Consider the following 57,671-nt stretch of genomic DNA (forward strand, 5'->3'; position numbering starts at 1 on the left):
TGCTGGGCCGTTATCCGATAGCCCTGGAGAGAGCCGTTATCATCTTCCGCGACACTTGATCGACCATAGGGCGGGCTGCACGACTCTGCGCGTAACCCACATCCTCGTCGTCCCCGCGCAGGCGGGGACCCAGGACGCGCCGTCTTGCCCGCAACTGGATTCCCGCCTACGCGGGAATGACGGGGGTTTTCTGCCTGCCTCGTCCATGTTGGGCCGTTATCCGGTGGCCCTGGAGAGAGCCGCCATCATCTTCCGCGACGCTTGATCGACCACAGGGCGGGCAGCACGACTCTGCGCGTCCCTCACCTCCCGTCGTCCCCGCGCAGGCGGGGACCCAAGGACGCGCCGCCTTGCCCCGCAACTGGGTTCCCGCCTGCGCGGGAATGACGAGGGGGGTTCTACTGGCCTTGCCCGTACAGAGCCTGCCCCCGATTACCCGGGCGTAGGGCCACCTAGGACAGGGCCTGCGCCGGCTCCACCATGATCGGCCTCCAGCGGCGCAGCAGGCTGTACAGGGTCGGCACCACGAACAGGGTGAAGAAGGTGCCGACCACCAGACCACCGACGATCACCATGCCGATCTGCTGGCGGCTCTCGGCGCCGGCGCCCGAGGCGACGGCCAGGGGCAGCGAGCCGAGGACCATGGCGCCGGTGGTCATCAGGATCGGCCGCAGGCGTTGCACCGAGGCCTCCAGCACCGCCTCGCCCAGCTCGCGGCCCTCGCGCAGCAGGTGGTTGGCGAACTCGACGATGAGGATGCCGTGCTTGGTGATCAACCCGATCAGGGTGACCAGCCCCACCTGGGAATAGATGTTCAGCGTGCCGCCGAACAGCTTCAGCGCCAGCAGCGCGCCGGCCATCGACAACGGCACGCTGAACAGGATGATCAGCGGGTCGAAGAAGCTCTCGAACTGCGCCGCCAGCACCAGGAAGATGAACAGCAGGGCCAGCACGAAGATCATCGCCACGCCGCTGCTGGACTCCTTGAAATCCCGCGAGATGCCGGTGTAGTCGAACTGGGTGTCCGGCGGGAAGATCGCCCGCGCCTTTTCCTCCAGATGATCCAGCGCCTCGCCCAGGGTGTAGCCGGAGCCGACGTTGGCGCTGACCGTGACCGCGCGCAGCTGGTTGAAGTGGTTGAGTTCGCGCGGCGCCACTGTCTCGTGCACCTCGATCAGGTTGGAGAGCTGCACCATGTTGTCGTTGCGGCCGCGCACGTAGACGCGGTTGAGGTCCTCGGGGTTGCTGCGGTCCACGTCAGCCAGCTGCACCAGCACGTCGTACTGCTCGCCGTTCTGCTTGAAGCGGGTCACCTGGCGGCTGCCGAACAGGCTTTCCATGCTGCGGCCGATGGTGGCCACGTCCGTGCCCACCGCTACCGCCTGCTCGCGGTTGACCGTGACCTTGAGCTGGGGCGTGTTCAGCTTGAGGTCGGTGTCCAGGCTCTCCAGCCCGGGATAGCCGCGTACCGCGGACAGCAGCTGCTCGACGTACTGCTGCAGCTCGGCGTACTCCAGCGAGGAGCGGATGACGAAGTTCACCGGCTGGTTGCGCGCGCTCTGCCCCAGCGGCGGGCGGTTGATCGGGAAGGCGCGCACGCCGGGGATGTCCTGCAGCTTGGGCAGCAGCTCGTCGCGGATCTCGAATTGGCTGCGCTCGCGCTTGTCCCAGTCCTCCAGTTTCATGAACGACAACCCCTGGGCCACGGTGGGGAAGCCGACGATCACCATGTAGCGGTTGGTCTCGGGAATCGAGGCATAGGCCGCCTCCAGCTGCTTGGCGTAGCGGCTGGTGTAGCCGACGGTGGCGCCATCGGGGCCGTTGATCGAGCCGACGATGGTGCCGGTATCCTCGGTCGGCGCCAGCTCGCTGCGCAGGCCGGTGAACAGCCAGGCGCACAGCACCAGGATGGCCAGCAGCAGCGCCACCACCGCCCACCAGGCGCGCAGGGTGCGCTCCAGCAGGTGCCGGTAGTTGTAGGTCAGGCCGTTGAGGAAGCCTTCCACCATGTTGTAGAAGCGGCCGTGCTTCTGCTGCGGTACATGGGCCTTGAGCAGATGGCCGCACATCATCGGTGACAGGGTCAGGGCGACGAAGCCGGACACCAGCACTGCGCCGGCCAGAGTCCAGGCGAACTCGGTGAACAGCTTGCCCGAGGTGCCCTGCATGAAGCCGATCGGCGCATACACGGCGGCCAGGGTCAGGGTCATGGCGATCACCGCGAAGGCGATCTCGCGGCTGCCGACGAAGGCCGCCTGCAAAGGCTTCATGCCCTGCTCGATGTGCCGGTGGATGTTCTCCAGCACCACGATGGCATCGTCCACCACCAGGCCGATGGCCAGCACCATCGCCAGCAGGGTCAGGGTGTTGACCGTGAAGCCCATCAGCGCCATCAGCGCGCAGGCGCCGATCAGCGACACCGGGATGGTGACCAGGGGAATCAGGGTCGCGCGCAGGGAGCGGAGGAACAGGAAGATGATCAGGATGACCAGCACCACCGCTTCCCAGATGGTGGCGTAGACGTTCTTGATCGACTCGCGGATGAACAGCGAGTTGTCGTTGGCGATGGCCATTTCCATGCCTTCGGGCAACAGCTCGCGGACCTCCGGCAGCGCCTGGCTGAGGCCATCGGAAATCTCCAGCGGGTTGGCCGTGGCCTGCTTGACCAGGCCCAGGGACACCGCCGAGCGGCCGTTGAAGCGCACCACCGTGCGCTCGTCGGCCGCGCCGATCTCGGCCCGGCCCACGTCGGCCAGGCGCAGCAGGTAGCCGCGCGAGTCGTCGAGGATCAGGTCGTTGAATTCCTCCGGCGTCTTCAGGTCCGTCTCCGACAGCACGGTGAACTCACGCTGCACCGACTCGATGCGCCCGGCGGGAATCTCCACGTTCTGCCGGCGCAGCGCGTCCTCCACGTCCTGCACGGTCAGGTCGTGGGCGGCCAGCTTCTCCGGGTCGAGCCAGATGCGCATGGCGTAGGTGCGCGCACCGCGGATCTGCACCTCGGAAACGCCGGGAATGGTCTGCAGGCGGTCCTGCACCACCCGCTCCAGCACGTCGGTGATCTCCATCGCGGAGAACCGCTCGCTGTAGAAGGCCAGCCAGATCACCGGCTGGGCATCGGCCTCGACCTTCTGCACCATCGGCTCGTTGATCTCGTCCGGCAGCAGGGTGCGCACCCGGCCGAGGCGGTCGCGCACGTCGTTGGCCGCCTCGTCGGAGCTGGTGCCGAGGCGGAACTGGGCGGTGATCTGGGTGTTTTCCGAACGGCTGATGGAGCTGACGAAGTCCAGCCCCTCGATGCCCGAGAGCACGTCCTCGATCGGCTGCGCGACCTGGGACTCCATGATTTCCGGGCTGGCGCCGGGGTAGATGACGTTGACCGTGACGATCGGCACGTCGATGTTCGGGTACTCGCGCACCGCCAGGCGCTGGTAGGCCAGCAGGCCGAGCAGCACGATGATCAGCGACAGCACGGTGGCGAACACCGGCCGGCGGATGCAGACGTCGGACAGGGTCATGCGCCTTCCCCACGCGCGACGGTGCGTACCTCGTCGCCGGGATCGACCTTCTGCCAGCCGGCGCTGATCACCGTTTCATCGCCCTGCAGCCCCTCCACCACCTCGGCCCGGCCGCGCAAGCGCTGGCCGATGCGGATGCGCCGACGCTCGACCTTGCCGTCCACCACCAGGTTGACGAACAGGTCGCGGCCCACCGGCATCACCGCTTCCTCCGGGATCACCAGGGCCTGGGGGCGCTCGGCGAGGATCACCGAGACCTTGACGAACTGGCCGGGCTTGAGCCGGAAGTCGTCGTTGGCCACCTGGGCACGAATGGCCTGGCTGCGGCCGACCTCGTCGAGGCGCGGGTTGAGGGCAATGATGCGGCCGGCGAAGCGCTCACCGGGGTAGGCGTCCAGCGCCAGCTCGATCGACTGGCCGACACGCACCTGGCTGACGGCCTTCTGCGGCACGCGGAAGTCCACCTTGAGCGGGTCCAGTACTTCCAGGTTGACGATGTCGTCGCCGGCGCTGAGATAGTCGCCGACGCTGACCAGACGCAGGCCAAGCACGCCATCGTAGGGTGCGCGGATCTGGGCCTTGTCCAGGCGGGCCTGGGCCAGGGCCAGGCTGGCGCGGGCCGCCTGCTGCTGGGAACTGGCCTCGTCCAGCGCCTGGGCGTTGCTGGCGCCGCGCTTGTAGAGCATCTGCGCCCGGGCATGGTTCTTTTCGGCGAGGTCGAGGTTGGCCCGGGCCTGGGCCAGTTCGGCGCGGGCGATGGCGTCGTCGAGGCCGACCAGCAGGTCGCCGGCCTTCACCGCCTGCCCTTCCTGAAAATGCAGGGTGGCGACCCGGCCCTCCACTTCCGGGCGGATCGTGGTGGACTCATCCGAGCGCAGCGAACCGAAGGTGATCAGCTCGTCGCGCACCAGCGTGCGTTCGGGCTGCGTCACCTCCATCAGCGGCCTCTGCTCCGCCAGCACCAGACCACTGCCGAGCAGGCCCAGCACCAGGGGCCACAGCACGCGACGCATCATCCACATCCTCTTGGAATTCGAGTTAGTCGGAGAGTCTAACGGCTCTGCCGTCGCGCGATTGTCAGCGACAGGTAAAGATGGCGCCAGCCTATGACGCCATGTTTCCCGTCGCGCTTACTGGCGCATGCCCCTTCCGCTCTTCAGCAGGCGGATGCAGAACAGGTAGAGCAGGCCACTGGCCAGCAGCATCATGCCGATGGCGATGCGGATGTCGATGTCGGAAACGCCGAGGATGCCGTAGCGGAAGGCGTTGACCATGTGCAGGATCGGGTTGGCCAGCGACACGTGCTGCCAGAACTGGGGCAGCAGGCTGATCGAGTAGAACACCCCGCCCAGGTAGGTCAGCGGCGTCAGCACGAAGGTCGGGATGATCGAGATGTCGTCGAAGTTGCGCGCATACACCGCGTTGATGAAGCCGCCCAGGGAGAAGGTGATCGCGGTAAGCAGGATCACCAGCACAGTCACGCCCAGGTGATGCACCTGCAGGTGGGTGAAGAACAGCGACAGCAAGGTGACGATCAGCGCCACCGCCAGGCCGCGCAGGGCGCCGCCGATGGTGTAGCCGATCAGGATGGTGTGCGGCGACACCGGCGATACCAGCAGCTCCTCGACGTTGCGCTGGAACTTGCTGGAAAAGAAGCTGGAGACCACGTTGCTGTAGGAGTTGGTGATCACCGACATCATGATCAGCCCCGGCACGATGAACTCCATGTAGGAATACTCGCCCACCCCGCCGACCTGGCTGCCGATCAGGCGGCCGAAGATCACGAAGTACAGCGCCATGGTGATGGCCGGCGGCAGCAGGGTCTGCGGCCAGATGCGCATGAAGCGCCGCACTTCGCGGCGCACGATGGTCTGCAGGGCGACCCAGTTGGAGGTGAGTTCCGGACTCATTTCGCCACCTTCGCCAGGTTGTTCTCGACCAGGGACACGAACAGTTCCTCGAGACGGTTGCTCTTGTTGCGAAGGCTGATCACCTCGATGTTCTGCTCGGCCAGCTGGCGGAACAGCCCGGTGATGCCCAGGCTCTTCTCCACCTGCACCTCCAGGGTGTGCGCATCGACCAGCGCCGCCGGGTAGCCCTGCAGCCGCGGCGTCGCCGGCAGGTTGTCCTTCAGGTCGAGCAGGAAGGTCTCCACGTGCAGGGTCTTGAGCAGCGCCTTCATGCTGGTGTTCTCGACGATGCGGCCGTGGTCGATGATGCCGATGTGGCGGCAGAGCTGCTCCGCCTCCTCGAGGTAGTGGGTGGTGAGGATGATGGTGATGCCCTTCTGGTTCAGCTCGGAGAGGAAGCCCCACATCGAGCGGCGCAGCTCGATGTCCACGCCGGCGGTGGGCTCGTCGAGGATCAGCAGGCGCGGCTCGTGGACCAGCGCGCGGGCGATCATCAGGCGCCGCTTCATGCCGCCGGAAAGCATGCGCGCGGCCTCGTCGCGTTTCTCCCACAGGCCGAGCTGGGTCAGGTAGCGCTCGGCGCGCTCCCGCGCGATCTTCTGCGGGATGCCGTAGTAGCCGGCCTGGGTCACCACGATGTCGATGACCTTCTCGAACTGGCTGAAGTTGAACTCCTGCGGCACCACGCCGAGGCAGCGCTTGAGGCCGGACGGGTCACGGTCCAGGTCGTGGCCGAACACCTCCACCGACCCGCCGCTCTTGTTCACCAGGGTGGAGAGAATGCCGATGGTGGTGGATTTGCCGGCGCCGTTGGGGCCGAGCAGGGCGAAGAAATCGCCCTTGGCCACATCGAGATCGATGCCCTTGAGGGCCTGGAAGCCGTTGTCGTAGGTCTTGGTCAGTTGCCGGATGGACAGCGCGGAACTCATGAGGGATAGCTACTCGGCCGGTAAGGCTTGTGGGAGGAGGAAGGTAGATAAGGCCCGCAGCGGGCAATTGCAACCATTCGTTGCAGGCTAGCCTGCCCGTCGCCGGCGCGGGAAAGAAGCCCTCCAGGCTGATGATGACTATCGAATGCCTTGATGGGCGGCCTCTGCCTGCAGGTCGCCACCCGGCGGCATCGCGCCCTCCTCGAACAGGTGCGGGTAGCACTGGCGCAGGTGGCCGAAGAACAGCTCCAGCGGCAGATCGTCGAAGCGGCCGTGATCCTGCAGATACTCCATGTAGCGTTCGCCGTCGGCGTTGAAGGGGTGGAACACGCTGTCCCTGCGCCCATCGAACTCCAGCGGCGCCACCCGGAACACCCGGCACAGCTCCTGATTGAAGGCCGGCGTGGCCTTGACCCATCGCCCCTCGATGAACAGCTCAGCGTAGCCATGCATGGCGAACACCTCGCTGCGCAGCATCTCCAGCAGGCGCGGCGTGGACAGGTGATTGCGCACATCCGCCAGGCCGAGGCGCGCCGGTATCCCGCAGTGCCGGGCGCAAGCCGCCAGCAGCAGGGCCTTGGGCACGCAGTAGGACTCGCCCGTAGCCAGCGCGTGGCTGGCCTTGAGCGTCTCCGGGTCGAGGCTGAAGGCGTAGGGGTTGTAGCGGATCTGGTCGCGCACCGCGTAGTACAGATTCACCGCCTGCGCGCGAAGGTCGCAACCGGTGCCGCGTGAACGCTCTGCGAACTCGACTACCCTAGGGTGGTCACTATCCACGAAGCGGCTGGGTAGAAGACTGGAGCGCATGGCGTTTCCCCGGGGATGGTCGTGCCCCAGTCTATCCAGACCTATCGCGCCGGATGCACGACGATCCGGCCAAGCTCGCCGGCCTTGCCGCCAAGGTCGGCCTCATGGAGGATTGCGCATGCTCGCTGTCTGGTTGCTGATTCTGCTGTTCGGCGTCGCCTATCTCGCTTATTCCCGCATGGCCGCCCTGCCCGCCATGGGCCTGGTCGCCGCGTACCTGATCCTGCTCGGCCTGTTCGGCGATGCCCCCGGCTGGCTGGAGCTGCTGCTCTGGCTGCTGTGGCTCGGCGTGGCCATCCCGCTGGCGCTGCCCGAGCTGCGCCGCAAGCTGATCACCGGCCCGCTGTTCGGCTGGTTCCAGAAGGTGCTGCCGCCGATGTCCGCCACCGAGCGCGACGCCATTGAGGCCGGCACCGTGTGGTGGGACGGCCAGCTGTTCAGCGGCCGCCCGGACTGGGACGTGCTGCTGAGCTACCCCGCCGCCCGGCTGAGCGACGAGGAGCGGGCCTTCATCGAGGGGCCGGTGGAAGAACTGTGCGCCATGGTCAGCGACTGGGAGATCGGCCAGCAGCTGGACCTGCCCGAGCAGGCCTGGCAGCACATCAAGAGCAACGGCTTCTTCGGCCTGATCATTCCCAAGGAATACGGCGGCAAGGGCTTCTCCGCCTACGCCCACTCCCAGGTGGTGATGAAGCTGTCGACCCGCTCCGGCGACCTCGCCTCCACCGTGATGGTGCCCAACTCCCTCGGCCCGGCCGAGCTGCTGCTGCACTACGGCACCGACGAACAGCGCCAGCACTACCTGCCGCGCCTGGCCCGCGGCGAGGAAATCCCCTGCTTCGCCCTCACCGGCCCGCTGGCCGGCTCCGACGCCGGTGCAATGCCGGACACCGGCATCGTCTGCAAAGGCCAGTGGGACGGTGAGGAAGTGATCGGCCTGCGCCTGAACTGGGAGAAGCGCTACATCACCCTGGGCCCGGTCGCCACCCTGCTCGGCCTGGCCTTCAAGGCCTACGACCCGGACCACCTGCTGGGCGACAAGGAAGAACTCGGCATCAGCCTGGCGCTGATCCCCACCGACACCCCCGGCGTGGAAATCGGCCGCCGCCACCTGCCGCTCGGCGCTGCCTTCATGAACGGCCCCAACTCGGGCAAGGACGTGTTCGTGCCGCTGAGCTTCCTGATCGGCGGCCAGGAATACCTCGGTAAGGGCTGGATGATGCTGATGAACTGCCTGTCGGTGGGCCGCTCCATCTCCCTGCCTGCCGGCGGCACTGGTGCGGCGAAGATGTCGAGCCTGGTCAGTGGCCAGTACTGCCGCGTGCGCGAACAGTTCGGCGTGCCGCTGGCCGCCTTCGAAGGCATCCAGGAAGCACTGGCGCGCATCGGCGGCAACGCCTGGATGATGGACAGCGCGCGGACCCTGACCGCCACCGCCGTGGACCTGGGCGAGAAGCCCTCGGTGCTGTCGGCGATCCTCAAGTACCACCTCACCGAACGCGGCCGCGAGTGCATCGGCCACGCCATGGACGTGCACGGCGGCAAAGCCATCATCATGGGGCCGAACAACTACCTGGCCCGCGCCTGGCAAAGCATCCCGGTATCGATCACGGTCGAGGGCGCCAACATCCTCTCGCGCAACCTGATGATCTTCGGCCAGGGCGCCATCCGCTGCCATCCGTTCGTCCTTGACGAAATGGCCCTGGCTGGACGCGAGGACTACGAACAGGCGCTGCTGGAGTTCGATGACCTGCTGCTGCGTCACGTCGGCTTCGCCGTAGGCAACGCCGCGGGCGCCCTGCTCCACGGGCTGACCTTCAGCCGCTTCGGCAACGTGCCCGGCGACAACCTCAGCCGCCCCTACTTCCGCGCGCTGAACCGCCTGGCCGCCGCCTTCGCCCTGATGGCGGACAGCAGCATGATGCTGCTGGGCGGCGAGCTGAAGCGCCGCGAGCGGATCTCCGCACGCTTGGGCGATGTGCTCAGCCACCTCTACCTGGGCAGCGCCGCGCTCAAGCGCTACCACGACCTGGGCAACCCGGACGCCCTGCAACCGCTGCTGATCTGGGCGCTGGAGGAAAATCTCGGCCTCGCCGAACAGGCGCTGGACGAGCTGCTCGGCAACTTCCCCAACCGTCTGTTCGGCGGCCTGCTGCGCGTGCTGGTGTTCCCCCTGGGCCGCCGCCACAAGGGGCCGAGCGACGAGCTGGACGCGGAAGTCGCCGCCATCCTCGGCCGCCCGCGTGGCGACCTGGCCCTGGAGAGCGTGCTGGAGGGCTGCTACCGGCCGCAGGGTGCGGACGACCCGGTCGCCGCGCTGCAGCATGCGGTCGACCTGCTCGACACCGCCACGCCGGTCCAGCGCAAGCTGCACAAGGCGCTCAAGTCCGGTCTGCTTCCGCAGCCCGGCGAGAATGACATCGACGCGGCCCTGCGCGAACAGCAGCTGACCGCCGAGGAAGCCGAGCAGCTGCGCCTGGCCGAGGCGGCGCGACGCAAGGTGATCGACGTGGACGACTTCGCCAAGGAGGACCTGAAGCTCGGCGAAAACCGGGTCCGCTGAGGCGGATCGCGATCCGGCGGCCCTGGCGCGAACGCGCCGGGGTCGCCGCGAGGGACATGGCGGGCGCGGAGTCTTATACTTCGCGCCCGTTTTCGTTCTACAGGACTGCCCGAATGGCCACTGCCTACCTCGACCACCACCTCGCCCTGCTCGCCCACCTGCGCGGCATCCTGGTCGCCCTGGGCGAGGCCGAACAGGTGGAGGACGACACCCACGCCCTGTTCCTCGAGCGCTTCGACGAACTGCTGGTGCAACTGCCGCAAGATCCCGAGAACAGCCAGTACCTGGGCCAGGACATCATCAGCCAGGTCTTCCACCGCTATCCGCAGATCGCCCACCTGGTGCCGCGCGACCTGCTGTGGTTCTTCGGCGGCGACTGCCTGCACTTCATGCCGGACGAGGAAATCGACCTGTACCAGCGACTGGACGAGCGCCGCTTCGAAGCCGAGGAAAACGGCGAACCGTTCGACTGGAACCAGGAAAAGCAGCTGCTGGCCCTGCCCCCGGACAGCCCCAAGCACTGACTCAACCAATAAACCCCGTTGCGCATTGCAGACGCTACAACTACCTTGCGGAAGCGGCCTGCTTGAAAGCCGGTAGGGGCGCAATCGACTGCGCCACCGCCGGAGGGTTACGCCGGCAAGTGGCTAACTCACCCGTTGCGCGGTCAAGCACCTCTATCTGAACGTTGCAGCTACCTGCCCCTGGATTCCCGCCTGCGCGGGAATGACGGTTTCGGAAGAAACTCCACCCTACCTCGTCATCCCCGCGCAGGCGGGGACCCAGAAAGGATCAGGGCGCTACAACACATAACGGGGACATAGCCAATAAAAAGGCCCGCCCGGCATAACCCGGGCGGGCCTTTCACATCCTAGGGTGCGCCATGCGCACCACCGCTCTGGACAATCTACGAGCCGCGCGCCTCAGTCGTAGATGTTCTTCTTCTTCCAGTCGTCTTCTTCCAGCCCCTTGAGCCCCTCGGTCAGCTCGTTGACCTCATCGGCCTCGGGAACGGTCTTCTCCAGCACCACGGCATTGGCGCGGGCCAGCTGGTCCTCCAGCTGCTTGAGCTGGGTCTTGTAGCGCGGCAGGTCGCCCTGCTTGCGCAGGTACTGCACGCCGCGCTCGAAGAACAGGCGGGCCTGGCCGGGCTGCCCCTTCTGCATGTACTGCTGGCCGCAATTGCGGAAAAACTCGAAATGCAGCTGCACCAGCATGTGGCGGATCTCGCCCAGCCACTGCTTGCCTTCGGCGGCGGGAATCAGATGCTCCTGCGCGGCGCGGGTGATCTGGCCGTGAAGGTTCTCGAGCAGGAAGCGCACGTCCTTGGCCTTGGCCTCGGTCAGGATCTGCTGGGGCGGGTTGCCGACCGGGATGGCGTCGTTCTTGGCCACCAGCTCGCGCAGCTCGGCCAGGCGGCTCTTCAGGTTGGCGTTCTGCTTGTCCAACTGCAGCAGGCGCTCGCCGAACTGCAGCTCGAAGCGGCTGAGCAGCAGCTTCAGCGCGGGCGTCATCAGCTGGCCCGGCATGCTCTCGGACACGTCGCGGCTGCGACGCATGCGGTCGTTGAAATCCGCCTTGAGCCTGGCCTTCTCCAGCTTGCTGTTCTCCACCATGTGGTTGACGTAACCGATGATGAACAGCACCACGATACCGGCGACTACCAGCGCGGTAATGACGACTGGGGACACCTGGAACCTCCCGATGCACTTCTTTATTGCCCGAGTGTAGTGCCTTAGCCATCATGCTGATAGTCGCTTGTCAGTTTCTGGCGCGAAGTCGTTGATTTAGAAAAAGTTTTGATTGAGGGTTGACGCTCCTCGCCAGGCTCCATAGAATGCGCGCCACTTTCAGCGAGTTAGCGAAAGCGAATTCGCGGGAAGTCGGGATGCTGTTGCAAGCTCCTGGCCACGTCCCCTTCGTCTAGTGGCCTAGGACACCGCCCTTTCACGGCGGTAACAGGGGTTCGAGTCCCCTAGGGGACGCCATGCGGGAATAGCTCAGTTGGTAGAGCACGACCTTGCCAAGGTCGGGGTCGCGAGTTCGAGTCTCGTTTCCCGCTCCAGTTTCACGAAGCGCCGCTCGACGAGCGGCGTTTTGATTAGAGTTGCAGCGTCGATGGCGACATCGGCCTGAAACACCGGAAAGCTGTTGTAAGCTCCGGGGCCACGTCCCCTTCGTCTAGTGGCCTAGGACACCGCCCTTTCACGGCGGTAACAGGGGTTCGAGTCCCCTAGGGGACGCCAAGCGGGAATAGCTCAGTTGGTAGAGCACGACCTTGCCAAGGTCGGGGTCGCGAGTTCGAGTCTCGTTTCCCGCTCCAATTTCACGAAACGCCGCTCGTTCGAGCGGCGTTTTCGTTTGCGCCCGAATCGGACCACCAAGCGCCCAGCCTGTCGGATCGACGCCGATCCCACTACAATGCGCCCCCTTCGGAGCGCCAGCCCCTCTCCTTCCTCTTCGCCTGCAGGACATCACCGTGATCTCAACAGCCAACCTCTCCATTCAGTTCGGCCCCAAGCCGCTGTTCGAGAACGTTTCCGTCAAGTTCGGCAACGGCAACCGCTATGGCCTGATCGGTGCCAACGGCTGCGGCAAGTCGACCCTCATGAAGATCCTAGGCGGTGAGCTGGAACCCTCCTCCGGCCAGGTGATGCTCGAACCCAACGTGCGCCTCGGCAAGCTGCGCCAGGACCAGTTCGCCTATGAGGAGTTCTCGGTGATCGACACCGTGATCATGGGCCATGCCGAACTGTGGGAAGTGAAGGCCGAGCGCGACCGTATCTACGCCCTGCCGGAGATGAGCGAGGACGACGGCATGAAGGTCGCCGAGCTGGAGGTCGAGTTCGCCGAATACGACGGTTACACGGCCGAGTCCCGCGCCGGCGAGCTGCTGCTCGGCCTGGGCATTCCGCTGGAACAGCACTTCGGCCCGATGAGCGCCGTCGCCCCGGGCTGGAAGCTGCGCGTACTGCTGGCCCAGGCGCTGTTTTCCGACCCGGAAGTGCTGCTGCTCGACGAGCCGACCAACCACCTGGACATCAACACCATCCGCTGGCTGGAAGACGTGCTGACCGCGCGCAACTCCACCATGATCATCATTTCCCACGACCGCCACTTCCTGAACTCGGTCTGCACCCACATGGCCGACCTGGACTATGGCGAGCTGCGCCTGTTCCCCGGCAACTACGACGAGTACATGACCGCCGCCGAACAGTCCCGCGAGCGCCTGCTGGCCGACAACGCCAAGAAGAAGGCACAGATCGCCGAGCTGCAGACCTTCGTCAGCCGCTTCTCGGCCAACGCCTCCAAGGCCAAGCAGGCCACCAGCCGCGCCAAGCAGATCGACAAGATCCAGCTGGAAGAGGTCAAGCCGTCCAGCCGCGTCAGCCCGTTCATCCGCTTCGAGCAGCACAAGAAGCTGCACCGCCAGGCGGTGACCCTGGAAAAGGTCAGCCAGGGCTTCGACGGCGTGCCGCTGTTCAAGAACCTCTCGATGCAGATCGAGGCCGGCGAGCGCGTGGCCATCATCGGCCCCAACGGCATCGGCAAGACCACCCTGCTGCGCACCCTGGTCGGCGAGATGGCGCCGCTCTCCGGCGAGGTGAAGTGGACCGAGAGCGCCGACGTGGGCTACTTCGCCCAGGACCACGCCGAGGACTTCGAAGACGACTACACCCTGTTCGACTGGATGTCGCAGTGGACCCAGGGTGGCGAGCAGCTGGTGCGCGGCACCCTCGGCCGTATGCTGTTCGGCAATGACGAGATCAAGAAGTCGGTGAAGGTCATCTCCGGTGGCGAACAGGGCCGCATGCTGTTCGGCAAGCTGATCCTGAAGCGACCCAACGTGCTGGTGATGGACGAACCGACCAACCACCTCGACATGGAATCCATCGAGGCGCTCAACCTGGCGCTGGAGAACTACCCGGGCACGCTGATCTTCGTCAGCCACGACCGCGAGTTCGTCAGCTCCCTGGCCACCCGCATCATCGAGCTGTCGGAAAACGGCGTGACCGACTTCAGCGGCACCTACGACGACTACCTGCGCAGCCAGGGCGTGATCGTCTGAGCCTCTCCGCGTAACGAAAAGGCTATGCCTGAGTTAACTGTTGTTGAGGGGCTCAATCCTTGTGGGAGCGGACTTGTCCGCGAACGGGGCTGACGGAAAAGATTCGCGGACAAGTCCGCTCCCACGGGGGGCAACGGCGCACAACGGTTATTCCGACAAGACTCAATGGGTCATAGCCAACGAAAAAGCCCCGCTTGATGCGGGGCTTTTCGTTTCCGGACGCGGATCAGCGGGCGATGGCTCGGTCGAGGGAGAAGCGGCCGGCGCCTTCTATGACCAGCACCAGGCCAATGAGGCCGAGGATCATGGCGTACTCGAAGCCGTTGTTGGTGATGAAGAAACCGTTGGCCCAATGCACCGTCGCGGCAGCCACGGCCATGGTGAACACCAGTACCGCCCCCGCCGGGCGCACCAGCAGACCGACCACCAGCGCCAGGCCACCGAAGAACTCGGCGCTGCCGGCCATCGCCGCCATCAGGTAGCCAGGGGTGATGCCGATGCTTTCCATCCATTGGCCCACGCCTTCCAGGCCGTAGCCGCCGAACCAGCCGAACAGCTTCTGCGAGCCGTGGGCCGCGAAGGTCAGGCCAGTGACCACGCGCAGCAGGGTGATGCCGTAGCCGGCGTTGGAAGACATCAGGGTTTTGATCAGCTTGTTCATGTGCGCCATTTCCTTGAGGGGGTGTTTAGTTGGGTGAGGCACATACTATTCGAATAATCGAATACGAAAAACGCAATATTGCGCTCATCATAATCGATAAATCAGATTATTTCTTGGCGCTGAGCTTCTGCTTGCGAGGCTCGAGCGACAGACGCTCGCGATCATAGGCAAGGTAGTACTTGTTCACGCTGTTGACATAGCTCACCACGCCCATGCCCAGCTGCTCCATCGCCACTCGCTCCACCTGGAAGAACCAGCGGTTGGGATTCAGCCCGCGACGGCGCGCCTCCGCGCGCAGGCTCTGCACCCGCTGCGGACCCAGGTTGTAGGCGGCCAGCACGAAGGCCATCCGCTCCTCCTCGGCGATCTGCCTGCTGGAGAAGAACTCCCGGCGCAGCCGCGCCATGTAGAGGGTGGCCGCCTGCACGTTGTTTTCCAGGTTCTGGATGCTGCCGACCCCGACGCTGCGCGCCGCCGCCGGAGTAATCTGCATCAGGCCGGTGGCCCCCGACGCGCCCCGGGCACTCGGATTCAGGGTGGACTCCTTGTAGGCCACGGCGGCCAGGTGCAGCCAGTCCATCTCCTGCTTCTCGCCGTGCTTCTGCAGCACGCTGCGTACCTTCTCCAGGCGCTGGCGATCCGCCGAGGACATGGGGTTGCGAACCTTGTAGGAGCGCCGGTAGAAACGCTGGAAGGCCGAGTCCTGGTCGCCGGGTGTCCGGTATTCGGCGAGGAAGCGGTCGATGCGGGCCCGCAGCATCGGCGACTCCCGGCGCACGAACCAGCTCATGTTGCCCTCGTTGCCCACCACCAGATGACGCTCGATGCGCAGCCTAGGCATCACCTTCTGCCAGCGCTCGGCGATGGGCAGTTCGACGGCGGTCCAGGGGTAGATGCCCGCCTGCACCATCTCCAGCACATCCTCCACTGCCAGGCTCGGATCGGCCCACTCCACCAGGATCGGCGGCTTGCCGCGCTGGCTCAGCTTCTGGTTGACCTCGCGCAGGGCATCGCTGACGGCGCTGCCCACCGGCAGCGTCAGAGTGCGCCCGGACATCTCTTCCAGCCGCTTGTAGTGCCGGTTCTTGCGGTTGCCGACCACCACCAGCGCCACGTTGCTGCGGATCGCGGCGCTGGCGCTGACACCGAGGCCGGGGTGGGCATCCAGCAGTTCGCCCGGCGCGACCAGGTCGCCCTCACCTTTCTGCAGCGCGGCGATCAACTCGTTCTTGGGCTTGGGGATGATCTTCAGGCGCAGCTCATGGCCGTCGCGGGCGTTGCGGTTGAGGTACTGGTCGAAGGCGCGCAGCCGCTGGTACTCGACGCCGATGGCCTCGCCCCGGATTTCGCCTGAACTGTTGCGGCTCTGGTTGACCAGCACGCGCAGCTCGCCGCTCTTGCGGATTTCCGCCAGGTCGCGCTGGTGCGCGGCATGCGGCAGATTGCCCCCCAACCCGCTCAACCGCGCCTGGGCCGGCATGGCGGCCAGCAGGCAGAGCAAAAGCAGCAGCGCCCGCGTCATCGATCCTCCGCCAGGGGCCACCGCCCATCCGCACCGAGGCGGACGACGGATGGCCTTCGCCAAAAGGGGGCGGAGGTTGGCACAGCCACTTTCAAGCTGCCAGCCCTGGCTGACGACGGGTATCAAAAGGCATGCATAACCATCTGTAATTGCTGGATTTATTGTCAGACGACAGGCTCTGCTATGCTGCTCAGCCCGGTCCGCGAGGTAGCACCATGCAACTCATCGATATCGGCGTCAATCTGACCCACCCGAGTCTTGCCCGGGAGCGTGACGCGGTACTCGCCAGGGCGGAGGCCGCCGGCGTCCGCCAGATGGTGCTGACCGGCACCAGCCTGGAAGAAAGCGAACAGGCGCTGAATTTCTGCCGCGAGCTGGACGAAGGTGGCAGCCGACTGTTCAGCACCGCCGGTATCCATCCCCACGACGCCAGCCAGTTGAATGCCGACAGCGCACGGCATCTGCGCGCCCTGCTGGCCGAAGCGCCGGTGCGCGCCGTGGGCGAGTGCGGGCTCGACTTCAACCGGGATTTCTCACCGCGCCCGCAGCAGGAAAAGGCGCTGGAGGAACAGCTGGCCCTGGCCGTCGAACTGGACATGCCGGTGTTCCTCCACGAACGCGAGGCCGGCGAGCGCCTGGTCGCCATCCTGCGCCAGTTCCGCGACCGGCTGCCAGCCGCCGTGGTGCACTGCTTCACCGGCGACAGGGCGACCCTGTACAGCTATCTCGACCTGGACCTGCACATCGGCATCACCGGCTGGATCTGCGACGAACGCCGCGGCACTCACCTGCATCCGCTGATGCGCGACATTCCCGCCGGGCGCCTGATGCTGGAGAGCGACGCTCCTTATCTGCTACCGCGCAGCCTCAGGCCGAAACCGAAGAGTGGCCACAACGAGCCGGCCTTCCTTACCGAGGTGCTGCGCGAGGTGGCCGTGCACCGGGGCGAGAGCCAGGAGGCGCTGGCGGCGCACACCACCGCCACGGCCCGGGCCTTCTTCGCCCTACCCGCGCTCGCCTAGTCGAAGACCGTGGTGGTCTGCCGGCTCAGTGCCAGCAACTGGCCGTCGGCGGTCCACAGGCGCGCGGCGATGTGGCCGTAGCCGTCGAGGGCATGCTCGATCTCGGCCCGGTACAGGCACCAGTCGTGGGTGGTGAGGCTGGGGATGGGATGGACGAACTCGATGGTCCAGGTCAGCGAACTGCCGGGCGCCGGCTTGCTCAGGTGCGACAGCACAGCCGGTGGCCAGGCGTCGACCAGCGCCAGCAGGTGGGCCTCGGTGACCCGGTCGTGGCTCACATCGCTGCGCAGGCGAACCCAGCCGCCCATGTGACGCGACCGGTTGCCGGTGAACGGCATGCCGCCCTCCCCCCAGCGCATGGCCAGGAAGCGGGTGAATTCGGGGGTGACGCCACTCACGTAGGGCAGCTCCTGGCACTGCTCCGCTGGCGGCATGGCCGGAGCGGGCTCCGCCTCCACCCGCGCCGCGGACTCGCGCGAGGCGCCGAAGCTGCCCTGGGCCATGGCCACGACCCCGCCGTTCTGCACCGCCCGCCCGACCACCTGGCTGACCGACTTGCCCTCGCGCAGGATCTCGACCTCGAAGGCCACCGGCTCGCCCATCAGCATCGGGCCGACGAAGGTGATCGACAGCGAGCGCACCGGCCGGCCGGGCTGCACCTTAAGGCGCATGGCTTCGAAGACCATGGCCGCGACGAGGCCGCCGAAGGTGGCGCGCCCCTGGCCCCAGAGGGCGGGGACGACGACGTGCTGCGGATGGGTGTGCACCGCGTGGATCAGTTCAGCGAAGGTCATGCGCTATCTCCTGTATGCAGACTGAAGCTTAGAGAAAAGCGCGCCACGGCGGGAGAGCCCCGCCGGCCAATTCAGCGGCGATATCAGCGGCCATTCAGCTCTGCGACGGGCCTTGCGGGTAGTACTCGAGCAGCGCGGCCAGCGCCTGGTCGGCCTCCCGCTCGGCTCGCGCCAGGTTCTCGCGCCAGAGAGTGGCGCAAGACTGCAGGTCTGGCTCGGTCTGCGCACGCTGCAGCCACTGCCAGTGGTCGTGCCATTCGCCCAGGGCGCTCTGGGCCTTGCGTAGCGCCTTGAGCTCCGCCTTGTCGACCGAAACGCGACTCGGCCAGGCCTCGGCGCAATAGCGCACACGCTTGATCAGCAACCTCAGCCGATGGCGGTCGTGGGCCGGGTCGCGCAATGCGGCGGCCAGCTTTTCCCGCTGCTTCTCCAGATACCTGGCCACTGCCCGGCCTCGCACCCGCCACTCGCCATCGCTCACGGCTCGACGCTGATCCTCGGGCCAGTCATCGAGCAGAATCCCCAGGCGCTGCATCGGCACGCCTCCAAGCAACCGGGCATAGCCTTCGGCCAGCCAGGCACGCCGGAGCCTGGCGGCCACCGGCTGGCCGCGTCTGTCTAGTTCGCTCGCCAGCACTTCCAGGTCCCGCAGCGGACCGCTGGCACTGCCCACAGCGGCAGCAGCCCGCTCCAAGGCCTCGCACAGCGTTTCCTTGCGTAGCGGACGCAGCAGGCTGCGCAGTCGGCGCAGGGCGATGCGCAGGTCGTGCAGCGCCTCGTCATCGGTCTGCATCTGCAGCCTGGCGCTGCAGGCGTACAGGCGTACCTGCAGTTCGACGATGCGCTCGCGAAGCTCGCGCCTGAATCCAGCCATTACCGTTCCTCCCGTCGTGTGCGCCAGGGCAGCTCGCGACGCAGACGCCGCAGCAGATCGCGCAACTGCTCGGTCGACTGTGTCTGACCACCGTAGCGCTGGGCCTCGAAGGCCTGAGCGAAGTCGGCTATCGCCTGGGCCTGGTCCGGCATCACTGCCATCGCTCTTTCAGCGAAGGCCCTCACGCCCTCGCCCCGGTTGCGGCGCAGGCCATGGCGGGCCAGCAGCGACTCGTAGCGGCGCAGCAAACGCTGCTGCGGATCACGCTCGCGCCGCCAGGGCTTGAACAGCCACAGAGCAAGCACACCGAGCATCAGGCCGCCACCGCCGACGATCACCAGCGCCATGCGCGTCCAGTCGAGCGTACCGAACCAGCGTTGCAGGAAGTCCAGCTGCTGCTCGCCCCGATAACCCAGCACCCAGCGCTGCCAGCTGTAGTTGAGATTCTCCCAGGCCATCCTCAGTTCGTTGATCCAGCCCACGTCGCGGTAGCGCAGCGGCGAGAAAGGCGAATCCTCGAGGAAGCTCTCATCGGCGGCGAAGGCGTCCTGCGCGCCCCGCTCGATCCGCTCCGGCGCCACCTGGAACGTGGGGTCGACGCTGGTCCAGCCCCGACCTTCTTGCCAGTATTCCACCCAGGCATGGGCATCGAGTTGACGCACCGCAAGGTAGTTGCCGGATGCGTTCGCCTCCCCACCCTGGTAGCCGGCCACCACCCGGGCAGGTATCCCGGCGGCCCGCAGGACGAAGACCATCGCCCCGGCGTAGTGGGCGCAGAAGCCCTTGCGCTGCACGAACAGGAAATCGTCGACGCTGTCAGCGCCCATGGTCGGCGGTTTCAGGGAGTAGCTGAACGGCTCGCGATTGAAATGACGCAGCAACGCATCGACCAGAGACCGATCGTCCGCATGTTCCTGCCTGAGCCGGGCGGCCCATTCCCTGGTTTGTGGATCTCCTTGCGGGGGGAGCTGCAATGTGATGCGACGTACCATGGGCGGCAGGGCGGCCGGCTCGCGCAGCGCCTGTGGCCAGGACTGGGCGCTATATAGCCAGCTCTGTGTCACCGGACGACGCGCCTGCAGGCGGAAATCGCTCATCTGGGCCACATTGGCTTCGTTGACCTGCCCCACGTCCAGAACGAACAGCCATGATCGACCACTCGGCTGCATCACGATCTCGTAGCGCAACGCCTCGCCTCGGGGCGTCCACAGCGGCTTGCTCTTCTCCTGGGCACCCCAGGACTGGGACCAGCGCCGCCCATCGAAATGCTCCAGCGTCAGGGCACGCCAGTACAGGTCTCGCCGGTCCGGCGCAGGCCCCTCGAAGCTGACACGGAACGCCAGCTCCGAGGAGCGGCTGAGCTCCGCCACATCCCCGGGGCTCATGCTTTCGGAAAGTCCCGTGATGCCCTTCTGCGGATCAGGCAGGCTCCACAGCGGGCCAAGGCGTGGAAAGAACAGAAACAGCAGCACCATCATCGGTACGGCCTGCAGCATCATCGAAGCCGCCAGCCTGACGGTGGCCGCCGGTCGCTCGGCCAGGCCGCTCTGCTGCATGCCGATCAGGGCGGCCAGCAGCGCCGTCACCGGCAACAGGCTGTAGAGGGCTGACAGCAGGCCGTCGTCGAAGAGATAGCTGGTGACCACCACGAAGAAGCCCAAAAAGATCAGCACCAGCGCATCGCGCCGGCTGCGCAGCTCCACCAGCTTGAGGATGAAGGCACAGACCAGCAGCAGCACGCCCCCATCCAGACCGATGAGTGTGCCCCGGGAAAGGAAGACTGCGGCGGCCGTGGCCAGCAGCAGGCCCGCCCGTTCCAGCCCGGACGGATAGCGCGCGCGCATGCGGAATACCTGAATCCGCCAGCCGGCACAGAACAGCCAGAATCCGATGATCCACAGCGGCAGGTGCAAGAGGTGCGGCAAGATCACCAGCACCTGGGCGACCAGCAGCCAGGTCAGGGCGATGCGGGGAATCGGTTGCGGGGCGTTCATGACCGGTCACCATGGAGCGCCAGCGCACGAAGGCAGGCCTCGCGATGCGCCTCGCCAAAGTCGGGGGCCAGTTCGGTGCCGGGAAGGCGGAGGCCATAAGGTTGCTGGCGCGCATCCAGCTGCAGTACCCAGTAGCACAGCCGGGAAAGCCGCTCCTCGGCATCACCGCCCAAGGTCAGGAAGTCCAGCCACAGATCATGGCCGGCCAGCGCGGCGAAGTCCTTGACCAGCAGCCCCTGTCCGCGGGAGAACGCCTTCCAGTGCAGTCGGCGCCTGGAATCCCCCGGCTGGTAGCTGCGCAGCCCCTGGTAGTCGTCGGTGCCCTTCCCTGCGGCTCGCCGACCTTCGTCGTTCTCGTCGGCAACACCATCCACGGCCAGCGGCAAATCGCCTTCCAGCGGGCGTGGATAGACCAGCACGGTCTGGTCCAGATCGACCCAACTCCAGGCCACCAGGATGCCCAGCGGGAAGTGGCTTTCCACCCGCATCCGTTCCGGCCGCAGCCAGCCGCGGCGCAGGGCCGGCAGGCTCAGCTCGCACTCGCTCTGCCCCAGGGGCGGGACATCCACGATCTGCAGCGGCTGCGGCGGCCAGCCCAGGCCCACGGCATGGTGGGCGCGACCGTCACTCTCCAGGCGCACCTTGAAACGCGCCTGTTCGCCGGCGAACACCGCACCGCTGACCCCGGCCTTGAGAATCAGTCCCGAGAAGTTGCGATAGGTATGCAGGATCGCGATCACGAACAGCGCGGTCAGCAGGAAGGTCAGGCCGTAGGCCAGGCTGTTCTCGTAGTTGATGCCTGCCAGCAGCATCAGCACCAGCACCACCGCGAACGCAGCACCGACCCGATTGGGCATGATGAAAATGCGCCGCTGGTTCAGCTGCACCTGGGCCGCCGCAGGAATGCGTCGCATCACCCAGCGGCGCCAGCGCGCCTTGATCGACATCGGCGACCTCACACCGCCGACACTTCGCGCAGCAGCCACTGCACCAGCGCACCGCCGCCATGCCCGGCCGGGTCGGCGCGCTCGCGCAGGCGATGGCCGACCACCGACGGCAGCACCGCCTGCACATCCTCGGGGATCACATAGTCCCGCTCGGCGAGGAAGGCCCAGGCCCGGGCTGCCGCCAGCAGCGCCAGGCTGGCCCTCGGCGAAAGTCCCCAGGCGAACTGCGGCTCGCTGCGGGTCGCCTCCACCAGGCGCAAGACATAATCGATCAGCGCGTCGCTGGTACGCACCTGCGGGATCAGCGCCTGGATGGCCGCCAGCTCCACATGGTCGAGAATCGGCTCCAGCCGGGGCAGGATTTCCCGACGCGCCTCGCCCAGCAGCAAGGCCTTCTCGGCTGCGCGCGCCGGGTAGCCCAGCGACAGGCGCATGAGGAAACGGTCCAACTGCGACTCCGGCAACGCGAAGGTGCCCCCGGAACTGACCGGGTTCTGCGTGGCGATGACAAAGAACGGCTCCGGCAGCGGCCGGGTGGCGCCCTCGATGGTTACCTGCCCCTCCTCCATCGCCTCCAGCAGCGCGCTCTGGCTCTTCGGCGTGGCTCGGTTGATCTCGTCGGCCAATACCAGTTCGGCGAAGATCGGGCCGGGGTGGAAGACGAACTGACCGCTGTCCTTGTCGAACACCGAAGTGCCAAGAATGTCGCCCGGCAGCAGGTCGGACGTGAACTGGATACGCTGGAAGCTCAACCCCAGCACCCGCGCCAAGGCGTGGCTGAGGGTGGTCTTGCCCATCCCGGGCAGGTCCTCGACCAGAAGGTGCCCCCTCGCCAGCACACAGGTCAGGGCCAGGCGCACTTGCGGCTCCTTGCCCAGCAGCACCTGGTTCACCTCATGCAGCACCGCTTCGAGTTTCGTCCGCATTCTTCGCTCCTGTTCCAGTCCGTCGATGCTACTGGGCGCTCCGGTCCGGGCAAAGCTTTGCGAAACAGTTGCTCACGAAACTGTGCGAAGGATCGAAGACTCAACCTGATTGGGCAGCCCGATTCGTGGAAGCAAAAAGACCATCCTGCGATGGGAAACAGCAAGCCTCGCCTGACTATTGGACCGTCGAGGGCCGTGGCGTATTTCAGTTAAATCTTCGGTTGCTCAGGCTCCCGTCCTTCCCTGCCGATGAAGCCATGAAACACCCAAGAATGTAGCCACTTCTGCAGTCGACCTCGCCGCACCTCTAGATGAATGCAGCGCAAAAGCTGCCCAGCCGATTAGCGCTCATGCCCGAGCCCTATTCGTCGAGCGCCCTACAGGGCTCAAGCAAGCCACCATGCAGTCACAAGTTAAAGCCTGTATAAAACATGCCGCCATAGACACTAGCTCTGAGACCGGAACCAGCCCGACACACATTTAAAACCGGCAAAAAACGCACACTCAAAAAACAAAGACAAAAGAAACACATAGAGAGTCTCTATATTTGAACTCCCCTCTATTGAGCTCGGGCCGAAATAATCAATAATAACATTACAAATATCACTCAATAGCTTTGGAAAAAAATCAGGATAGGTGTAAAAAAACCTTGTGATAAATGCCGCTCCAAGCAGCAAAAAAATTAGAACAAACAAGATCTTAAAAAATTCACCCCTGGAGCAAACCAACCTCACACCAGCCTCATCTCAACCTTACAGCTACTGCTTAATGTGAGCATTATAATAATAAATGAAATACACAAACCCAGGAAGACACCCCCAATCAAGCAAAAAAGCCAGCCATGCATAGTTACTTTTCGGATTATTTGAAAAAAAGAAAAATCCTAAAAAAAGGCATACCCCACCAAGCAAAGGAATCCATGACGGCGAACTCTCTTTCTTAATAAACCCCACATAAAAGCAGCGCCAATTCAAGAACACCAACCATATACCAATCACAAACAGAAATACGCACAAAGCGACTATCATTAGAGCATCCAGCGCATCAATATCGAAAAACAAGCAACTCCACCTTGCCACCCAAGCGAAACAGCCCCTGCTTTAAAGCCGAAGATACTATGCGCGGCCAGCTCATAATAAAACGAATATCTCCAATCGAGTTGAGCTCACTATCCTTCAGCGACCACCAACTCAACCTACACAATCAATATAATAACGAGCCCCTACACTCCAATAACCCCGATATATTTATCAATACCTTCCCCTGCCAACTTCGCGACGGCCAACCTCTAACCACTCAAAGATCATTCCTGTCATGCATTCTTTTTACCCATGGATTAACCCACCTGTAAAACAGAAAGCTGTGAGAGAACCCAAGAACACAACCAAAATCAAAGAAAAGAAATAACCACCAAAATGGATTTTGAAGAAGATACAGCCCAAGCGCAGAGGTCCCTCCTCCAACAATCGGAATCCACGATATATTTTCTTTTCTTACAAAAATTCCGTAGAAAGCATAGCAATTAAAAACAACAAAAGGGACTCCTAAAATTATCAGTATCAGCCCCATCACGACTTGCATCAACTCCTCCAAAGACCATTTTTACACTGGACACTCAAAAAACCACCCAGAGCTCAAGAAAGAAGAATAAAAAATCGTCAATCTGCCACATCACCACCATTTATCATCTTGAGATTCAATCCAAAACCAAAAAGCGCCTAGTAGTCCAAAGTACAGCCACCATATCCAAACCATAAACCCTTCACTGGCTCTGGCCATAAAAGAAAAAAACAGAACCCCCGCAACAAGAGCACATACGGAAACCACTCTATTCTGTCGATGAAACTTATAAATCAGAATAGCCACACTCAAGATGCTCAATAAACCTATCAGCCCCCACAAGAAATTAAAGAGCATAAAAATCACTCCTTATTTTTCTTGTCAGGCATCATCGAGTATACGCCGTCGGTAACGGAAGCCCCGTCAGAGAAAATCAACGCACTATTGCTGGTTTTATAGGCCCTCACAGTCTCCCACTGATGAAATGCTGAGCCTTTGTACTTTTCAAGAACCACAGGAATCGTATTGGCGCGCACAACCGCAGCAATACTCACAGAGGCACGCGCGATGTCGCCATAGGATTTATCGCCGGTATAAAACTCCGCGGCCGAACGATAGGCCTCGCCCACGAAGTCATCCGCCACGCACTGTACGGCCGGGCCATGGAATGTCCTGCTGACATTGCACATGGCTCCCAGGTAGGTGGATGCTCCATCCACCATCAGGTATCGGCCCGCAATGGCTCCACCGGGTAGCTTGCTCAGCATCCACCCCGAGTAGACGCTGGCCTCCCCCAGAAGCATGTACCCGGCATTCTTGCCCACCTCCATGAGGCTTTGGCCATACCCCCTCCAGAAATCTGAATCCCCTAAAGCATCCAGAAAAGAGGGTTCTTTGTAAGACGGCGCACTCACCGGCCTGCTCTGGGCAGGCACACGATTCACAGAGGGATGAGGCGCTATGGGCGGAGCACAGGTAGGCTGGTCGTCCCCCACCCCAAGCGGTCCTGGCCGGCGGTAACAGGTCATGCTGAGTCTCCTTGGTGGCTATCGGCGAGGTGCTCGCCTTTCCCTGATTACGCTCTTCCGGTGGCGTGAAACCTTCCTTACGCCTGCTCTACCCGAGCGGCAAACAGCTGCCCGAACAGCTCCACATCCGGCTGTCCCCGATGACTGATCTGCAGGAAGGGGCGGTCGTGGCGCAGCACTGCCCACCAGGCGGAACCGTTGCCCTGCGGCTGGAAGCGTTCGAGCACGGTCGGTCTCGAGGGCGGGATGTCGGGTGACCTCCAGGCCAGCTCGTTGAGCTGCTCGGCGAAGGCGTCCGGGGACGGCAGGTCCCTGAGTGCCGATGGCAGGAACTGGCTCAGCGCCCGCAGGTGCGCGCAGAGCCGGGGATGGTCTTTCGCCAGGTCGTCGTCCAGGTCGGCGAGCACCATCAGGGGAAAGTAGCGTCCCACCCGGTCGACGCTGGCCATGAGCGCGCCGCAGCAGGCTTGTTCGCCCCACAGGCCGGCCGGCACCGCGAAGCACCAGACGGGCGCGACCAGGTACGCGCTCAGCCAGTCGGCCTCGCCCTGCTGCAAGGCACCGAGGCCTCGCTGGAACCAGCCGTCGACGACCTCTATGCGCGCCCTGTCGAGGCCTCGCGAGACGAAGTCGCCGACCGATGGCAGTTTACCGAAGAAGCCGTATTTCGGCGCCGGCCGCTCCGCCACCGGTATCGGGAAGTCCTCCATCAGATCTGTCCCGGGCAGGAGAAGCTGGCGAGCTCGGCCAGGCGGAACGGGTTCTGCACGCTTCCGGCAGTGACTTCCAGCACGACCTTGCGGCCCTGGACCATCAGGGTACTGACGAAGCGCTCGGGCCCGGACACGGCCCGGTTCTCGCCCTCGTCGAACAAGCGCATGGCGGCCCAGGGACCGTTTTTCACCAGGTAGCCGCTGGGCGCGCCGCTGTTCACCAGCTCCAGTCGCACCTGCTGAGTGCCGCGCGGCCCCGGCCACTTCACCTGCTGGGGCACTTGCGGGCCATGGGCGTACTGGAAGACCTGACCGTCGAAATCCAGGCTCAGCTGGCTGATCGACGCATCCATTTCCAGTACCCGGATCGAGAAGGACATTTCCGGCGAGCGGGCCCCATAGGGGAAGAACACGTCGCGAATCCGCGCCGCCCGCTGGAAGGAGGTCAGCGGCACCTCGACACCACCCGGCTGACGCAGCAGCCAGGTCCTGCCGGACATGTCGGCCAGCGGCGCGAGGTTGTCCTGGAAGAAGCTGTCGAACATGCCGCCGTAGGCGAACAGGCGGGAGAAATCGGCCAGGGTGACGTCCTTCTCCGACGAGCGCCGGAACGGATAACGACCATTGATGGCCTGGCGACAGAAGGCCCCCAGCGAACTGTCCAACTTGCCCCCCAGCATGACCCGCATGCTGCCGCCCGCCTGGGCCGTGCCGGCGTCGGCCAACGCCTCCAGCATGGTGCGCAGCGGCGCCGGCAGGTAGGCCGCCTCGGCGCGGATACGATTCAGCTCCGTCAGTTGCGGTGTGCTGGCCAGCGCAGGCGATGCACCACTGCGCAGGGCCGAGTCGGCGCTGGAGAGGTTCATGTACATCTCGTTGAACAGGCGCAGCACGGCCTGTATCGGCGCGTTCCCGCCATCGTTGGTGACGAGCCGGCGGATCGGCTCGAACCTGTCGTCGACGATTCTCTCCAGCTGTTCCGCGTTCGCGGCCGGCCGGGTGAGGCCGGACGGACCGAACACCCGCTCCAGATCGGCGGCCGCGGTCTTGACGCGCTTGCCGGCCTCCCCGACCACCGAATACTGGGAATCGGTCTTGGGATCGACCTTGAGCAAGGTGGTCTCCCGCGCCACCGCGCGCAGGAACTGGGCCAGCGGCGAGTCGGGGGCCGACAGGATGCGGGCCACTTCCATGCCCTGGGACATGGACGGCGTCTCGATCAGGCGCACATCGGCCAGGTATTCGTCCCACAGGCGCACGTACTCGTGCAGGTAAAGGCGTTTGATGTCGCGCAGGGTGGCGCCGTCCACCAGGCGCGTCGCCTGGTCCGTCAGCGGCCGTTGCGGGCGACCCAATACCCAGTCCTCCTCGCGCTCGAGCAGGCCCAGGATAGAACCGGCTTCCGGCAGGAACACCTTGTGGTAACCGTCGTGGGTGAACAGCGCCGGGATGCCCTGGGTCAGCGGCTTGCCGCTGGCCCGGGTGAAGACCAGAGCGGACTGCGGCCCGCCCGCTTCCGCCACGGTGAAGTCGACGCGGCTGCCATCCATCAGGCGCAGCTTGAGGCGGCTGTAGGCACGATGGGCGAGGGAGAAGGTCGCCAGTTGCTCGCGCTTCTGCCGCACCAGTTCATCGTCCTGCGGATAGGGCGAGGCGACGGATTTCTCCGCCAACAGGTTGTGCAGGTGACCGAACAGCTGTTCGCGCTGCTGCTGCGACACCGAGATCGGCAGGCTGCGCTCCCACTCCATGCGCACGAAGGCCTCCAGCGCCTCACCATCGTAGTGCGACGGATCGTTGAGCATCAGGTAGGACTTGAGCACCTCGTAGGTGAGTTCGAGGTTGTCTTCCGGCGTGGTCTGCAGCAGGAACTCGAGGCGCCGAACGATGCGCGGCAGCAGGGCCCGCTCCAGCGCGGCCTGGTAGGTGCGCTGGGCCGACGCATCGAGCTTGCCGCCCTGGTAGAGGCCGTAGGTGTAGCCGATCGGCGGCTCCGAGGCGGGGAAGTCGGGGCCGGCGGCCAGGCCGTTCAGCTCGGTGAGCACCGGCACCAGTTCCAGCAGGCTCTCGCCCTCGGAGGCGGCCAGGGTCTGCAACTGGCCGGCCATGCGCTCGGTGCGGCCGTCCACCAGGTCGATATAGCGGCTGTTGTTGCCGAAGCTCAGCGCCCAGGCGCCCAGCGCCAGGACCAGCAGCAGGGCGACGGCGCCGTGGCCGGCGATGCCGAGCAGGCGCTCGCGCCGCTCGGCGCGCTGGTTGCGTCCGGCCAGGTGGGCCTCGGGGAAGATCACCTTGCGCAGCACGTCCTGCAGGAAGTAGCTCCTGCCCGTCCCGGCCGGCGAGGAGCGCAGGGCGACCCGGGCGTCGAAGCCCAGGCTGCGGCCCAGCCCGCCGAGCACGCGGTCGAACGGCGTGCCTTCCTGGGTGCCGCTGGTGAAGTACAGGCCCCGCATCATCGCCTGCCGGGCGAAACGGCTCTCGGCGAACACGTCCTGCAGCAGTTGCCGCAGCACCGGGATCAGGGCGTGGAAGTGCTGCGGCAGGGCGTAGGCGCAGGCGCGGCGCGCGGTGTCGTGCTCGGCGAGCATCAGTTCGGGCATCTCGTCGAACAGGCGGTGGGCCAGCAGCTCCAGCTCGCCCTGCAGGGCCTGGCCGAGCGCCTCGCCCTGCAGGCCTCCATCGGCGCTGTAGGGCAACGTCACGCCCCAGACCTGAGCCCGCTCCTCCTTGCTCAGCGTGGCGAAGTATTCGTTGAAGCCGCCCAGCAGGTCGGCCTTGGTGACCAGCACATAGACCGGGAAGGAGATGCCGAGGGCGTCGTGCAGTTCGTTCAGGCGCGCGCGCAGGCGGGCGGCGTGCTTGCCCCGCTCCGCCTCGCTGGCGCCGAGTAGGTCGGAGACCGAAACGGTCAGCAGCGCGCCGTTGAGCGGCTGGCGCGGGCGGAATTTCTTCAGCAGGCCGAGGAAGCCTTCCCACTCCGCCTTGTCCGCGGCGGCATCGCTTTCATGGGTGGTGTAGCGGCCGGCGGTGTCCAGCAGGACGGTCTCGTCGGAGAACCACCAGTCGCAGTTGCGCGTACCGCCCACGCCCTTGACGCTCTCGCGGCCGAACTCCTCGGCCAGGGGGAAGCGCAGGCCGCTGTTGATCAGCGCGGTGGTCTTGCCGGAACCGGGCGCGCCGATGAACACGTACCAGGGAATCTGGTAGACGTACTTCTGCCGCAACCGGGCGAACCAGCCCTGCTCGCGGTCCTGGAAGCGGACCTGCTTGAGCTTCTCCAGGGCCTGCTCGAAGTTGCCGCGCAGCTCTTCCAGGGCGGCGTCGGTCGGCTGCTCGGGCGTCGCCCCCGCGCGGGCATTGGCGATGGCATTTAGCAGCCTGGCGTTGACGTGCTGCCGGCGCCAGAACAGCACCAGCAGGCGCAGGGCGAGCAGCCCCAGGACGATACCGATCGTCCACAGGCGGGCCGGCACCGGCTCCAGTGGGCGCCAGTCGGCGAAGGCGAACAGCGGCCCCAGGAACCAGATGACCAGCACCAGCGCGAGCAGGCCGAGCGCGATGAAGACGTAGCGGTTGAACAGCAGGGAGAACAGCCAGCGCATTTATCGGATCTCTTTCTGCAGGTCGGCGGCGGAGGCGAAAACCGTGATGTCGACGCGGCGGTTGAGCGCACGGTTGGCCGGCGTGTCGTTCGGCGCGACCGGTTCGGCCGAGCCGCGCCCCTGGGCGGAAACGCGCCCGGGCTCGCGGATGTGCTCCTCGAGCATGGCCGAGACGTTGCCGGCCCTTTCCATGGACAGGTGCCAGTTGGACGGGAAGCGCAGGGTGCGGATCGGCACGTTGTCGCTGTGGCCGACCACGGTCACCTTGCCGTTGACCTGGTCGATCTCCTCGCCGATGCGACGCAGGATGGCGTGGAAGCGCGGGCGGATGTTCGGGCTGCCGGAGTCGAACAGGCCGTCGCCGAGGATGGAGACCGTGCTCTGCTCCGGCGCCTCGCGCACCGAGACCAGGCCGGCGCGGATCTCCGGTTCGAGGAAGCGCGAGAAGCGGATCGGCGGCTCGCTGCTGCGCGTCACCACCGGCATGTCGGGCAGCTTCAGCGCGCCGATGGCGATGAAGGCGCTGTCGGAGCGGTCGGCCAGGTGGAAGGCGAGCAACATGTAGACGCCGAAGCCGATCAGCAGCGCGGTCAGCGCCGACACCCACACCGGCAGCACGCGCCAGACCGCGGGCAGCTCGCGGGTGATGCCCTCCCAGTGCGGCGAGAGCGCCTTGAGCCGATCGCCGCGCACCTCGCGGATGATCTCCGCCAAACGCCGGCGCAGGCTTTCCAGCTGGCTCTGGCCGTTGTTGACGATGCGGTAGCGCCCCTCGAAGCCAAGGGAGATGCAGTAGTACATCAGCTCCAGCAGGTCGCAGTGCTGGCGCGGCGACTGGGCCAGCTTGCTGAGCAGCTGGAAGAACTTCTCGCCGCCCCAGGTCTCGTTGTGGAAGGTCACCAGCAGGCTGTGCCGCGACCACACTCCGGAGCCGCCCCAGGGCGTCTGCGCCGCGGTCTCGTCAAGCACCGTGCACAGGCAGTAGCGGGCGGCGATCAGGGTTTCGTGGGAGATGCCTTCGTGGCGCGCGCGGGTCTCGAAGTTGCGCACTTCCTGGGCGAGGTGGTCGCGCAGACGCTCCGGATCGGAGTTATGCACCAGGGTGCGGATCTGGTAGATCAGGTTGAGCAACGGGTTGGCCGCCGCCACCAGCGGGTTGCTGCCCGAGTGGATGTCGGGCAGGTCCGCCAGGGGCGCCGCTGCGTTCATGGCACCCATGGCGGGCGCCTCGCCGCCCGGATTCGGCATCACGAAGGTGCGATCTTCTCCGGACGAGGGGTTGAGTGCGTTCAGATTAACCATGAGTCATGCGCTTCTGATTGGGAGCGGGCTCAGCGACGAATCGCCCAGCATTCGAGCTCGATGTCGGGGAAGTCGCCGGCGATGTGCAGGGCCAGCGCGCCGGACGCCTGCAGCTGCGTCCACAGGTCGCCGACGGTGTCCATCTCGAAGTAGTGGTAGCCGGCGTGGTACGGGATCTGCCGCGGCGCGATCGGCAGCGAGCGCAGCGCGATGCCGGGCAGGTGCAGGTTCACCAGATCGCGGATGCGATCCACCGGGCCGATCTTCACCTGGCTGGGGAAGCGCGCGCGCAGGGTCTCGGGCGCGATGCTGGAATGCACCGCCAGCACGAACTGGGCGTTGCGCAGCAGCTCGCCGTCGGCCACCTGGCCCACGCGGACGCCGTAGTTGCGGTCGATCAGCTCGATCTGCACGGCATTCTGTTCCAGCACCGAGGACAACGCGTTGCGCAGCGCCACCATCAGCGGCGGCATGCAACGCTGGAGGTCGTCGTGGCTGTACTTCGGCCACTCCGGGGCGCGCCGGTCCCGCTCGGAGAAGGTCGCCAGCTCACCCGCCAGTTGCGCCAGGGCGACGTAGAAACGCTCGGGATGCACGCCCGGCGCCGCGAGCATGTGGGCCAGCAGCGGCTGGGCCCGGTTGAGCAGTTGCAGGAGGAGGAACTCGCCCACTTCGGAAACGCCGCCACGCCCCGGCTGGGACAGACGCTCGGCGAGCACGTCGGCCCGCTGGTTGACCAGCCCGTGGGCCTCGTTGAGCATCGACACCAGGCCGTGGCTGGCATGGCAGGTCACCACGGGCGGCAGGTAGTGGTTGTCCAACACCAGTTGCCTGTCGCTGCGGCACTCGACGACGCGGGCCACGCCGACGCCCAGCCAGGCATCGGTCATGTCCCGCTCCAGCATCAGGCGCAGGCGCGGCTCGGCCAGCTGCAACTCGGCCGGCTCGCCCGCCACCGAGTTGACGTCGCCGACCAACGCATCGTGGACGGTGTAGCGGGCCAGCGAGCGGGGCCGCTCCTCGAACAGGACTTCCTCGGTGCCGGGCCGACGCAGCGGCAGCGCCAGGTAGACCATCTGCTCAACCACACCCTCGGTGAAGTCCAGCGGCTCCGGGCATTCGCATTGCAAGGGGAACGAGAAGGGCGTGCCATCCGGCAGCAGGCCTTCCGCCTCGACGATGGCCAGCTTGCCCAGGGCGAGCGCCGCCAGGTCGAACTTGAGGACCCTCGCCCCCCAGAAATAGGGCTCTCCCGCCAGGTTCCGGCTGTGCGAGAAAAACTCCAGATAACGCTCTTGCTGCTGGAAGTGCTGCGGGCGGAGGAACATCCCCTCCGACCACACCACCCGTTGATAACCCTTGCTCATGTCCCCTCCTGGACCAGATTCCCTGACGGCCACCGCTACTGCGCGGCGGGCGCCGACAACTTCACCTCACTGGCCTCCAGACGAATCGCGTAGTCCAGCGACTTGCGCGACCAGCGCAGGAATTCGGGCAGCTCGAACCAGGGCGCCTTCGGCTCCGGGATCGCCGCGACCTGGCGCCAGACGCTCGCTTCCAGGTCGCGATACCCCACCAGGACCGCCAGCGCGCGGCCGTCCAGCTCGACCTGGTAATCACGGACCGACGACTCGCCCGGGCTGATCATGAACGCCTCGCGGTGCAGCAGGTCGCCGGCCAGTACGGCCTCGTCACGCTCGGCGAGCGTGAAGTAGTCGGTCGAGGAGAAGGTCGCCGCGTCGCGCAGCCGGAACAGGCGCACGGCGACCGGCGAAGGCCGCCCGTTGATGTCCGGGTTGAGCGTCTCGGACGCGGAAAGCTCGACGCGGATGGACACCGGCTCGGGCGGCTTGGGCGTGGAGGAGCAACCGGCCAGGCTCAGGGCGGCGAGCGCCACGCAGGCGGCGCCCATGCGCGCGGGCTTCACGCGGCGAGCGCCCGGCCGGCGCGGTTCGATGGGCGATACGACGGATACTTTCATTCGACATCCATTGGCAGACAGCAGTGACTTGTTTCAGGACTCGCTCATGGCCGGGACATGCGCTTCCCAGCGCACGGTGATCTCGTTGGGGTTGCCGATCCACACCGCCAGCGCGCTGTAGTTGTCCTGGTCCGGCGAGCCCTGATCGACGATCAGCTTCTCCATCCGCACCAGCCACTCCTCCGCCGCGTTGGCGTGAAGCAGGGCCTCGCTCATCTCGTATTCGCGCACCGCTTCCCAGAAGCCGTCGGTGCAGATCAGGAAGGCGTCCCCCTCCTCCACCTCGAACGGTGTGTCGAGCGCCTGGGCCGGCAGCTCGTCGCCCACGCCCAGCGCGGCGAACAGCAGGTTGCGCTCGGCGTGCCCGCGGACCATGTCCTCCTGCAGCACGCCGGCGTCGACGAAGCTCTGTACGACACTGTGGTCCTTGGTCAGCTGCCGGCAGCCCCGGCGCCGAAACAGGTACAGCCGGGTGTCGCCGACATGGACCCACTGGGCCTGACGCGCGGCCTCGTCGAGAAACAGCGAAGTGACCGTGGCGCTCATGCGCCGCAGCGGGCTAGACAGGCCCTGTCCGTAACGGATGGCGGAGTCGGCCTGGGCCACCAGCCGCTCGATGCTGTCCCGCGTCAGCGAGGGCGCCGAGGAATAGGCGCTGAGCATGGTGCGCACCGCCGTTTCCGACGCCACCTCGCCGCCACCATGACCACCCGCGCCATCGCACACCACGAAGCAGGCTCCGTTGGCGGAGGTCCAGTAGCCGCAGGCATCCTCGTTCTGCTCCCTGCGCCCCAGCCGGGACAGGGTGGCGAACTCCACGCGAGGACCGCCGGCGGCCACGTAGACGGTCATTGTTCCCTCCCCGCGTAGATCTGTTCGATCTCCTGCTCGTAAGCGCGGGCGAAGGCGTTCTCCAGCAGGGTTTCCAGCTCCTCGCGGGCAGCGCCGGCGATCTCGGCGAAGTCGGCGGCGTACAACGACCAGAGCCGCGAGCGGCGCAACGCCGGCAGCATCGACTCCAGCGCGGAAGGCTCGCTGCAGCGGCGCTCGATACGCTCGGGACTGAAACGCCCCACCAGTTCGTACATGGCGCTGCGGGAGCCGGCCAGCAGCGCCACCTGGTGGGCAGCCAGGTCGTCGAAGGCATCCTCGATCGCCCGCTGCGGCGCCATGAAACCGGGGAAGCGGGTGCCCAGCAGATGGACGATCGCGGACTGCCCGTCGGGAGAGAACTTCAGCGGGTTGTTGCCCTGGGTGGCGATGATGGTGACGCCCGCGCGCATCTCGTGCTTGGCGGCGGAGCGGGCGTGGATGAGGCGCACCGTGCCGGCCGTCATCTCGGAAAAGAGCCGGCCCAGGTTTTCCATGAACTCGGTGGAGACCGCAGGCAGCGACGAGGGAGCAACGCCACACCCCCTGGCGAAGGCGGCGCGCAGATCATCGTCGCCCGCTTCGGCAGCAGGCTCGGCTGGGCGCTCGACGGGGCGCGGTTTCACGAGTTGCACGGGTGTGCTTTTCTCGGGCTCGACCGGTGCCGGCTGCTCGATCACGGGCTCGGGCTTCGGCGGCTCACTGGCGACGGGCTCGATGACGAGTGGCGGGGCAGCCGGGCTGGGCACGGGCTGTTGTTCGGCAACGGGGATGACCACGGACGGCGTATGGAACAGCGCATCGACTTCCAGGCCGTGGTCGAGCGCCAGGCTGCCTTCGACCAGGGCCATGTCGCCGACCTGCCCGCCGAGCAGCGCCAGCGGGTCGACGTTGCGCGAGGTGTCGAGCATCGGCGCCTGCTGTTTCGGGCTGGCCAGCGGATCGTCGATGGTGATCTCGCCGCGCAGAGGCAGCTCCGCGATCATCGACGGCGCATCGGCGGCGACGAAATCGGCCAGGGACAGTTCTTCGGGGGCATGGCTGCGCTCGTCCGGCCGCTGGGGCACGGCGAACACGTCGAAATCGGCGGGAATGGTCGCCCTGGCGACGGGCTCGGCGGCGGGAGCGACGGCAGCCACTTCGGCCACGCCGCGCAGGCCCAGCACGTAGCGGCCGAACACCGCGCGCCCGCTGCTGCGCATGAGCGCGGACTCGCCGGGACCGATGCTGACGCCGTCGATCAGGATGGCGCTGCTGGAGCTGACATTGGCCACACGCACCGCGTCGGCGCCGGCCGGCGCCAGCTTCGCCTGGAAGCGGGAGACGAGACGCTCCGGGTCCTGCAGGACCAGATGATTGTCCGGGCTGCGCCCGACCGTCAGCTCGCCGGCCCCCGTCACGCATCCGCTCAATTCGGATGCCAGTGGCTTTCCATCGTACGAAAGAACGACCAGTTCGATCCCTGATCCAGGCATGCCTACCTCCTTGTAGCAAAGCATCACCGCGACAAAAAACGCCGGGCGGACGTCCCTTTATGGAAGCGTCCGAGCGATGTGTTTTCCGTGTGCCATCCATGTCATTCCGAATGCATCGGATGGAACACCGTTGTTCGCGGCGCAGACGATAACCTCTATCCGTTCCGGTTAAAACGACCTAAAACGAGAACCTACGCGCAAACCGAGCAACACATTTGAATTAAAGTCCGCGGCAGTTTTTCCTCAGCACCCGACGAGAAGCAATTCGGCATGGACGCCACCGCAAGCAACTACACCTCCCAGAATCCCTCTCGGGTCCGCCAGGACGATTCCCGCCCGGCCGGCGCACTTCCCTCGGGCACCCAGCTCTACGAATTCACCCTCACCTCGACTCTCGGCGAGGGCGGTTTCAGCATCGTCTACGCCGCGCGGGACAACCGCCTGCACCGCGACGTCGCCATCAAGGAATACATGCCGGCGGCCTTCGCCAGCCGCAGCGACAAGGCCAGGATCGAGGTGCGTTCGGAGCGCCACCGCTCCGCGTTCGATACCGGCATGCACAGCTTCATCGACGAGGCGCGACTGCTGGCCAGGTTCAAGCACCCGGCCCTGGTCGAAGTGCTGCGCTTCTGGGAAGACAACGGCACCGCCTACATGGCCATGCCCCGCTACAGCGGGCAGACGCTGCGGCAGATCCTGCGGGACAACGGCGGGCAGTGCGACGAACAATGGCTGCGCGGCATCGTCGCGCCCATGCTCGATGTGCTGGAAATGCTCCACGCCCACGACATCTTTCACCGCGACGTGGCGCCGGACAACATCATCATCCAGAACGACGGCACGCCGGTGCTGCTCGACCTGGGCTCCGCGCGGCGTGTGCTCGGCGATGCCAACCAGGCGCCGACGGTCATCGTCAAACCCGGCTACGCGCCCATCGAACAATACGCCGAAGACCTCTCCACGCCCCAGGGGCCGTGGACGGACATCTACGCCCTGGGCGCGGTCCTGCACCTGGCGGTGACCGGCATGGCACCGTCCGCCTCGGTCTCGCGCCTGATGAAGGACAACCTGGAGCCGCTGTCGGGCCGCGACTTCCCCGGCTTCTCCGAGGCATTTCTCCGCACCATCGACCACTGCCTGGCACTGCAGCCGGGCGACCGCCCGCAGGCCATCGCCCAACTGCGCGAACTGCTGGGCATCGACGGGACCGTGCAGGCGCGCCCGCTGCCCACTCCGCCGACGACACCACGCGCCCGGCCGGCCGTCGCGGCGGACGACGCGAAGACCATCATCCTCTCCAGCGAGCAGATGGCCGACCTGATGGCCCAGGCCGTCGGCGGGCAGGCCGCGCCGCAGCTACCGGACCCGTTCCAGCTGCCCTCCGCCACCGCCAAGCAGGAGGCCGAGGAAACCAGCTTCCCGGAGATGGAAGAACTGCTCAACGGCGACTCGAAGCGCAACGCGGGGAAAGTCGCCGTGCCCTCCGTCACGCACGCGGCTCCCGCACCGTCACCCGCTCGTGCCGCGCCCGCCGCCAAGTCGCGGGCTCCGCTGATCGGTCTCTCGGCAGCAGCCTGCCTGCTCGTCGCCGGCGCGGTCGGCTGGGGACTCTGGAGCGGCCGCGACGACACGGACACGCAAACGGCCCTGGCCCAGGCGACAACGACAACCGTCCCCGAACCCGTGGCCAAGTCCGAGATCGTGACGCCACCCGCCGTACAGCCCGTTGAGGGGACACCGGCCGCGAGCGAACCCGCCTTCATCGAGACGCCTGCGTCCGTCAGTGAACCGCTGCCGCCCGTGCACGCGGTCGCGCCGGAGCCAGTACCCGTACAGGTCGTGGAACCGATACCGCAGCCGATGCCCGAGCCGGCACCGGCACCGCAGGTCGCGGTGGAGCCCCGCCCCGCCGCCACCGCGCGCGCCAGCGAAGCGACTCCGCCTCCGGCACCCACCCGTTCGCGCCAGCAGCAGGAGGCGGTCGTCGACACCGGCACCGTGCAGATCAACGTGCAGCCCTGGGGCGAGGTCTGGGTCGACGGCAAGAACCACGGGGCCAGCCCGCCGCTGAAGAAGCTCGATCTGCCCGTCGGCGAATACCGCATCGAGCTGCGCCGCCCGAACCAGCCGGCTCTGGTGCACAAGGTCGTGGTCGAGAAGAACGCCACCATCACCCTCAACCAGGGCGTCCAGACCAGCGCCAAAGCCACGCAGAAACCCGCCTCTCCGGCCGCCGCAGCGCCTGCCGCCGCTACCAAGCCGGCCGCCCCGGAGAAAGGCGGCAAGGGCACCCTGGCCCTGCGCATCCAGCCCTGGGGCGAGATCTGGGTAGACGGCGTCAAGCGCGGCGTCAGCCCGCCCCTGCAAGAGATCCAGCTGCCGGCCGGCGCGCGCACCATCGAGATCCGCAACCCCAGCTTCCCCAGCCAGAGTCGCAAGCTTGACGTGCCCGCCAACCGTCGCGTGACGCTGCAGCACAGCTTTCAGTGAACCCGCTTCCCCAAGAGTCGTAACGCATGAAGATGACCCGCATCACCACCGCCTCGCTCCTGATGGCCGTCCTCGCCTCCACCCTGGCCGGATGCGCCAAGGAAAAGCCTCTGCCGCCGCCCCCGCCGACCGCGGAGGAAATCGCGGCCCAGCAGCGTGAGGAGCGGGGCAAGCAGAGCCTCATGGAAGGCATCCGTCTGTACCAGGGCGGCAACTACTTCATGGCCGAGAACAAGTTCCTCGCCCCGGAGATCTGGGAAGCCAGCACCGGCACCCAGCTCCAGGCCCTCAAATACCTGGCCTTCAGCTACTGCGTCACCGAGCGCAACGCGCAATGCCGGTACGCCTTCGAGCGCGCCCTGCAGATCGATCCTTCGTTCAGGCTGGACAGCGCCGAGGACGGCCACCCCCAGTGGGGACCGGCGTTCCAGCAGGCCAGTGAACGACCGGTCAAGCCGTCCCACCCCTGATAGCCGGGCTTTCGCATGAACCTCGACATAGATGCGCTGCTGGCACCAGTCGCGACCGACCAACCGGGCGGCAGGCCACTCGACTACGACAACGAATTCCTCGAACTCGAACGGGAAATGCAGGGCACGCCGGAACAGCAGTACGGCGATACCCTGATTCCCGCCCAGGAGCCCGACTGGTCGACGGTCCTGCAGGCGGCCAGATCGCAACTGTCGCGCAGCAAGGACTTCCGCCTCGCCGTCGCCATCACCCGCGCCCTCACCCGCCTGCATGGCCCGCGCGGCACCGCGGAGGGACTGGCGCTGGTCATCGAGATGACCCGGCGCTACTGGCAGGACGGCCACCCGGCACTGCACGAAGACGGCGAGGAAGACCTGCTGCCCCGGGGCAATGCGCTGGCCGGCCTCGCGGCCGCCGGTGGGCTGCCCAGCGACCTGCGCTGCGCCGAGATCGGCAGCCGCCAGTTGGGCAAATTGACACTGGGCACCCTCGAACGCATCGCCCTGTCCCGGGAAGACGTCTCGGGCGAACCCCTGCAGCGCGATCAGCTGCCACGCTTCCTGCGCGACGAACTGGAATCCGGCAACCAGGACCTGCTGGCACTGCCCTGCATCCGCGAGCGGGTCCAGGAGCTGCGCGGCCTGCTCTCGCCAGCACTGGGCACCGAACATGCACCGGATTTCTCCAGCATCCTCGGCCTCACCGAGCTGCTCGCGCCCTCGGCCAGCACAGCCGAACAGGCCATCGACGAATCCTCCGAGCCGGCGACGACCGACGCACCTGCCGCTCCCCGTCTCGGCCCCGCCGGGGCGACCAGCCGCAGCGATGCCATCGCCATGCTGGACGCGGTCTGCGAATTCCTGGAAAGGAACGAGCCGGCCAACCCCGCCCCGCTGCTCATCCGTCGGGCGCGCAACATGATCGGCCAGGACTTCCTCGCCATCCTGCGCGACCTGGCGCCGGCCGGCCTGCAACAGGCAGAGCTGATCGCCGGCCTGAGCAGACAGGACTGACTCCCCCACCCCCTGAACCTAGAAGTTTCATGGAGAGAAACCAATGAGCAATCCACGCCACGAGACGGTTAACCGAAAGAGCAGCCAGAAGTTCATTGCACGCAACCGCGCTCCACGCGTGCAGATCGAATACGACGTCGAGCTGTACGGCTCGGAGAAGAAGATCCAGCTGCCCTTCGTCATGGGCGTCATGGCCGACTTGGCGGGCAAGCCGAAGGAGGCCCTGCCGGCCATCGCTGACCGCAAGTTCCTGGAAATCGACATCGACAACTTCGATGAGCGCATGAAGTCGTTGCAGCCCCGGGTGGCGTTCGCCGTGCCGAACACCCTGACCGGCGAAGGCAACATCGCCATCGACATCACCTTCGAGAGCATGGACGACTTCTCCCCGGGCGCCGTCGCCAGGAAAGTCGACGCCCTCTCCCAGCTGCTCGACGCGCGTACCCAGCTGAACAACCTGCTGACCTACATGGACGGCAAGACCGGGGCCGAAGAGCTGATCGGCAAGGTGCTGCAGAACCCGGCGCTGCTGAAGACCCTGGCCACGGCACCACGCGCCGAAGCCATCGAACCAGAAAGCAGCGAAGCCTGATCAAGGGAGACCCGACATGACGGCCATTCAAGCCAGCAACCAGCAGCAACTGGAAGCGCTGCACGGAGACGACTTCTCCGCGCTGCTGCAGAAGGAATTCAAGCCCAAGACCGACGAGGCGCGGGAGGCGGTGCAGAACGCCGTCCGCACCCTCGCCGAGCAGGCCCTGGTCAACTCCACGACCCTGAGCAACGACGCCTACAAGGCTATCGAGGCGATCATCGCGGAGATCGACCACAAGCTGTCGGAGCAGATCAACGCGATCATCCACCAGCCCGACTTCCAGCAGATCGAGAGCGCCTGGCGCGGCCTGCACCATCTGGTGAACAACACCGAAGTCGACGAGATGCTGAAGATCCGCGTGCTGCCCATCTCCAAGAAGGAGCTGCACCGCACCCTGCGCCGCCACAAGGGCATCGGCTGGGACCAGAGCCCGATCTTCAAGAAGGTCTACGAGCAGGAATACGACCAGTTCGGCGGCACGCCGTACGGCTGCATCGTCGGCGACTACTTCTTCGACCACTCCCCGCCGGACGTGGAGCTGCTCAACGAGATGTCCAAGATCGCCGCGGCCTCGCACTGCCCCTTCATCGCCGGCGCGGCGCCCTCGGTCATGCAGATGGAATCCTGGCAGGAGCTCGCCAATCCGCGCGACCTGACCAAGATCTTCGAGAACACCGAATACACCGGCTGGCGCAGCATGCGGGCCTCGGAAGACTCGCGCTATATCGGCCTGGCCATGCCGAGGTTCCTCGCCCGCCTGCCCTATGGCGTGCGCACCAACCCGGTAGATGAATTCGACTTCGAGGAAGATACCGACGGCTCGGATCACAGCGGCTACTGCTGGGCCAACTCGGCCTACGCCATGGCCGTGAACATCAACCGTTCGTTCAAATACTACGGCTGGTGCACCTCGATCCGCGGCGTCGAATCCGGCGGCGCCGTCGACGACCTGCCGACCCACACCTTCCCCTCGGACGATGGCGGCGTCGACATGAAATGCCCGACGGAGATCGCCATTTCCGACCGTCGCGAAGCGGAGCTTGCCAAGAACGGCTTCATGCCGCTGATCCACCGCAAGAACTCCGACATGGCCGCCTTCATCGGCGCCCAGTCGCTGCAGAAGCCGACCGAGTACTACGACCCGGACGCCACCGCCAACGCCAACCTGGCGGCGCGCCTGCCCTACCTGTTCGCCTGCTGCCGGTTCGCCCACTACCTGAAGTGCATCGTCCGCGACAAGATCGGCTCGTTCCGCGAGCGCGAGGACATGCAGCGCTGGCTCAACGACTGGATCATGAACTACGTCGACGGCGACCCCTCGAACTCCTCCCAGGAAACCAAGGCGCGCAAGCCCCTGGCAGCGGCCGAGGTGCAGGTCGAGGAAGTGGCGGACAACCCCGGCTACTACACCTCCAAGTTCTTCCTGCGCCCGCACTACCAGCTGGAAGGCCTGACCGTATCGCTGCGCCTGGTCTCCAAGCTGCCGTCGGTGAAGAACGCCACCAGCTGACGGAGCGCCCCGGCGGCCCTGGCCGCCGGGTATTGCGCAAGTGCACTGGACACCACCACTTCAATTTCCAGACAGAAGGCAGGACGACTCAAGCAGAAAAGCGACAACCCTAAAAAGCCAACCACCACTAGGCCGAATGGCGGCCAATCAACATCCATTTCAAAAGGAATATAGAAATGTCTTCACTCCAGGATTTCTTCATCAAGATCGACGGCATTCCGGGCGAGTCCAAGGACTCCAAGCACTCCGGCCAGATCGACGTTCTCCAGTGGGGTTACTCCGTCAGCCAGACCTCCACCTCCCACACGGGCGGCGGCTCCGGCGCGGGCAAGGCCAACTTCGGCGAGCTGCACTTCACCCACTACGTGGACAAGGCGACGCCCAACCTCATGAAGTACTGCGCCAGCGGCAAGCACATCCCCACCGTCGAAGTCTCCTGCTGCAAGGTCGGCGACGGCTCGCAGGAATACATGAAGATCACGCTGAACGAAGTGCTCATCACTCACGTGAGCCCGATGGGCTCGACCAGCGACCCCCGTGTCACCGAATCGGTCGGCATGTCCTACGGCAAGGTCAAGGTCGAAGTGAAAGAGCAGAACACCGACGGCTCCATGGGCGCCACCGTCACCGGTACCTGGGACGTCAAGCAGAACAAGGAATAAGTTCGTGCGACGGGCCGGAGGGAAACCTCCGGCTCCGTCAGGAGCGGTCGATCCTGCCTCCAGTCCGATACACAGCTGAGCGAGTGAAGCCCAGCCGAACTGACGTAAGTTCGACACGCCTCATCCGGATTGCAAACATGAATGTTGTACAGAAGATCCTCTTCATCCTTCTGATGGCTGGACTCGTTGCAGGGTGCACCGCACCCGCCGTGACAACCCTTTCCTACAGCGGCCCCTTCAAGCTGGATATCCCCATCCGGGAATTCGAGGGCGCCACGATCTTTCATACGGAACAGTTGAGCGTGAAGACGCGCTCGGGCGCGTTGATCTCGGGCATGGCCCTGACGCACCAGACCGAAGAGCTCCCCCAGGACTTCAACCTGCAAGACTATCCGGAATATCTGTTCCGCCTGCGCTCTGCCGAGGCATTGAGCGAAAGCCTTGCAGAGTATTTTCGCAACTCCAGCCAGGAGACCGACCAGTTCTACGGGCTGGATAATCTGCACCGCATCGAGCGATCCGGATACCGGATATACAGCGCCTGCAAGACGGAAAAATGCCTCGCATTGGTCGTGAAGAAGGACGTGGACCAGATTCTGGTGCTGAACGCGGACAAGCTCGAACCCGGCTCATTCGAAGAACTGATCAACGGACTGAAAGGTGTCGCTTACTAGCAAACATCCCTGGATATACCGCCCACATTGACACTAATGGCAGCGTCCCAGCGATAGAGAACAAGATGCTAGACATCAATGATCATGGAAGGATAGAGAAATGCCCCACATGACCTTGGATATCCAAGCCAAAAGAGATGCGCAGATATTTCTGGAAAATCTACAAAAATCCGACGCAGGTGAAATCGACAAGCTAATCGATTCGTACAGGTTTGGAAATGAGCCAGCCTGGCATAGATTTACCAAAGGCGCCTACAACCACCCAATTACCTGGTGGATAGGGCTGCTGCAGATTCAAATGCAATTAGGCATTTGGGGACACACCAGGAAATCTCAAGCACAAATAGCAGCAAACCAATTATCCCAAACTTTGAATCTAGCAACAGACAACGCAAACAAAGATATCCTTTACAGGGTATTGGTTTACAATCTCAAATACCGAAAGGCAGACATACTAGGCCGACTTGCGGGTGGTGCATTCACGAACTATGCAAGCACTGGAGGAAAAATCGGCAATAGATCACTGCCTAAAAATGTAAGCAGGACAGTTAGTCTGTCAAATTTTTTGCTGGCGAGCTATGGAGCATCAATAAAGGCCGTAGCCACAGGTCAGAACAAAATAGAACATGTCATCCAGTCGATTCTCACCGGACACCCAAGCGGACCGACACCCTACCCAAGCACTCTCGACCATAAACTATCTGAAGAAGAAATTGGCATATACAACAAAGTAGAAGACTCACTAATTGAAATCAATGCCCTGACTGCAATTTCATCCACACCAACGCCCATAGCAGAGTTCTGTCTTCGCCCGGAAAACATTAATATAAAAGGGCTTTGCAAATGAAAAAATACATTCAAGGCTCATTAAAAATCATCTACACCCTTGCAGAGCAATTCGTATTCTACATCGCAATCATTACTGCACTCCTATACTGGATATCTTTTGGGAACGCATACATAGCAATATCAATTTTCATTTTAATTTGTATACTTTTCTGGGTGATACCCTCAGCACTAAAAAAGAAATATAGAACTCGAAACCATAAAGATAGCACTTTAAATTGACACAATTCCATCCACTTCGCTCACCATCAATGGCAGATGCGAAATCGGACGATATTTTTACCATGACCTTGATTGCAGCCCTTATATTCTTTCCCCTAGGACTACTTACCCTACTGACTCCTGCGCCATGTGCAAATAGGGTGAGCGCTTTCTACCGACGCTATCCACTGATACGTCATGCACCCACCTCTCAATTCACTTTGCATCCGAGCTATGCTCGAGCATTTGGACTGGCTTTATTAATGGCCGGCTCGGCCCTGTTTGTATTGAATTGAGCGTGTCCAATGAAATTAGCAAAGACAAAGCCAAAGATACGGAAGTTTACCGCATCAACATTCAATACTATGGCCTTGCCGAGTTCGGATGGAGGCCGACTCAGACATGAATGGGATCAAACCCCTGGATATACGCGCATGCTCGCCATCATCCAGCCCTGATTGAACACACCAAATAAATCCGACTTCGGCACACCAGCCAAGGATAGGCATCGATGAACCAGCCCATCAGCTCCACCCTGTTCCACACTCCGCTCGACGAGCAGGTCGCCCAGCTGACCCAGCAGATTCGTCGCGCGCCGGCGGACGCCAGGCTGCGTGTCCACTACGCGCAGTTGTGCATGGTGAAGGGTGACTGGGAGCGTGCGGTCGCGCAGTTGCAGACCGTCGCGCAGCTCGATGCCAAGTGCATTCCCATGGCCCAGGCCTACCGCGAGGCCATTCGCTGCGAGCGCGCCCGCGAGCGGGTGTTCGCCGGGGAGCTGGAGGTCAAGAGCATCGGCCAGCCCAGCGACTGGCTGCCGCTGCTGGCCCGGTCGCTGGCTTGCCGCGCCGGCGGCGATGCCGTGCAGGCGGCCGAACTGCATGCGCAGGCGTTCGAGCAGGCCGGCGAAACGCCGTTCCTCCTCGATGGCGAGCAGGTCGAGTGGATTGCCGACGGCGACTCCAGGCTCGGCCCAGTCTGCGAACTCTTCCTCAACGGCCAGTACTACTGGCTGCCGTTCGAGAACATCCAGCGCCTGGAGATCGACGCGCCGACCGACCTGCGCGACCTGGTCTGGCTGCCCGCGCGGGTGACGCTGAGCAATGGCGGCCAGCACCCCGTGCTGCTGCCCGCCCGCTATCCCCTCAGCCATACCGAGGGCCAGGACGCGCTGGCACTGGCCAGCCTGACCGAATGGCGCCCGCTCGGAGACGAGCTGTGGGCCGGCGTCGGGCAGCGCATGCTGGTCAGCCCGGCCGGCGAGCATCCGCTGCTCGCCGTGCGCGAGCTGTCCTCCCTGGCCGGCCAGCCATGAAACCGCACAGCGTACGCAGCAACCGGCTGATGCCGGCCCTGCTGGACCGCCTGACCGACCACGCGCCGCAGAGCAGCAGCGAGGCGCCCCACGAGCGTCTCATCAGCCGCTCCGACTTTCGCGAAAGCGTCCTGCGCGACCTGTCCTGGCTGCTCAACACGGTGAACGCGGAGTCGACCACCGACTTCGAGCAGGCCGAGCGCGCCCGCGTGTCGGTGGTCAACTTCGGCATCCCGGCGCTGTCCGGCCGCCAGCTGGCCGCCGCCGACTGGAAGGAGGTCGAGGCGACCCTGCGCACGGCCATCGCCACCTTCGAGCCGCGGATACTGCCGGAGTCCCTGGAGATCCGCGTGCTGCCCCCGGTCGCCGGGCTGGCCTCGCGCAACCGCCTGTCCCTGGAAATACGCGGCCAGCTCTGGTCCGAGCCCTACCCCATGGAGCTGCTGCTGCGCTCCCACGTCGACCTGGAGTGCGGCCAGGTGTCCCTGGAAAACGTCGCGAGGTCATGACATGGATCCCAGGCTGCTGGACTACTACAACAGCGAACTGGCCTACCTGCGCGAACTGGGTGCGGAGTTCGCCGGGCAGTATCCCAAGGTCGCGGCGCGGCTGGGCATGCGTGGCACGGAAGTGGCGGACCCCTATGTAGAACGCCTGCTGGAAGGCTTCTGCTTCCTCACCGCGCGCATCCACCTGAAGATGGATGCCGAGTTCCCGCGCTTCTCCCAGCGCCTGCTGGAGGTGGTCTACCCCAACTACCTGGCGCCCACGCCGGCCATGTGCATCATCCAGTTCTCGCCCGGCGAGATGAGCGGCAACCAGGAGAACGGCTTCGTCATCGAGCGCGGCACCCGGCTGAAGGAGCCCCTGCAGGGCGAGCGCAAGACCCAGTGCGAATTCCGCACCGCCCACGCCGTGGAGCTGTGGCCCCTGACCCTGGCCAGCGCCCGCTTCGAGGCCGCGCCCGCCGACATCCGCCTGCCCCGCGCCACGCTCGGCAGGACGGTCAAGTCGACCCTGCACCTGCGCTTCGACTTCACCAGCGCCCACAACGGCAGGGCGCCGGGGCTCGATCGCCTGTCGCTGCACCTGCGCGACAGCGGCCAGCTCGCCTCGCACCTGTACGAGCTGCTCTGCGGCCACACCCTGGGCGTGGCCGTGCGCCCCGTCGACACCAGTGGCTGCGGCTGGACGCTCCTGCCGGCGAGCGCGCTGCAGCCGGAGGGGCTGTCCGAGGAAGAATCGCTACTGCCCTACTCCGCCCGCGGCTTCCAAGGCTACCGGCTGCTCCACGAATACTTCGCGATGCCGGCGCGCTACCACTTCGTCGCCATCGAGGGGCTCGGCCCGGCGCTGGAGCACAGCAGCGCGGCCAGCGGCTTCGAGGTGCTGATCCTGCTCGACCGCGATGCCAGCGAATACGAGACGCTGGTCGGCCCCGAGCACTTCGCCCTGTTCTGCACCCCGGCGGTGAACCTGATCGACATGCGCTCCGACCGGGTCCCGGTGGCGGACAACCGCAACGAGTTCCACGTGGTGCCGGACCGCGCCCGGCCGATGGACTACGAGGTGTACAGCGTCGCCCTGGCCGAGGGCTTCGGCCAGGACAACGCGGTGGAAGCCGAATTCCGCCCGTTCTACACCTGCGTCGCCCAGGATCGCAGTGAGCACGGCACCTACTTCTCCGTGCGCCGCGAACCGCGCCGCCCCTCCGACAGCACGCTGCGCAAGGGCGCCCGCACTACCTACATCGGCTCCGAGGTGTTCCTCAGCCTGGTCGACCGCAACGAGGCGCCCTACGCCGGCACCCTGCGCCAGCTGGGCGTGCAGATGACGGTCAGCAACCGCGACCTGCCCATGCTGATGTCGGTCGGCAGCAACCAGGACCTGATTCCGCTCGGCTCGCTGCCGGTCTCCGCGGTGCGCATCATCGAGGGGCCGACCAAGCCGCAGCCGGCGGCGCCCGAGGGCGAGCTGACCTGGCGCCTGATCAGCCAGCTGGGGCTCGGCTACCAGACCCTGACCGACCTGACGCCCGAACAGGGCGCCGAGGCCCTGCGCGAGCTGCTGACCCTGTACGGGGCCCAGGGCGACGCGGCCATCGCCCGCCAGGCGCGCGGCCTGCTCGGCGCCAGCCTGACACCCGTCACCCGGCGCCTGCCCGGGCACGGCCCGCTGGCCTTCGGCCGTGGCGTCGCCATCGACCTGAAGGTCGACGAGGCCCAGTTCGCGGGCAGCAGCGCCTATCTGTTCGGCGCCGTGCTGGAGCGCTTCCTCGCTCGCCACGTCGGCCTCAACACCTTCATCGAAGTGCGCCTGGACAGCGCCCAGCGCGGCCGCATCGGCCAGTGGGCGCCGCGCTTCGGCACGAGGCCGGTGGCATGACGGGCACCACAGACTTCTGGCAGCGGCTCGGCGAGCGGCCCTACGACTTCGACCTGTTCGCCGCCCTGCGGCGCATCGAATCGCTGCACCCGCAGAGCCCGCGCCTGGGCCACTCGCAGCGCCCGCAGCAGGACCCCATCCGCCTGGGCCAGGCGCCGTCCACCTCCTTCGCCCCCGCCACCCTGGCCGGCCTGGATGAACGCCGGGCGGCTGCCAAGCTGCGCATCTTCAGCTTCGGCCTGTTCGGGCCCAACGGCCCGCTGCCGCTGGCCCTGACCGAATACGCGATGGAGCGCGCCAACCACCACGGCGACGAGACCCTGTCGGCCTTCGCCGACATCTTCCATCACCGGCTGATCCAGCTGTTCTACCGCGCCTGGGCCTCGGCCCAGTCCACGGTGAGCCTGGACCGCGATCAGGACGACAGCTTCACCCGCCACGTGGCGAGCCTCGTCCACCACGGCCTCGAATCCCAGCGCGAGCGCGACTCGGTGCCCGACCACGCGCGCTGGAACCACGCCGGCCACCTGGTCCGCCAGGTGCGCAACGCGGAAGGGCTGGAGCGCATCCTGGCCAACTTCTTCCGCATGCCCGCGCGGATCGAGGAGTTCGCCCGGCACTGGCTGCCCCTGCCGGACGACCAGCGCACCCGTCTCGGCGGCGCGAGCAACGCCCAACTGGGCGTCGACGCCGTGGCCGGGCAGGCCGTGCCGGACCGTCAGCACCGCTTTCGCATCCGCCTGGGCGCCATGGGCCTGGCCGACTACGAGAACCTGCTGCCCACCGGCCGCGGCCATCGGCAGTTGCTCGACTGGGCGCGCAGCTACATCGGCATCGAATACGCCTGGGACGTGCGCCTGGTCCTGCACGCCGCCGAAGTGCCGCGGGTATCGCTCGGCGGCGTTACCCGCCTGGGCTGGACCAGCTGGCTCGGCGCCAGCGCCGCCACGCAGGACCGCGACGACCTGGTCCTCGACCCCGAACACATCGCCGCCACTACCCATTCATACCGTCCGCGGCGAACCGCGGGCTCCCCTTCATCCGAACCAACGAGGTCCCATCCATGAACCCCTTCCGCATCCTCCACCGTCCCCTGCTCTGCGTGGCCCTGCTCGGCTTCACCCTGCCCGGCCACGCCAGCGTGGAGGCCGACATGGCCTTCGCCCTGGACAGCATCTGGCGCATGGAGCGCCCCTCCGTGTCCCTGGCGAGCGAGTCCTTCACCAGCAAGGCCTCCAAGACGGGCACGACGTACCAGGCGAAGGTGAACAACTCGCCCGTCTACCTGATGACCGGCGAGGAGTCGGCCAGCGTCGAGTTCGGCCGCAAGCGCTTCCCCGCCACCGAGAGCCCGTGGGGCGCCCTGCCGCGCCTGGACATGGAGCACGCCCGCCTGCTGGAACTGAGCACCCCGAAGAAGCGCTACTTCGCCTTCGTCGGCCAGGGCAAGGGCCTGTTCTCGGTCGGCGACTGGCAGCGCTACAGCTTCCTCCACGTCGTCGACGTCACCGCGCGCCACGCCCCGGTGTACTACCCGCTGTTCTCCGACGCCTACCTGGGCGAGCGCGTGCTCGGCCGCCTGCCGGGTTCCCCGGTGCTGAACTTCGCCCGCCTGGTGCCGTCGAGCTGGTCCTCGCGGAACGAGCCCAGCGCCTACGAGGTATCCCTCTACGCCCTCAACCCCAAGGGCCCGGAGCGGGTCATCGAGGAAGGCCGTCCCCTCGCCTACTCGCTGCAGCGCCAGGGCGGCACCTGGAAGATCGAGCGCATCCGCAAGACCCCGGTCACCGACGCCCAGGACCAGAACAAGCGTTCCTTCACCGCCCCGAACCTGACCGCCGTTTCGGCCCGCTGAGCAGACGACCATGAGCAACATCAGCCGCGCCGCCCTGTTCGGCAAACTCAACCCGATCCTGTACAAAGCCATCGAGGGCGCCACCGTCTTCTGCAAGCTGCGCGGCAACCCCTACGTGGAGCTGGCGCACTGGCTGCACCAGCTGTTGCAGTTGAACGACAGCGACCTGCACCGGATCGTCCGCCACTACGAACTGGACGAGGCCCGCCTGAACAGCGATCTGGTGCGGGCGCTGGATCGCCTGCCAGCGGGCGCCACCGCCATCAGCGACCTCTCCGAGCACGTGGAGAACGCCGTCGAGCGCGGCTGGGTCTACGCGACGCTGCTGCTGCAGGAAGACCGGGTGCGCGGCGCCTCGCTACTGCTCGGCATCCTCAAGACCACCCACCTGCGCAACGTGCTGGCCACCGTCAGCCGGGAGCTGGCCAATCTTGACGCCGACGCCCTGACCCGCGACCTGCCGCGCCTGCTGCGCGGCTCGCCAGAGGACGACCTGGCCGCCAGCGACGGCAGCCATGTGGGCGGCGAGCCGGGCGAGGCCAGCGGCGCCCTGGCGCCGAGCGGCAAGCAGGACGCCCTCAGCCGCTTCGCCGTCGACCTCACCGCCCGGGCCGCCCAGGGCGAGATCGACCCGGTCACCGGCCGCGACGAGGAAATCCGCCAGATCACCGACATCCTCATCCGCCGCCGACAGAACAACCCCCTGCTGGCGGGCGAGGCCGGGGTCGGCAAGACCGCCGTGGCCGAGGGCTTCGCGCTGCGCCTGGCCAGCGGCGACGTGCCGCCCCAGCTGCGCGGCGTGTCGCTGCTGATGCTCGACATCGGCCTGCTGCAGGCCGGTGCCAGCATGAAGGGCGAGTTCGAACAGCGCCTGCGTCAGGTGATCGACGAAGTCCAGGCCAGCCCCAAGCCCATCATCCTGTTCATCGACGAGATCCACACCCTGATCGGCGCCGGCGGCGCGGCGGGCACCGGTGACGCCGCCAACCTGCTGAAGCCCGCGCTGGCGCGCGGCACCCTGCGCACCATCGGTGCCACCACCTGGAGCGAATACCGCCGCTACATCGAGAAAGACCCGGCCCTCACCCGCCGCTTCCAGGTGATCCAGGTGGGCGAACCCGACGAGCCGGCGGCCATCGGCATGGTCCGTGGCATCGCCGGCGCGCTGGAAAAGCACCACCGGATTCAGGTCCTCGACGAGGCCATCGCCGCGGCGGTGCGCCTGTCGCACCGCTACATCCCGGCCCGGCAACTGCCGGACAAGGCCATCAGCCTGCTCGACACCGCCTGCGCGCGGGTCTCGGTCAGCCAGCACACGCTGCCCGCCGAGCTGGAGCAGTGCCAGCGGCGCATCGAGATGCTGGAGACGGAGCAGGCGATCATCGGGCGCGAAGGCGCCATCGGCCTGGACGTGGGCGAACGCGAAGGCAAGTGCCTGGCGCAGCTGGATCAGGAACGCACCCGCCTGGCCCTGTTGCAGGGCCGCTGGGAAAGCGAACGCAGCGTCGCCGAACGCCTGTTGGAAGTGCGTGAGCAACTGCGCGCGGGCGATCTGCCGGACAGCGAACGCGCCACCCTGCTGGCCGAGCACGCCGGACTGCAGTCCGAGCTGGCGGCGCTGCAGGGCGATTCGCCGCTGATCCTGCCGGCCGTGGACGAGGCCGCCGTGGCCTCGGTGGTCGCCGACTGGACCGGCATCCCGGTGGGACGCATGGTCCGCGACGAGATCGCCGCCGTGCTGGGCCTGGTGGACACCCTGGAGAAACGGGTGATCGGCCAGCGCCACGGGCTCGAACTGATCGCCCGGCGCATCCAGACCGCCCGCGCGCACCTGGACAACCCGGACAAGCCCATCGGCGTGTTCATGCTGGTCGGCCCCTCCGGCGTGGGCAAGACGGAAACCGCCCTCACCCTCGCCGAGACGCTCTACGGCGGCGAGCAGAACCTCATCACCATCAACATGAGCGAGTTCCAGGAGGCGCACACCGTCTCCAGCCTCAAGGGCGCGCCGCCGGGCTACGTCGGCTATGGCGAGGGCGGTCTGCTGACCGAGGCGGTCAGGCGCAAGCCCTACTCGGTGGTGCTGCTGGACGAAGTGGAAAAAGCCCACCCGGACGTGCACGAGCTGTTCTTCCAGGTCTTCGACAAGGGCTGGATGGAGGATGGCGAGGGACGCCAGATCGACTTCCGCAACACCGTGATCCTGCTCACCTCCAACGTCGGCACCGACCTGGTGATGAACCTGACCCGCGACCCGGAACTCGCCCCCGAGCCCGAGGCGCTGGCCACGGCCCTGCGCGAACCGCTGCTGCAGGTGTTCCCGCCGGCCTTCCTCGGCCGCCTGAACGTCATCCCCTACTACCCGCTCAGCGACGACACCCTGGCCAGCATCGTCCGCCTGCAGCTGGAGCGCATCCGCAAGCGCGTCGAGGAGCGCCACGCCATCGCGTTCGCGTACAGCGACGCGGCGGTGGCGCTGGTCATCCGCCGCTGCACCGAGGTGGAATCGGGCGGACGGATGATCGACGCGATCCTCACCCAGACGGTGCTGCCGGTCATCAGCCGCCATTACCTGCAGAGCCTGGCCGACGGCGAGAAACTCGCCGATATCCGGCTCGACGCCAGCGAGGAGGATTTCGTCTACCACTTCGACGGGAAGCCATGACGAGCCCCCCTGGGTGTTCGTTCAAGCGCGCGAGCGCGGGCCATGTCCGCGATTCGCGAGCAGGAACACACCCAGGGGCCAGCAGCCAAGGCAACATTACGGCACTAGACTGCCACCCTCCGGCAACCACCACCCGCCCCCTTACACGAGCCCGCCATGTCCGAACTGCTGCGTGAAGAAGATGCCTTCTATGCCTTCCTCGATCATGTGATCGCCGTTGCCCGCGGCGAGGGTCTGCTCCCGGACGCCGACGAGGACGATGAGCCCGAACTGAGCGAGGCCGAGCAGGTCCAGGCCGTGGCACGCGCCCGCGAGCTGCTCGCCGCGCAGGCGCTGGCGCCCGACGACATGACCGCGCTGGACCGTCTGTTCCGCCTCTGGATGTGGCTGGATCGCCCCGATGCGGCACGCGCCGCCCTCGACGCCCACGAAGCGCGGCTGCTGAACGACCTCGCCCATGCCGAGCGCCTGGAAGCCGCCGAAGCCTGCGCGCGCTGGCGCATCAGCGCCGCTACGCGCGAGGACGGCATGCCCGCCGCGCAACTGCATGCCCTGTTCGAGGCCGCCACCGACGCTATCGGCGCCTGCCAGGCCCTGCCCGAGCACGACGACCGGAGCCTGCAGAGCTGGTACAACTTGATGGACGAGGCCCTGAGCGCGCGCCAGCCCGACACCTACGAACGCGGCACCCGCGAAGTCCACGCCATCTACCTGCGCCAGCCCCATCGTCGGCACTGGCGCTGCTTCGACGAAGCCACGCTGCAGCTGCGCCTGGCCCTGACCAGCGAGCTGCGCGGCGACAAGGACGGTGCCGCCGCCCTGGCGCGCAAGGCCGCCCAGACACTGGCCATGCCCGGCCCCGATCAGATCGTCGAGGAAGATGACTGGTGGCGCCTGGCGCACGACCTGGTGCGTCTGGCGCCCGACACCCTGGCGCAGGTATGCGAGGGCGCGCAGCAGGCGCTGGGCCAGGATGCCAGTCCCGCGCTGCGGCGCGACCAGTCCGTCAAGCTCGCGCGCCTGACCGCCAGCGTGCAATGGGCGCAGGGCGACCACGCCACCGCACTGGCCACCGCGCGGCAAGGGCGCTTCATGCTGGTCCAGGACGAGGAAGACGGCTTTACCGCCACGGTACTGACCTGGCTGATGGAGACCGGCCAGGAGGAACAGGCCGCCAGGATGGCCCTGGAAGCCTGCTGGCACTCGCGCCCGATCTCGAGCCGGCGCGCCATCGAGCTGGCCCAGCAGCAACTACAGGGCGAAACCGAACACGCCGGCCTGTGGACACTGGCCCTGGCCGCGGCCGCGCATGAAGATGAGCTGAACGAACAGGATCTTCGCGCACTGGGCCACGCCGACATAACCGAGGCACGCCACCGTCTGCTGGACAAGGCGCGCAGTCTGCTCCCCAACCACCCCATGTGCGACGTCATAGAAGGCATGCAGCTGGTCAAGCAGGGCCGCTACGAACAAGGCCTGCCACTGCTGGAGCGCCTGCAGGAGCTGCCCGAAATGGCCAACCACGGTTGCGCCAGCCAGCTCTGGTACACGCGTATGCGCGTGCTGGGCGCCGAGCAGGCCGTGAACCAGCGCTTCATTGAGACCGGCGCGGGCAACTGGAGCTATTCCCTGGGCGTGATCCTGTCCACCCCCAACGAGGTGATGGACAGCATCGAGCTGCCCGCCGAACAGCGCAGCGGCTTTCCTCGCGATGCCCTCATCGCGCTGTCCACGCGCTACTACGAACTCGCCCTGGCGCAGTTCGAGGCCTTCTTCGCCACCGGCGAAGGCAACGTGCGCGACGGCGACATCCATACCTACTCGATGAACTGCAACAACCTGGCGATCCGCTACCGCGACGAATCGCGCAACGAAGAAGCCCTGATCCTGCACCAGAAAGGTCTGGCTTCCAGCCCGTTCGCCGAGCACAAGCAAGGCGTGCTGACCTGCCTGTACGCCCTCAAGCGCTACCCCGAATACATCGACGCGGCCGAGCAACTGTGGCACTTCGCGCTGGAGCATGGCTACAGCCGCCACGACCCCTGCGATTACTTCGACAACGTGGCCTGGGCGCTGCAGTACCTCGATCGCGCGCTTGAGATCGAAATCTGGCTGGACCGCCTGCGCCAGTGGCGCGGCATGCTCGACGAGGACACCCTCAAGACCGAGCACCCCTGGCTGCTGGGCATGGAGGCCGCCATGCTCGACTATCTGTACCGCAGCAAGCCCGAGGACGCCCTCGCGCGCATGCTGGCCATCCGTCCCGAACTCATGCGCATCGGCCGCACCTGGGGCCTGCGCCGCCTGGGCGATGGCCTGCTCGACGCAGGCGAGGCGCAAACGGCGCTGGAAACCTACGAACGCGCCGTCGCCGTCTTCGATCCCGACTTGGACAGGGAGGCCGCGCGCGACATCGCCCTGGAGGGCATCGACAAGGCCAAGGCCGCCATCCGCAAGCAGAAGCCGTTCTGGCGTCGATGGTTCTGACATGATCCCAGCCCTGCCCAACGACCACGGCAGCGCCGCGCAGGCCTACGGCGCGCGCGACGTCGCCAACGCCACCCAGATCAAGGCCGCGATCACCGCACGCAGCACCGCACGCGGCGACAGCACCGAAATCGGCGCGTGGATGAGCAGCCATTTCTTCCGCTTCGTCATCGGCAATCTGAGAGCCGAGCCACCGGCCATGGTGGTGCTGGACAGCCTGGAAGTGGCCCGGCAGAAGCTGGGCAACACCCTCCCCGCCTGGATCGACCAGCGCCTGAGCGGACACCGCAAGAGCGACGCGCCCCACGCCACCCTCTGGTGGATCGATCCGGAGTCGCCCGCCGTACGCGACGTGGAGCAGCGCCTGCTGGAGTTCCTCTCCACCCGCGCGGGCACGGCGCTGGCCGGCAAGCTCCAGCGGGTGAATGCGCTGCAGGCGCTGGCGCAATGGGAACAGGAACACCGGATGTTCGAGGCACGCCAGCTGGCCGGCTGGCGCGAGCACCAACCCGACGCCGTGCGCACGCTCTGGCGCGCGCCCAACGACGCCGGCGAGTTTGTCGAGTTCCTGCCCGACTCGCCCCATCTGCGCGAGGAGCTGGCCTTCGAGAGCCAGTGCATGCGCCATTGCGTGGGCCAGTTCGGCAACCGCCGCAAGCTGGTCGGCGGCTATGGCGAGCACTACGCCGCCTCGTGCGAACAAGGGCGCATGCGCCTGTTCAGCTACCGCACAGGCCAATCCCAGCCGCGCATCACCATCAGCGCCCTGGTGCGCCCCGATGGCCTGCTCGAGATCGAGCAGATCAAGGGCAAGCAGAACCGCCCGCCCGTGGATAAATACCACCTCGACGTACTGACCTTCCTGCAATCGCTGCCTACCACAGAGAGCACGCCGCCCGACGCGCTGGCCATCGACCTGGTGCGTCTGCCCGGCGGCTGGACGCGCGTGGCCGAGATTACCGAGGAAGCCGACCAACTGGCCCTGTTCACGCGCCACCCGGACAAGCTGGCGCGGGTCGCCGCGCCCAGCGCACTGGTGCAGTGGCTGAGCCTGGCACGCACGCCCCACCAGGTGCATGCGCCCGCCGACAGCGCCCTGGCCGCTGCCCAGGCGCTGGCCGGCATCGCGCCCGCTGCGCGGCCCTCGCAAGAAGACCAGGAGGCCGCGGCATGAACATCATCCTGGGCGCGGTGTTCTTCTGGCTGTCCTACTGGCTGCTGAGCCGGTTCTTCAGATGGTTGCTGTCGCCCTGGCGCCGGCGCCAGGCGGCGCGGCGCAAGGCCGGTCGAGTGCGCGACTACCGCCTCTCGCCCGAACAGAACCATGCGCTCGCCCTCGCCCACCCCATGGCCTTCCACACCCTGGACGGCGGTTTTGCCGACCGTCCCATGGTGAAGCTCGGGGACGATCTGGCGCAGAAGTTGCGCCCGCTCACGCTGCATCACTTCGGCCTGCGCACCGATCTGGCGGAGTCGGATATCCACCAGCAACTGCCGCACCTGGTGAAGACACGCTGGTTCAGCCTCGACCTGGATCAACTCGCCCCCGCCGACCAGCCACGCGACGCCATGGCCTTCGCCTGCGCACGCATCGCATTCTTCGTGCGCAGCGCCGCCCTGCTGGGCTGGCTGCCGCCCGAGCTGCAATGGCAGGTGCTGCACCTCAACGCCGCGCGCGCCAGCGCCTGCTTCGGCAGCTGGGCCGACTTCGCCCAGGCCTACGCGCGTGGCCGCCAGCAATGGGTCAACGCCGGCCGCGGCGACAGCCTGGGCCAGCGCATCCAGGAGGCCGAGCAGGCCAGATGGCTCAGGTCCCGCTGGCACCCCTGGGGCAAGTGGCGCTGGATCGGCCAGCAACGCTGATCCGCTACACGACCGATTCGTCCCGAGCGAATTGCTTCTCGATTCGCCTGTCTTGATCCAGAGCAACACCCCCGCCCGGCCATCGCCTAAGATGGCCGGCATGAAAACGACCGGGAGCCAATCGACGTCGCCGCAGAGCGACCGCCCGGCATACAACGAATCGCCATGCCAGGCGTGCGAACCCCGAGCCCATTCACAGGAGGTTTGCATGAGCACCACATCGTCCGCCATCTGCGCCGCCGCCGACGCCCTGCAGGGTCTGGTCGGCTTCAACGCCAAGAACGGCGCCCACATCGTCCGCTTCAGCGAGGACTCGTTCGGCCTCGACGTGCCCGAGGACACCATCCAGCCCTGCGCCGAATTCGTCTGGCAACCACTCAAGGGCGAGCTGATGACCCTCAGCCGCGAACGCCTGGGGCTGCTGCTGGAGCAGCGCATCGACGACCGCCTCAACATCTCCGAACCCTTGCGCGTCTACCTTCGCCGCAGCGACCTGCCGGAGATCATCGCCGAACGTCGCAAGTCCTGAGGTCGGCTAATGGCCGCGGGGCTGGCATAATCGGCGACGCTCGCGATTCGAAAGGATTTCAATCGATGCCATTGTGGCGCCTGCCCTGGCTGCTGCCCCTGCTGCTCATTGCCTATCCCTGCCTGGCGGCGGACGAGGTGGTGCGCTATCCGCGCGCCATGGCCGGCGGCGACTTCCGCCCGGCCTATCCGCTGGCGCAACTGCAGCTGGCGCTGGACAAGACCGGCAGCCCCCTACGCATCGTCCCCTCCGACTACGCCATGGAGCAGGATCGCGCGCTGCTCAGCCTGGAGCAGGACAAGGTGGTCGACGTGGTCTGGACCATGACCAGCCGCGAGCGCGAACGGCGCCTGCTGCCCGTGCGCATTCCCCTCGACCGCGGCCTGTACGGCTGGCGCATCGCCCTGGTGCGCGACGACAGCAGGCAGATGCTGGCGGACGTGCACGACCTGGCCGGGCTGAGCCACTGGCGCGCCGGCCAGGGCCACGACTGGCCGGACACCGGCATCCTGCGCAGCCACGGGCTGAAGGTGGAGACCAGCTCCAGCTACGCGAGCCTGTTCCGCATGCTCCGCGCCGGCCGCTTCGACTACTTCCCGCGCGCCGTGCTGGAAGCGCGCGGCGAACTGCAGCACACCACCGCGCAAGGGCTGGTGCTGGACGAGCACCTGGCGCTGCGCTATCCCGCGGCGATGTATTTCTTCTTCTCGCCGCACAATCCACAACTGGCGGAAACCGTGCGCCAGGGCCTGGAGGCCGCCCTGGCCGACGGCTCCTTCGAGCAGCTCTTCCAGCAGTACCACAGCGCCGACCTGCGGGACGCCGGGATGGAGCGGCGCCGGGTCATCGAGCTGAACAATCCGCTCCTGCCGGCGGAAACGCCGCTGCAGCGCAGCGAGCTGTGGTACCGCCCCTGACCTATCCGCCGGGTAGATTGCCTCTCAGCGCGTTGCGACTGTGGGCGCCGAAGTGGCGGAACAGCTCGACCAGCATCCGCTCCAGCTCGGGGTCGGCGTCTACCGGCTGCAGCACGTTGCCCTCGC

Annotated in this window: 48 protein-coding genes and 4 tRNA genes (1 of these 52 cut by a window edge); 27 read left to right on the plus strand and 25 right to left on the minus strand. The window is 65.9% G+C overall.

Translation table 11 applies throughout. From position 1 onward, the window contains the following. Positions 1–452: 452 nt before the first annotated feature. The 5 genes from N5D30_RS06935 to N5D30_RS06955 all read right to left on the minus strand — a co-directional run bounded on the left by N5D30_RS06935 (position 453) and on the right by N5D30_RS06955 (position 7,164). Entirely contained in the window at positions 453–3,518 is a 3,066-nt protein-coding gene (locus tag N5D30_RS06935; RefSeq protein ID WP_279908313.1) for an efflux RND transporter permease subunit, read from the minus strand. Further along, positions 3,515–4,540, minus strand: coding sequence for an efflux RND transporter periplasmic adaptor subunit (locus N5D30_RS06940; protein ID WP_347881183.1), 1,026 nt, complete (start codon positions 4,538–4,540; stop codon positions 3,515–3,517). The genes N5D30_RS06935 and N5D30_RS06940 overlap by 4 nt, the downstream gene beginning before the upstream one ends. A gap of 108 nt (positions 4,541–4,648) precedes the next feature. Continuing rightward, positions 4,649–5,428 carry an ABC transporter permease gene (locus N5D30_RS06945; RefSeq protein ID WP_279908315.1) on the minus strand — a complete coding sequence of 260 codons (780 nt, stop codon included), beginning with the start codon at positions 5,426–5,428 and terminating at the stop codon, positions 4,649–4,651. Further along, on the minus strand, positions 5,425–6,357 hold the full coding sequence (locus N5D30_RS06950) for an ABC transporter ATP-binding protein (protein WP_279908316.1): 933 nt from the start codon (positions 6,355–6,357) through the stop codon (positions 5,425–5,427). The genes N5D30_RS06945 and N5D30_RS06950 overlap by 4 nt, the downstream gene beginning before the upstream one ends. 138 nt (positions 6,358–6,495) lie before the next feature. Continuing rightward, positions 6,496–7,164 (minus strand): transglutaminase family protein, encoded by a 669-nt coding sequence (locus N5D30_RS06955; protein ID WP_279908317.1) that lies wholly within the window; start codon positions 7,162–7,164, stop codon positions 6,496–6,498. 118 nt (positions 7,165–7,282) lie between these two features. On the opposite strand from N5D30_RS06955, the gene N5D30_RS06960 reads away from it, so the two are divergent. Continuing rightward, the gene (locus N5D30_RS06960; protein ID WP_279908318.1) at positions 7,283–9,727 is read left to right on the plus strand and encodes an acyl-CoA dehydrogenase; all 2,445 of its coding nucleotides are present in this window, start codon (positions 7,283–7,285) and stop codon (positions 9,725–9,727) included. Between the two features lie 113 nt (positions 9,728–9,840). Continuing rightward, positions 9,841–10,251: a PA2817 family protein gene (locus tag N5D30_RS06965; protein WP_279908319.1), complete on the plus strand. Its 411-nt coding sequence runs from the start codon at positions 9,841–9,843 to the stop codon at positions 10,249–10,251. Positions 10,252–10,650: 399 nt separating this feature from the next. Here the strand turns inward: N5D30_RS06965 and N5D30_RS06970 are convergent, their stop codons facing one another. Further along, complete coding sequence (locus tag N5D30_RS06970) at positions 10,651–11,418, minus strand: hypothetical protein (protein WP_220813205.1); 768 nt, start codon at positions 11,416–11,418, stop codon at positions 10,651–10,653. Between the two features lie 221 nt (positions 11,419–11,639). Here N5D30_RS06970 and N5D30_RS06975 point away from each other — a divergent pair. The 5 genes from N5D30_RS06975 to N5D30_RS06995 all read left to right on the plus strand — a co-directional run bounded on the left by N5D30_RS06975 (position 11,640) and on the right by N5D30_RS06995 (position 13,796). Then, positions 11,640–11,715, plus strand: a tRNA-Glu gene (locus N5D30_RS06975). A gap of 1 nt (position 11,716) precedes the next feature. Further along, a tRNA-Gly gene (locus tag N5D30_RS06980) sits at positions 11,717–11,792 on the plus strand. Between the two features lie 105 nt (positions 11,793–11,897). Then, positions 11,898–11,973: transfer RNA gene (locus tag N5D30_RS06985), tRNA-Glu, on the plus strand. A gap of 1 nt (position 11,974) precedes the next feature. Continuing rightward, a tRNA-Gly gene (locus tag N5D30_RS06990) sits at positions 11,975–12,050 on the plus strand. A gap of 156 nt (positions 12,051–12,206) precedes the next feature. Continuing rightward, the gene (locus tag N5D30_RS06995) at positions 12,207–13,796 is read left to right on the plus strand and encodes an ABC-F family ATPase (protein WP_279908320.1); all 1,590 of its coding nucleotides are present in this window, start codon (positions 12,207–12,209) and stop codon (positions 13,794–13,796) included. Between the two features lie 226 nt (positions 13,797–14,022). On the opposite strand, the gene N5D30_RS07000 is transcribed toward N5D30_RS06995, so the two are convergent. Together N5D30_RS07000 and N5D30_RS07005 are read right to left on the minus strand one after the other, a co-directional pair. Beyond that, the gene (locus tag N5D30_RS07000; RefSeq protein ID WP_279902084.1) at positions 14,023–14,457 is read right to left on the minus strand and encodes a DoxX family protein; all 435 of its coding nucleotides are present in this window, start codon (positions 14,455–14,457) and stop codon (positions 14,023–14,025) included. A 106-nt stretch (positions 14,458–14,563) separates the two neighbouring features. Next, entirely contained in the window at positions 14,564–15,979 is a 1,416-nt protein-coding gene (locus N5D30_RS07005) for a transglycosylase SLT domain-containing protein (RefSeq protein ID WP_279908322.1), read from the minus strand. Between the two features lie 215 nt (positions 15,980–16,194). On the opposite strand from N5D30_RS07005, the gene N5D30_RS07010 reads away from it, so the two are divergent. Continuing rightward, on the plus strand, positions 16,195–17,001 hold the full coding sequence (locus tag N5D30_RS07010) for a TatD family hydrolase (RefSeq protein WP_279908323.1): 807 nt from the start codon (positions 16,195–16,197) through the stop codon (positions 16,999–17,001). On the opposite strand, the gene N5D30_RS07015 is transcribed toward N5D30_RS07010, so the two are convergent. The 16 genes from N5D30_RS07015 to tagH all read right to left on the minus strand — a co-directional run bounded on the left by N5D30_RS07015 (position 16,998) and on the right by tagH (position 35,091). Beyond that, positions 16,998–17,795, minus strand: a complete 798-nt coding sequence (locus N5D30_RS07015; protein WP_220813210.1) for a thioesterase family protein — start codon at positions 17,793–17,795, stop codon at positions 16,998–17,000. The two genes, N5D30_RS07010 and N5D30_RS07015, sit on opposite strands and share 4 nt — an antisense overlap. A gap of 94 nt (positions 17,796–17,889) precedes the next feature. Beyond that, positions 17,890–18,669 carry a CHAD domain-containing protein gene (locus tag N5D30_RS07020; RefSeq protein ID WP_279908324.1) on the minus strand — a complete coding sequence of 260 codons (780 nt, stop codon included), beginning with the start codon at positions 18,667–18,669 and terminating at the stop codon, positions 17,890–17,892. After that, positions 18,669–20,663, minus strand: coding sequence for a DUF3488 and transglutaminase-like domain-containing protein (locus tag N5D30_RS07025; protein WP_279908325.1), 1,995 nt, complete (start codon positions 20,661–20,663; stop codon positions 18,669–18,671). The genes N5D30_RS07020 and N5D30_RS07025 overlap by 1 nt, the downstream gene beginning before the upstream one ends. Continuing rightward, positions 20,660–21,610, minus strand: a complete 951-nt coding sequence (locus N5D30_RS07030) for a DUF58 domain-containing protein (protein WP_279908326.1) — start codon at positions 21,608–21,610, stop codon at positions 20,660–20,662. The genes N5D30_RS07025 and N5D30_RS07030 overlap by 4 nt, the downstream gene beginning before the upstream one ends. 8 nt (positions 21,611–21,618) lie before the next feature. Further along, positions 21,619–22,536, minus strand: coding sequence for an AAA family ATPase (locus N5D30_RS07035; RefSeq protein WP_279908327.1), 918 nt, complete (start codon positions 22,534–22,536; stop codon positions 21,619–21,621). Between the two features lie 758 nt (positions 22,537–23,294). Continuing rightward, a complete protein-coding gene (locus N5D30_RS07040; protein ID WP_279908328.1) occupies positions 23,295–23,597 on the minus strand; it encodes a hypothetical protein in 303 nt (100 codons plus the stop codon). A 235-nt stretch (positions 23,598–23,832) separates the two neighbouring features. Beyond that, complete coding sequence (locus tag N5D30_RS07045) at positions 23,833–24,117, minus strand: hypothetical protein (RefSeq protein ID WP_279908329.1); 285 nt, start codon at positions 24,115–24,117, stop codon at positions 23,833–23,835. Positions 24,118–24,207: 90 nt separating this feature from the next. Next, the gene (locus tag N5D30_RS07050; protein ID WP_279908330.1) at positions 24,208–24,453 is read right to left on the minus strand and encodes a hypothetical protein; all 246 of its coding nucleotides are present in this window, start codon (positions 24,451–24,453) and stop codon (positions 24,208–24,210) included. Between the two features lie 5 nt (positions 24,454–24,458). After that, positions 24,459–25,010: a hypothetical protein gene (locus N5D30_RS07055; protein ID WP_279908331.1), complete on the minus strand. Its 552-nt coding sequence runs from the start codon at positions 25,008–25,010 to the stop codon at positions 24,459–24,461. Between the two features lie 191 nt (positions 25,011–25,201). Next, positions 25,202–25,834: a type VI secretion system-associated protein TagF gene (gene tagF, locus N5D30_RS07060; protein WP_279908332.1), complete on the minus strand. Its 633-nt coding sequence runs from the start codon at positions 25,832–25,834 to the stop codon at positions 25,202–25,204. Next, positions 25,834–29,439 (minus strand): type VI secretion system membrane subunit TssM, encoded by a 3,606-nt coding sequence (gene tssM, locus N5D30_RS07065; protein ID WP_279908333.1) that lies wholly within the window; start codon positions 29,437–29,439, stop codon positions 25,834–25,836. Before tssM ends, tagF begins: the two co-directional genes overlap by 1 nt. Further along, entirely contained in the window at positions 29,440–30,741 is a 1,302-nt protein-coding gene (locus tag N5D30_RS07070; protein ID WP_192319221.1) for a DotU family type VI secretion system protein, read from the minus strand. It abuts the gene before it with no gap. 29 nt (positions 30,742–30,770) lie between these two features. Further along, positions 30,771–32,108 carry a type VI secretion system baseplate subunit TssK gene (gene tssK, locus N5D30_RS07075; RefSeq protein WP_279908334.1) on the minus strand — a complete coding sequence of 446 codons (1,338 nt, stop codon included), beginning with the start codon at positions 32,106–32,108 and terminating at the stop codon, positions 30,771–30,773. Positions 32,109–32,143: 35 nt separating this feature from the next. After that, positions 32,144–32,722 (minus strand): type VI secretion system lipoprotein TssJ, encoded by a 579-nt coding sequence (gene tssJ, locus N5D30_RS07080; protein ID WP_279908335.1) that lies wholly within the window; start codon positions 32,720–32,722, stop codon positions 32,144–32,146. A 33-nt stretch (positions 32,723–32,755) separates the two neighbouring features. Continuing rightward, positions 32,756–33,574, minus strand: coding sequence for a PP2C family serine/threonine-protein phosphatase (locus N5D30_RS07085; RefSeq protein ID WP_220813224.1), 819 nt, complete (start codon positions 33,572–33,574; stop codon positions 32,756–32,758). Further along, positions 33,571–35,091: a type VI secretion system-associated FHA domain protein TagH gene (tagH, locus tag N5D30_RS07090; protein WP_347881184.1), complete on the minus strand. Its 1,521-nt coding sequence runs from the start codon at positions 35,089–35,091 to the stop codon at positions 33,571–33,573. Before tagH ends, N5D30_RS07085 begins: the two co-directional genes overlap by 4 nt. Before the next feature lie 246 nt (positions 35,092–35,337). On the opposite strand from tagH, the gene N5D30_RS07095 reads away from it, so the two are divergent. The 19 genes from N5D30_RS07095 (at position 35,338) to N5D30_RS07185 (ending at position 57,545) form a co-directional block, all read left to right on the plus strand. After that, positions 35,338–37,557 (plus strand): serine/threonine-protein kinase, encoded by a 2,220-nt coding sequence (locus tag N5D30_RS07095; protein ID WP_279908338.1) that lies wholly within the window; start codon positions 35,338–35,340, stop codon positions 37,555–37,557. A gap of 26 nt (positions 37,558–37,583) precedes the next feature. Next, a complete protein-coding gene (locus N5D30_RS07100; protein WP_220813227.1) occupies positions 37,584–38,027 on the plus strand; it encodes a TssQ family T6SS-associated lipoprotein in 444 nt (147 codons plus the stop codon). A 15-nt stretch (positions 38,028–38,042) separates the two neighbouring features. Then, positions 38,043–39,041, plus strand: coding sequence for a type VI secretion system protein TssA (gene tssA / locus N5D30_RS07105; RefSeq protein WP_279908339.1), 999 nt, complete (start codon positions 38,043–38,045; stop codon positions 39,039–39,041). A gap of 43 nt (positions 39,042–39,084) precedes the next feature. Beyond that, complete coding sequence (gene tssB, locus N5D30_RS07110; protein ID WP_220813229.1) at positions 39,085–39,633, plus strand: type VI secretion system contractile sheath small subunit; 549 nt, start codon at positions 39,085–39,087, stop codon at positions 39,631–39,633. Positions 39,634–39,649: 16 nt separating this feature from the next. Continuing rightward, positions 39,650–41,146: a type VI secretion system contractile sheath large subunit gene (gene tssC, locus N5D30_RS07115; RefSeq protein WP_220813230.1), complete on the plus strand. Its 1,497-nt coding sequence runs from the start codon at positions 39,650–39,652 to the stop codon at positions 41,144–41,146. A gap of 176 nt (positions 41,147–41,322) precedes the next feature. Beyond that, positions 41,323–41,808 (plus strand): type VI secretion system tube protein Hcp, encoded by a 486-nt coding sequence (locus N5D30_RS07120; RefSeq protein ID WP_220813231.1) that lies wholly within the window; start codon positions 41,323–41,325, stop codon positions 41,806–41,808. Between the two features lie 137 nt (positions 41,809–41,945). Beyond that, positions 41,946–42,482, plus strand: coding sequence for a hypothetical protein (locus tag N5D30_RS07125; protein WP_279908340.1), 537 nt, complete (start codon positions 41,946–41,948; stop codon positions 42,480–42,482). 100 nt (positions 42,483–42,582) lie between these two features. Next, positions 42,583–43,329: a hypothetical protein gene (locus N5D30_RS07130; protein ID WP_279908341.1), complete on the plus strand. Its 747-nt coding sequence runs from the start codon at positions 42,583–42,585 to the stop codon at positions 43,327–43,329. A gap of 711 nt (positions 43,330–44,040) precedes the next feature. Further along, positions 44,041–44,844, plus strand: a complete 804-nt coding sequence (locus N5D30_RS07135) for a type VI secretion system accessory protein TagJ (RefSeq protein WP_279908342.1) — start codon at positions 44,041–44,043, stop codon at positions 44,842–44,844. After that, a complete protein-coding gene (gene tssE / locus N5D30_RS07140) occupies positions 44,841–45,353 on the plus strand; it encodes a type VI secretion system baseplate subunit TssE (protein WP_220813235.1) in 513 nt (170 codons plus the stop codon). Before N5D30_RS07135 ends, tssE begins: the two co-directional genes overlap by 4 nt. Before the next feature lies 1 nt (position 45,354). After that, complete coding sequence (gene tssF, locus N5D30_RS07145) at positions 45,355–47,229, plus strand: type VI secretion system baseplate subunit TssF (protein WP_279908344.1); 1,875 nt, start codon at positions 45,355–45,357, stop codon at positions 47,227–47,229. Continuing rightward, positions 47,226–48,296 carry a type VI secretion system baseplate subunit TssG gene (tssG, locus tag N5D30_RS07150; RefSeq protein ID WP_279908345.1) on the plus strand — a complete coding sequence of 357 codons (1,071 nt, stop codon included), beginning with the start codon at positions 47,226–47,228 and terminating at the stop codon, positions 48,294–48,296. The genes tssF and tssG overlap by 4 nt, the downstream gene beginning before the upstream one ends. After that, entirely contained in the window at positions 48,293–49,084 is a 792-nt protein-coding gene (locus N5D30_RS07155; protein ID WP_279902110.1) for a hypothetical protein, read from the plus strand. Before tssG ends, N5D30_RS07155 begins: the two co-directional genes overlap by 4 nt. Positions 49,085–49,094: 10 nt before the next feature. After that, on the plus strand, positions 49,095–51,749 hold the full coding sequence (tssH, locus tag N5D30_RS07160) for a type VI secretion system ATPase TssH (RefSeq protein WP_279908346.1): 2,655 nt from the start codon (positions 49,095–49,097) through the stop codon (positions 51,747–51,749). 156 nt (positions 51,750–51,905) lie between these two features. Continuing rightward, positions 51,906–54,236 (plus strand): hypothetical protein, encoded by a 2,331-nt coding sequence (locus N5D30_RS07165; protein WP_279908347.1) that lies wholly within the window; start codon positions 51,906–51,908, stop codon positions 54,234–54,236. 1 nt (position 54,237) lies between these two features. Continuing rightward, positions 54,238–55,410 (plus strand): hypothetical protein, encoded by a 1,173-nt coding sequence (locus tag N5D30_RS07170; RefSeq protein ID WP_279908349.1) that lies wholly within the window; start codon positions 54,238–54,240, stop codon positions 55,408–55,410. Then, on the plus strand, positions 55,407–56,099 hold the full coding sequence (locus N5D30_RS07175; RefSeq protein ID WP_220813242.1) for a DUF1266 domain-containing protein: 693 nt from the start codon (positions 55,407–55,409) through the stop codon (positions 56,097–56,099). Before N5D30_RS07170 ends, N5D30_RS07175 begins: the two co-directional genes overlap by 4 nt. Before the next feature lie 208 nt (positions 56,100–56,307). Continuing rightward, positions 56,308–56,628, plus strand: coding sequence for a DUF2025 family protein (locus N5D30_RS07180; RefSeq protein ID WP_279908351.1), 321 nt, complete (start codon positions 56,308–56,310; stop codon positions 56,626–56,628). A 65-nt stretch (positions 56,629–56,693) separates the two neighbouring features. Beyond that, entirely contained in the window at positions 56,694–57,545 is an 852-nt protein-coding gene (locus N5D30_RS07185; protein ID WP_279908354.1) for a transporter substrate-binding domain-containing protein, read from the plus strand. 1 nt (position 57,546) lies between these two features. On the opposite strand, the gene N5D30_RS07190 is transcribed toward N5D30_RS07185, so the two are convergent. Then, a protein-coding gene (locus tag N5D30_RS07190; protein ID WP_279908468.1) for a phospholipase crosses the window boundary here: on the minus strand, positions 57,547–57,671 show its 3' portion. Its footprint extends 1,171 nt past the window's final position; only the last 125 of its 1,296 coding nucleotides appear in the window; the start codon falls outside the window, past its right edge; the stop codon is at positions 57,547–57,549.

The organism is Pseudomonas sp. GD03875, from assembly GCF_029840585.1.
Classification (GTDB): domain Bacteria; phylum Pseudomonadota; class Gammaproteobacteria; order Pseudomonadales; family Pseudomonadaceae; genus Aquipseudomonas; species Aquipseudomonas paralcaligenes.

Excerpts from the sequence above, each read along its gene's own strand:
- tssK (WP_279908334.1), bottom strand. The coding sequence starts at position 32,108 with ATGAGCAAGGGTTATCAACGGGTGGTGTGGTCGGAGGGGATGTTCCTC.
- N5D30_RS07175 (WP_220813242.1), top strand. The coding sequence starts at position 55,407 with ATGAACATCATCCTGGGCGCGGTGTTCTTCTGGCTGTCCTACTGGCTG.
- tssA (WP_279908339.1), top strand. The coding sequence starts at position 38,043 with ATGAACCTCGACATAGATGCGCTGCTGGCACCAGTCGCGACCGACCAA.
- N5D30_RS07165 (WP_279908347.1), top strand. The coding sequence starts at position 51,906 with ATGTCCGAACTGCTGCGTGAAGAAGATGCCTTCTATGCCTTCCTCGAT.
- N5D30_RS06965 (WP_279908319.1), top strand. The coding sequence starts at position 9,841 with ATGGCCACTGCCTACCTCGACCACCACCTCGCCCTGCTCGCCCACCTG.
- tssM (WP_279908333.1), bottom strand. The coding sequence starts at position 29,439 with ATGCGCTGGCTGTTCTCCCTGCTGTTCAACCGCTACGTCTTCATCGCG.
- N5D30_RS07025 (WP_279908325.1), bottom strand. The coding sequence starts at position 20,663 with ATGAACGCCCCGCAACCGATTCCCCGCATCGCCCTGACCTGGCTGCTG.
- N5D30_RS07000 (WP_279902084.1), bottom strand. The coding sequence starts at position 14,457 with ATGAACAAGCTGATCAAAACCCTGATGTCTTCCAACGCCGGCTACGGC.
- tssJ (WP_279908335.1), bottom strand. The coding sequence starts at position 32,722 with ATGAAAGTATCCGTCGTATCGCCCATCGAACCGCGCCGGCCGGGCGCT.
- tagH (WP_347881184.1), bottom strand. The coding sequence starts at position 35,091 with ATGCTTTGCTACAAGGAGGTAGGCATGCCTGGATCAGGGATCGAACTG.
- N5D30_RS07180 (WP_279908351.1), top strand. The coding sequence starts at position 56,308 with ATGAGCACCACATCGTCCGCCATCTGCGCCGCCGCCGACGCCCTGCAG.
- N5D30_RS07170 (WP_279908349.1), top strand. The coding sequence starts at position 54,238 with ATGATCCCAGCCCTGCCCAACGACCACGGCAGCGCCGCGCAGGCCTAC.
- N5D30_RS06935 (WP_279908313.1), bottom strand. The coding sequence starts at position 3,518 with ATGACCCTGTCCGACGTCTGCATCCGCCGGCCGGTGTTCGCCACCGTG.
- N5D30_RS07030 (WP_279908326.1), bottom strand. The coding sequence starts at position 21,610 with ATGTCGATCAAGGCGCGCTGGCGCCGCTGGGTGATGCGACGCATTCCT.
- tagF (WP_279908332.1), bottom strand. The coding sequence starts at position 25,834 with ATGGAGGACTTCCCGATACCGGTGGCGGAGCGGCCGGCGCCGAAATAC.
- N5D30_RS06940 (WP_347881183.1), bottom strand. The coding sequence starts at position 4,540 with ATGTGGATGATGCGTCGCGTGCTGTGGCCCCTGGTGCTGGGCCTGCTC.
- N5D30_RS07070 (WP_192319221.1), bottom strand. The coding sequence starts at position 30,741 with ATGGTTAATCTGAACGCACTCAACCCCTCGTCCGGAGAAGATCGCACC.
- tssG (WP_279908345.1), top strand. The coding sequence starts at position 47,226 with ATGACGGGCACCACAGACTTCTGGCAGCGGCTCGGCGAGCGGCCCTAC.
- N5D30_RS07125 (WP_279908340.1), top strand. The coding sequence starts at position 41,946 with ATGAATGTTGTACAGAAGATCCTCTTCATCCTTCTGATGGCTGGACTC.
- N5D30_RS07185 (WP_279908354.1), top strand. The coding sequence starts at position 56,694 with ATGCCATTGTGGCGCCTGCCCTGGCTGCTGCCCCTGCTGCTCATTGCC.
- N5D30_RS07045 (WP_279908329.1), bottom strand. The coding sequence starts at position 24,117 with ATGCAAGTCGTGATGGGGCTGATACTGATAATTTTAGGAGTCCCTTTT.
- N5D30_RS07130 (WP_279908341.1), top strand. The coding sequence starts at position 42,583 with ATGCCCCACATGACCTTGGATATCCAAGCCAAAAGAGATGCGCAGATA.
- N5D30_RS07085 (WP_220813224.1), bottom strand. The coding sequence starts at position 33,574 with ATGACCGTCTACGTGGCCGCCGGCGGTCCTCGCGTGGAGTTCGCCACC.
- N5D30_RS07010 (WP_279908323.1), top strand. The coding sequence starts at position 16,195 with ATGCAACTCATCGATATCGGCGTCAATCTGACCCACCCGAGTCTTGCC.
- N5D30_RS06955 (WP_279908317.1), bottom strand. The coding sequence starts at position 7,164 with ATGCGCTCCAGTCTTCTACCCAGCCGCTTCGTGGATAGTGACCACCCT.
- N5D30_RS07095 (WP_279908338.1), top strand. The coding sequence starts at position 35,338 with ATGGACGCCACCGCAAGCAACTACACCTCCCAGAATCCCTCTCGGGTC.
- tssB (WP_220813229.1), top strand. The coding sequence starts at position 39,085 with ATGAGCAATCCACGCCACGAGACGGTTAACCGAAAGAGCAGCCAGAAG.
- N5D30_RS07035 (WP_279908327.1), bottom strand. The coding sequence starts at position 22,536 with ATGCGGACGAAACTCGAAGCGGTGCTGCATGAGGTGAACCAGGTGCTG.
- N5D30_RS07020 (WP_279908324.1), bottom strand. The coding sequence starts at position 18,669 with ATGGCTGGATTCAGGCGCGAGCTTCGCGAGCGCATCGTCGAACTGCAG.
- N5D30_RS06960 (WP_279908318.1), top strand. The coding sequence starts at position 7,283 with ATGCTCGCTGTCTGGTTGCTGATTCTGCTGTTCGGCGTCGCCTATCTC.
- N5D30_RS07155 (WP_279902110.1), top strand. The coding sequence starts at position 48,293 with ATGAACCCCTTCCGCATCCTCCACCGTCCCCTGCTCTGCGTGGCCCTG.
- N5D30_RS06950 (WP_279908316.1), bottom strand. The coding sequence starts at position 6,357 with ATGAGTTCCGCGCTGTCCATCCGGCAACTGACCAAGACCTACGACAAC.
- tssF (WP_279908344.1), top strand. The coding sequence starts at position 45,355 with ATGGATCCCAGGCTGCTGGACTACTACAACAGCGAACTGGCCTACCTG.
- N5D30_RS07135 (WP_279908342.1), top strand. The coding sequence starts at position 44,041 with ATGAACCAGCCCATCAGCTCCACCCTGTTCCACACTCCGCTCGACGAG.
- N5D30_RS06945 (WP_279908315.1), bottom strand. The coding sequence starts at position 5,428 with ATGAGTCCGGAACTCACCTCCAACTGGGTCGCCCTGCAGACCATCGTG.
- tssC (WP_220813230.1), top strand. The coding sequence starts at position 39,650 with ATGACGGCCATTCAAGCCAGCAACCAGCAGCAACTGGAAGCGCTGCAC.
- N5D30_RS07015 (WP_220813210.1), bottom strand. The coding sequence starts at position 17,795 with ATGACCTTCGCTGAACTGATCCACGCGGTGCACACCCATCCGCAGCAC.
- N5D30_RS07005 (WP_279908322.1), bottom strand. The coding sequence starts at position 15,979 with ATGACGCGGGCGCTGCTGCTTTTGCTCTGCCTGCTGGCCGCCATGCCG.
- N5D30_RS07100 (WP_220813227.1), top strand. The coding sequence starts at position 37,584 with ATGAAGATGACCCGCATCACCACCGCCTCGCTCCTGATGGCCGTCCTC.
- tssE (WP_220813235.1), top strand. The coding sequence starts at position 44,841 with ATGAAACCGCACAGCGTACGCAGCAACCGGCTGATGCCGGCCCTGCTG.
- N5D30_RS07050 (WP_279908330.1), bottom strand. The coding sequence starts at position 24,453 with ATGCTCTTTAATTTCTTGTGGGGGCTGATAGGTTTATTGAGCATCTTG.
- N5D30_RS07120 (WP_220813231.1), top strand. The coding sequence starts at position 41,323 with ATGTCTTCACTCCAGGATTTCTTCATCAAGATCGACGGCATTCCGGGC.
- tssH (WP_279908346.1), top strand. The coding sequence starts at position 49,095 with ATGAGCAACATCAGCCGCGCCGCCCTGTTCGGCAAACTCAACCCGATC.